General features: G+C 70.0%; 34 protein-coding genes and 1 pseudogene. 11 read left to right on the top strand and 24 right to left on the bottom strand.

Annotated elements, in window-relative coordinates; translation table 11 throughout:
* Nucleotides 1-59 precede the first annotated feature (59 nt).
* The 3 genes from WG209_RS17220 to WG209_RS17210 form a co-directional block, all read right to left on the bottom strand.
* Nucleotides 60-1,616: a Gfo/Idh/MocA family oxidoreductase gene (locus tag WG209_RS17220; RefSeq protein WP_337176313.1), complete on the bottom strand. Its 1,557-nt coding sequence runs from the start codon at nt 1,614-1,616 to the stop codon at nt 60-62.
* A gap of 31 nt (nt 1,617-1,647) precedes the next feature.
* Complete coding sequence (locus WG209_RS17215) at nt 1,648-2,490, bottom strand: DoxX family protein (protein WP_337176312.1); 843 nt, start codon at nt 2,488-2,490, stop codon at nt 1,648-1,650.
* A 191-nt stretch (nt 2,491-2,681) separates the two neighbouring features.
* Nucleotides 2,682-3,692 (bottom strand): FAD:protein FMN transferase, encoded by a 1,011-nt coding sequence (locus WG209_RS17210; protein WP_337176311.1) that lies wholly within the window; start codon nt 3,690-3,692, stop codon nt 2,682-2,684.
* Between the two features lie 466 nt (nt 3,693-4,158).
* Between WG209_RS17210 and WG209_RS17205 the strand changes: the two genes are divergently transcribed.
* The 4 genes from WG209_RS17205 to WG209_RS17190 all read left to right on the top strand — a co-directional run bounded on the left by WG209_RS17205 (nt 4,159) and on the right by WG209_RS17190 (nt 6,489).
* Nucleotides 4,159-4,383 carry a hypothetical protein gene (locus WG209_RS17205; RefSeq protein WP_337176310.1) on the top strand — a complete coding sequence of 75 codons (225 nt, stop codon included), beginning with the start codon at nt 4,159-4,161 and terminating at the stop codon, nt 4,381-4,383.
* A gap of 186 nt (nt 4,384-4,569) precedes the next feature.
* On the top strand, nt 4,570-4,950 hold the full coding sequence (locus WG209_RS17200) for an STAS domain-containing protein (RefSeq protein WP_337176309.1): 381 nt from the start codon (nt 4,570-4,572) through the stop codon (nt 4,948-4,950).
* Between the two features lie 112 nt (nt 4,951-5,062).
* Complete coding sequence (locus WG209_RS17195; protein WP_337176308.1) at nt 5,063-5,980, top strand: rhomboid family intramembrane serine protease; 918 nt, start codon at nt 5,063-5,065, stop codon at nt 5,978-5,980.
* The gene (locus WG209_RS17190; protein WP_337176307.1) at nt 5,977-6,489 is read left to right on the top strand and encodes a GNAT family N-acetyltransferase; all 513 of its coding nucleotides are present in this window, start codon (nt 5,977-5,979) and stop codon (nt 6,487-6,489) included. Before WG209_RS17195 ends, WG209_RS17190 begins: the two co-directional genes overlap by 4 nt.
* Here WG209_RS17190 and trpD read toward each other — a convergent pair.
* The 9 genes from trpD to WG209_RS17145 form a co-directional block, all read right to left on the bottom strand.
* Nucleotides 6,470-7,507 (bottom strand): anthranilate phosphoribosyltransferase, encoded by a 1,038-nt coding sequence (trpD, locus tag WG209_RS17185; protein WP_337176306.1) that lies wholly within the window; start codon nt 7,505-7,507, stop codon nt 6,470-6,472. The two genes, WG209_RS17190 and trpD, sit on opposite strands and share 20 nt — an antisense overlap.
* Nucleotides 7,508-7,510: 3 nt before the next feature.
* A complete protein-coding gene (locus tag WG209_RS17180; RefSeq protein WP_337176305.1) occupies nt 7,511-9,052 on the bottom strand; it encodes a trypsin-like peptidase domain-containing protein in 1,542 nt (513 codons plus the stop codon).
* A gap of 477 nt (nt 9,053-9,529) precedes the next feature.
* Complete coding sequence (locus WG209_RS17175) at nt 9,530-9,913, bottom strand: hypothetical protein (protein ID WP_337176304.1); 384 nt, start codon at nt 9,911-9,913, stop codon at nt 9,530-9,532.
* A gap of 39 nt (nt 9,914-9,952) precedes the next feature.
* Nucleotides 9,953-10,210, bottom strand: coding sequence for a hypothetical protein (locus WG209_RS17170; RefSeq protein WP_337176303.1), 258 nt, complete (start codon nt 10,208-10,210; stop codon nt 9,953-9,955).
* Nucleotides 10,186-10,581, bottom strand: coding sequence for a phage holin family protein (locus WG209_RS17165; RefSeq protein WP_337176302.1), 396 nt, complete (start codon nt 10,579-10,581; stop codon nt 10,186-10,188). The genes WG209_RS17170 and WG209_RS17165 overlap by 25 nt, the downstream gene beginning before the upstream one ends.
* 365 nt (nt 10,582-10,946) lie before the next feature.
* Nucleotides 10,947-11,609: a lactate utilization protein C gene (locus tag WG209_RS17160; protein WP_337176301.1), complete on the bottom strand. Its 663-nt coding sequence runs from the start codon at nt 11,607-11,609 to the stop codon at nt 10,947-10,949.
* A complete protein-coding gene (locus tag WG209_RS17155; protein ID WP_337176300.1) occupies nt 11,606-13,135 on the bottom strand; it encodes a LutB/LldF family L-lactate oxidation iron-sulfur protein in 1,530 nt (509 codons plus the stop codon). Before WG209_RS17155 ends, WG209_RS17160 begins: the two co-directional genes overlap by 4 nt.
* Nucleotides 13,132-13,923 carry a (Fe-S)-binding protein gene (locus WG209_RS17150; RefSeq protein WP_337176299.1) on the bottom strand — a complete coding sequence of 264 codons (792 nt, stop codon included), beginning with the start codon at nt 13,921-13,923 and terminating at the stop codon, nt 13,132-13,134. The genes WG209_RS17155 and WG209_RS17150 overlap by 4 nt, the downstream gene beginning before the upstream one ends.
* Before the next feature lie 138 nt (nt 13,924-14,061).
* Entirely contained in the window at nt 14,062-15,408 is a 1,347-nt protein-coding gene (locus WG209_RS17145) for a hemolysin family protein (protein ID WP_337176298.1), read from the bottom strand.
* Nucleotides 15,409-15,677: 269 nt separating this feature from the next.
* On the opposite strand from WG209_RS17145, the gene WG209_RS17140 reads away from it, so the two are divergent.
* The 3 genes from WG209_RS17140 (at nt 15,678) to WG209_RS17130 (ending at nt 18,371) form a co-directional block, all read left to right on the top strand.
* Nucleotides 15,678-16,523 carry a hypothetical protein gene (locus WG209_RS17140; protein ID WP_337176297.1) on the top strand — a complete coding sequence of 282 codons (846 nt, stop codon included), beginning with the start codon at nt 15,678-15,680 and terminating at the stop codon, nt 16,521-16,523.
* Nucleotides 16,524-17,220: 697 nt separating this feature from the next.
* Entirely contained in the window at nt 17,221-17,880 is a 660-nt protein-coding gene (locus WG209_RS17135; RefSeq protein ID WP_337176296.1) for a DUF1080 domain-containing protein, read from the top strand.
* A gap of 74 nt (nt 17,881-17,954) precedes the next feature.
* A complete protein-coding gene (locus WG209_RS17130; RefSeq protein ID WP_337176295.1) occupies nt 17,955-18,371 on the top strand; it encodes a hypothetical protein in 417 nt (138 codons plus the stop codon).
* A gap of 256 nt (nt 18,372-18,627) precedes the next feature.
* Here the strand turns inward: WG209_RS17130 and WG209_RS17125 are convergent, their stop codons facing one another.
* Nucleotides 18,628-19,521: a methyltransferase domain-containing protein gene (locus tag WG209_RS17125; protein WP_337176294.1), complete on the bottom strand. Its 894-nt coding sequence runs from the start codon at nt 19,519-19,521 to the stop codon at nt 18,628-18,630.
* A gap of 131 nt (nt 19,522-19,652) precedes the next feature.
* Here WG209_RS17125 and ispG point away from each other — a divergent pair, with 131 nt between their 5' ends.
* Complete coding sequence (ispG, locus tag WG209_RS17120; protein ID WP_337176293.1) at nt 19,653-20,828, top strand: flavodoxin-dependent (E)-4-hydroxy-3-methylbut-2-enyl-diphosphate synthase; 1,176 nt, start codon at nt 19,653-19,655, stop codon at nt 20,826-20,828.
* Nucleotides 20,829-20,844: 16 nt separating this feature from the next.
* On the opposite strand, the gene WG209_RS17115 is transcribed toward ispG, so the two are convergent.
* From WG209_RS17115 to WG209_RS17075, 9 genes and pseudogenes are all read right to left on the bottom strand, one after another.
* Nucleotides 20,845-21,228, bottom strand: coding sequence for a hypothetical protein (locus tag WG209_RS17115; RefSeq protein ID WP_337176292.1), 384 nt, complete (start codon nt 21,226-21,228; stop codon nt 20,845-20,847).
* Nucleotides 21,229-21,352: 124 nt separating this feature from the next.
* Complete coding sequence (locus WG209_RS17110) at nt 21,353-21,577, bottom strand: hypothetical protein (RefSeq protein WP_337176291.1); 225 nt, start codon at nt 21,575-21,577, stop codon at nt 21,353-21,355.
* A 110-nt stretch (nt 21,578-21,687) separates the two neighbouring features.
* A pseudogene (locus WG209_RS17105) lies at nt 21,688-22,791 on the bottom strand (DUF1559 domain-containing protein).
* Nucleotides 22,792-23,125: 334 nt separating this feature from the next.
* The gene (locus tag WG209_RS17100) at nt 23,126-25,630 is read right to left on the bottom strand and encodes an ATP-dependent Clp protease ATP-binding subunit (protein ID WP_337176290.1); all 2,505 of its coding nucleotides are present in this window, start codon (nt 25,628-25,630) and stop codon (nt 23,126-23,128) included.
* Between the two features lie 182 nt (nt 25,631-25,812).
* Entirely contained in the window at nt 25,813-26,343 is a 531-nt protein-coding gene (locus tag WG209_RS17095; protein WP_337176289.1) for a hypothetical protein, read from the bottom strand.
* 236 nt (nt 26,344-26,579) lie between these two features.
* Entirely contained in the window at nt 26,580-27,872 is a 1,293-nt protein-coding gene (locus WG209_RS17090; RefSeq protein WP_337176288.1) for an AsmA-like C-terminal region-containing protein, read from the bottom strand.
* Nucleotides 27,873-28,036: 164 nt separating this feature from the next.
* Nucleotides 28,037-29,941 carry a DUF262 domain-containing protein gene (locus WG209_RS17085; protein WP_337176287.1) on the bottom strand — a complete coding sequence of 635 codons (1,905 nt, stop codon included), beginning with the start codon at nt 29,939-29,941 and terminating at the stop codon, nt 28,037-28,039.
* Nucleotides 29,942-30,041: 100 nt separating this feature from the next.
* Nucleotides 30,042-30,692, bottom strand: a complete 651-nt coding sequence (locus tag WG209_RS17080) for a hypothetical protein (protein WP_337176286.1) — start codon at nt 30,690-30,692, stop codon at nt 30,042-30,044.
* Nucleotides 30,693-30,838: 146 nt separating this feature from the next.
* Entirely contained in the window at nt 30,839-31,234 is a 396-nt protein-coding gene (locus WG209_RS17075; protein WP_337176285.1) for a hypothetical protein, read from the bottom strand.
* 203 nt (nt 31,235-31,437) lie between these two features.
* On the opposite strand from WG209_RS17075, the gene WG209_RS17070 reads away from it, so the two are divergent.
* Together WG209_RS17070 and WG209_RS17065 are read left to right on the top strand one after the other, a co-directional pair.
* Nucleotides 31,438-33,729: a CehA/McbA family metallohydrolase gene (locus tag WG209_RS17070; RefSeq protein WP_337176284.1), complete on the top strand. Its 2,292-nt coding sequence runs from the start codon at nt 31,438-31,440 to the stop codon at nt 33,727-33,729.
* The gene (locus WG209_RS17065) at nt 33,726-34,493 is read left to right on the top strand and encodes a class I SAM-dependent methyltransferase (RefSeq protein WP_337176283.1); all 768 of its coding nucleotides are present in this window, start codon (nt 33,726-33,728) and stop codon (nt 34,491-34,493) included. Before WG209_RS17070 ends, WG209_RS17065 begins: the two co-directional genes overlap by 4 nt.
* A 24-nt stretch (nt 34,494-34,517) precedes the next feature.
* On the opposite strand, the gene WG209_RS17060 is transcribed toward WG209_RS17065, so the two are convergent.
* Nucleotides 34,518-36,506, bottom strand: coding sequence for a right-handed parallel beta-helix repeat-containing protein (locus tag WG209_RS17060; RefSeq protein ID WP_337176282.1), 1,989 nt, complete (start codon nt 36,504-36,506; stop codon nt 34,518-34,520).
* Nucleotides 36,507-36,798: 292 nt separating this feature from the next.
* Nucleotides 36,799-42,132: a glycosyltransferase gene (locus WG209_RS17055; protein ID WP_337176281.1), complete on the bottom strand. Its 5,334-nt coding sequence runs from the start codon at nt 42,130-42,132 to the stop codon at nt 36,799-36,801.
* A gap of 250 nt (nt 42,133-42,382) precedes the next feature.
* Here WG209_RS17055 and WG209_RS17050 point away from each other — a divergent pair, with 250 nt between their 5' ends.
* Nucleotides 42,383-43,255 (top strand): class I SAM-dependent methyltransferase, encoded by an 873-nt coding sequence (locus WG209_RS17050; protein ID WP_337176280.1) that lies wholly within the window; start codon nt 42,383-42,385, stop codon nt 43,253-43,255.
* Nucleotides 43,256-43,507 lie beyond the last annotated feature (252 nt).

Here is a 43,507-nt window from a genome sequence, read left to right as displayed (position 1 = left end):
GGGGGGGGGGGGGGGGGGGGGGGGGGGGGGGCGAGTGGGGCTCGCCCGCCGCGCGGTCGTCAGCTCCGCTTGGCGATGATGGTGGAGCCGTCGGGGGTGGCGTCGTTGGCGTAGTCGAACCACTTCGGGTCGAACTCGATCCGGCGGTTCTCGCGCATGGCGATGTTGCTCGTCAGGGCGATGACGGCGTCGGCCAGGGCGACCTCGCCCTTGCAGCGGGGCTGGTGCTCCTCGTCGGCGTGGAAGTTGGAGGCGTCGCCGTACCGGACGCAGTAGGCGAAGTGCTCGAGCTCCTCGCGGTAGCCGCGCGAGGGGTCGGCCGTGGCCAGGCCGCCGATGGCCGTCGCGGCGCTGGGGCCGGCGAGGCTGGGGCTGGTCTCCAGGACGGGCTTCTTGCCCTGGGTCTCCACGGTGACGCTCGTCGACTTGGAGAGGGTGGCGTTGCCGGCCTCCTTGAACAGGAGGATCTCCTTCTCGCCGGCGACGATCATGGTCCCCTTGGAGCCCATGACCTGCTCGCCGTAGCCGTCGAACGAGTTGGTGTTGATCGACGAGTATGTCACGACGATGCGGTCCTTCGGGTCTTCCCCGGGGAACTCGAACATCGTGAAGACGTGGTCGTCGGCCTCGCGCCCGTCCTTGTAGAAGAAGGTGCCGCCGACGCCGGTGACGGCCAGCGGGTGCTTCTTGCCGAGGAAGATGGAGCAGGCGTCGAGCTGGTGGCTCCCCAGCTCGGCCATCAGGCCGGCGCCGGTGCGGTTGTAGAGCCGCCAGTTGATCAGCTCGTCCAGGCTCTTGTAGCCGTAAGCCGCGTAGTCGATCTTGAGGTCGGCCTCGGGGTAGATCCGCCTCCAGGAGTCCTGGTAGACGATGTTCCCCTTCTCGTCGCGCTGCCACTCGGGGAGGCCGGTGGCGGCGTCGAAGACGGTGTTGCCGGCCTCGTCCTTCTTGACGCGGGGCTGGGCGTTATTGCGGTGCCAGAGGGCCCGGATGTGGCGGACCTCGCCCAGGGCGCCGCTGTTCAGCAGGAAGTTGGCGTTGTCGTAGAGCGCCGAGTAGTGCCGCTGGTGGCCGACGGCCAGCAGGCGGTTGGTCTCGCGGGCGACCCGGCACATCTCCTTGCACTCGGCGATCGAGTGCGCCATCAGCTTCTCGCAGAAGACGTGCTTGCCCGCCTTCATCGCCTTGATGGCGACCGGGGCGTGCAGCCACAGCGGCAGCGCGATGACGACGACCTCGACGTCCGGGTCGTTGTACATCTCGTCGTCGTTGGCGTACTGCTTGATTGCGTTGGCGTCGGCCTCGCCGTACTGCTTGTGGTTGGCGAACTCCTTCCGACACCGCTCGATCTGCGAGGGGCGGATGTCGTGGAAGCCGACGAAATTCATGTAGTCCCGGTTGTGGAACCGGATCATGGCCTGGCAGCCCTCGTCGCCGGTGCCGATCAGCGCGGCCTTGACGGGGGGCTTGTCCCCCATCTTGTTGTAGCCGAAGTAGAAGGCTCCCATCGCCGGGGCGGCGGCCGCCGCGGCCAGCCAGTCGCGACGGCTCATGCCCAGGGCCCGATTGGCGTTCTCGCGGCCCAGGACGCGCTCTTCGGGGGTCAGGTGCGTCATATTCGTATTCCTCTCGAAAGAAGACGTCGTCTCAGGATCGGGTCGCGACGAGGGGCTCACGGCCGTCGAGCGCCGACTCGTCGCCGGCGAGGCCCTCGCGGCGGGCCAGGCGGCGTCGGCGGCGGGCGCCGAAGAGCAGGGCGTCGAGCCCCACCCAGTGGGCGCTCGGCGTGGCGGCGATCAGCAGGCAGGCGATCAGCTCGATCAGGTTCTTGCTGACGATGAAGTAATGGCCCTCCACCTTCGTCGGCTCGGGCACGCCCGGCCACGGCGGCATGGACAGGTAGATCATCCCCAGGAACGTCGCGGCGCACAGGGCCGAGAACGGCGTGAAGAGGCCGAGGATCAGGCAGGCCCCCATCGCGATCAGCCCGTACATGGTCAGTACGTTGGCGACGTCCAGGAAGGTCGTCCGCGGCCGATATTCGCCCCTTTCCTTCTGCTCGGGCGTCGCCAGCCCCTGGATCGCCCCCATCAGCGCGTCGGTCCGCGCGATGACGGGCTCGGCGAGCTTCTTGCGGTCGGCCTCGAGCGCCTTGCGGGCCTCGTCGGCGCGCTCGCGCTCGTAGGACAGGGCCTTCGGGTCGCGCTCGGCGAGCATGGCGGCGCGGAGGTCGTGCAGGTACTTGTTCACGTCCTGGGCGTTCGCCGGGGCGTGGAACCAGTAGTCGGCCCACTGGTCGGCCTCGGCGAGGAGCTCCCGCGACCGGGCCTTCTGGTCCTCGGTGAAGTTGTGGAAGCTCGCCACCTCCTCGGCCGCGTCCGCCCACGACTTCTTCAGGCGGTCGGGGTAGAGGAGGTTCAGGGAGTTGGGGTCGTCGAGCATGCCGCGGAAGTAGGGGGCGAAGGGCCCTTCGGCGGCGCGGAGGTACATCTCGGCGGAGAACGGCTTGCCGCGCTCGCCCGACTGGTACTTGTCCAGCCCCTCGTAGAGGAAGTGCCAGCCGATGGCGACGCGGAGCAGGACGAGGAAGGTCGCCCCGAGGAAACCGATCTGGAAACGTCTGGCGGCGTTCAGGGGACGCCTCCTTTCACTCTGCTAGCGACTGGCGTGCGACGGTCAAATCAAGACGTCGCGAAGTCGCCGGGGCCGAGCCCCAGCGCGACGACGCGGGGGCCGCGGTCGGGCGGCCCCTGGTCCACGAAGACGACACCTACGTCGGCCCGGCGCGCGACCAGGTCGCGGGCGGCGTCGGGCCCCAGGATGTACAGCGCGGTCGACAGCGCGTCGGCCTCGGCCGCCGTCGGCGCGAGGACGGTCACGCTCGCCGGCCCGTCGGCCGGCTCGCCGCTCCTGGGATCGAGGATGTGGCCGTAGCTCCGGCCGCCCGCCTCGAAGTTCTGGAACGCGCCCCCGGAGGTCCCGATGGCTCGATTCCGGACCCGGAAGACGCCCAGCGGGGACGCTTCGTCGTACGGGTTCCGCAGGGCGATCTCCCAACGGTCGGCGAACCGTCCCGGCGGAGAGCCCAGCGCGTACAGGCTGGACCGGCCTCCGTGGACCAGGGCCGAGGTCGGCAGGAGGTGGCCCCGGATCACGTCGACCGCCCGGTCGATGGCGTAGCCCTTGCCGATGCTCCCCAGGTTGATCACCATCCCGGGGACGGCGAACGAGACGGATCGGGTCGCCGGGTCGAGCCGGAGCTTGCGCCAGCCGGACCGGGCCATGGCCTCGGCCCGCTCCCGGTCGGTCGGCACCCGTCGCGGGCCGCGGACGAAGCCCCAGGCCAGCGAGAGCGCCCCGGCGGTGACGTCGTAGGCCCCGCCGCTCCACTCGGATATGGCGCGGGCCAGCTCCAGGAGGCGGAACAGCCCCTCCTCGACGACGACGGGGCCCAGGTGGGCCGAGGCGTTCAGGCGCGAGACCTCGGATTCGTCGTTGTAGATCGTGAGCTGGCGTTCCAGCTCCTCCACGCGGTCGAGAGCCCGCGACGCCAGCTCCAGGGCCCCCGGCAGGCGGGCCCCGAGGCGGATCTCGAACGCGGACCCCATGCCCGGCCGATGCACGCGCAGGAGGTCGGTCGCCGCGGCGGAGTCCGGGACGGGGGAAGGCGGGCGGGCGGACGCCGAACTCATGCGTCGGAGACGCATCAGGTCGCGACGGTTCACTCCGCTTCGAGGAGCCTTCACGGAGGGGGGCCTTGTAGGGGTGGTGGGATGCCGGGGGGGTCGCCGTCGGGGACTCGACCCTCGGGACGATCTTTCGACTATAACGCGGAGGATCCCGCCGCGCGAAGAGACTGAATCGACGAAACCTCGGCGGCTCGGCCGGATAAGCCGGCGCGGTCGGCACGCGCCAGTTCGTCTTCCATCGCCGGGTTTCCGGGGTGGATATACCCACGTCGGGGCGAGGGAGGATGGATTTCCTGATGCCGGGCCCCGCGGCCGGCCGATGATACCGGCGTCAGGATAGAGCCGGATGCGCGTCGGGTTCACGTCTCGCCGTCGCGCCCCGGGCTCGTGCTCGGCCCTCGAGCGGATCAAAAACGGCCTGGGACCGCCCGGCGCCCGGCCCGCGCGAATGCACGGAGGACGATGAACCATGGCGACCGCACGGCTGCGACTCTTCCCCTATCCCGAGGAAGATCACGAGGAGGCCGAGGCCCCGTCGATCCCGATCCGGCTCTGCGACCTTTATCCGCTGCTGGCGCAGGCCTATCGCGACAACTACGTCTGGCTGCGCGACTTCGAGGAAGACGAGCTGCTGGTCAGCCCCGACCTGTACGAGGTCGTCCGGGCGTTCTCCAACTGCCGCCCCTCGGCCTGATCGGCCGGGCTCGCCCGCTCGCGATGCCCGCCGGGGCCCCGGCGGGCACCCTCGCCCCGGTCCCCGAAGTCGACGCGGGCTCGTTCGACCTTGCCCCCGCCCCTCCGAAGCGCTAGTCTAGGTGGGGGATCATCCTGGGCGTCGCCCTCCCCGTCTCGGCCCGCCCCTCTGGCAGCGAGCTTCATGATGGCCACCAAGAATACAGCGAGCGACGAAGCCTTCACCATCGAGCGGCATGGCGACGTGACCGTCATCATGGCCACGCCGGCCCTGGAGAGGCTCTCGTTCCGGCTGGAGAAGCAGGCGGCCGACCTCATCCTGGAACCGATCAAGGGGTGCGACCACCCGCTGATCGTCTTCGACCTGAGCCGGGTCAACTACTTCGGGTCGATGTTCCTGGCGCTCCTGATCCGCACCTGGAAGCTCGTCACCGCGCGCGGCGGTTCGATGGCGATCTCGGGCGTGACCGCGAGGACGAGGGAGCTGCTCCGCGTCACCTCGCTGGACATCGTCTGGCCGATCTACGACACCCGGAACGAGGCGGTCGAGGCGCTGCTCCTCGACTGACGCGACGTCCGCCGTCGCGTCGTCGCCGGCGGACGGCCCCACCGCCGTCCCGGACGATGGCCCGACGGCCCGCCGATCGCCGCCACGCGACTCCTATCCCGGAGCGGAGCCGATGGGGATCTACGACCGCGAGTACTACCAGGGCGACAGGGGGGGCGCGTCGTGGCTCGGCCCCACGTCGTCCTGGTGCAACACCCTGATCCTCATCAACGTCGGGGTGTTCCTGGCCGTCTGGATCCTCCGGATCGACCAGGACACGCTCTACGCCTGGTTCGCCGCCTCCCCGAGGGGGATCTTCGAGGAAGGGAAGATCTGGCAGCTCCTGACCGCCACCTTCCTCCACGACCAGACGCGGATCCTCCACATCGTGGGGAACATGCTGTTCCTCTACTTCATCGGCCGCGAGGTCGAATCCCTCTACGGAGGGAAGGACTTCCTGGCGTTCTACCTCGCCTCGGGGATCGTCAGCACGCTCTGCTGGGCCATCCTGGCGGCGGCGTTTCGGCCCCATGCCGGCGTGATGATCGGGGCCTCCGGCGCGGTGTTGGGGGTGGTGACGCTCTACACGCTGTACTACCCCCGGCGCGAGCTCCTGTTCATGGGCTTCATCCCGACGCCCATGTGGCTGCTGCTGGCGATCTACCTGGTCTGGCCGCTGCTGGGCGACGCGCGTTCGTCCGGGATCGCGTGGGAGTCGCACGCGGCGGGGGCCGCGTTCGCCGTGGCCTACAAGCACTTCGACCTCCGCTGGACGCGGCTGATGGGCACTTGGGGCGGCCGGCCCCGGCTCAAGGTCGTCGTCCCGCCGCGCTACGAGCAGTCCCGCCCGCGCTCCGCGGTCCCCGGCCGTGGCGACGCCGTCGGCGCCAGAACGGCCACGACCGTGCAGGAAGACCAGCTCGACGCCAGGCTGGACGAGGTCCTGGCGAAGATCGCCCGCGAGGGCCGCGAAGGGCTGACCGAGGAAGAACGCAAGGTCTTGCAGGACGCCAGCCGACGCGCCCGCCACCGACGGGGCGAGCGCCTATGACCCCGCCGGGCTTCGCCGTGCGGGCCGCGACGCTCGCGGACCTCGACGCGATCGTCGAGTTCAACGCCCGGCTGGGCTGGGAGACCGAGTCGAAGCGGCTCGACCGGGCCATCCTGCGCGAAGGGGTGTCGCGCGGCCTGGCGGACCCCGACCGCCTGCGTTACTGGGTCGCCGAGGCGGCGGGCGAGGTGATCGGCCAGACGGCGGTTACCCGCGAGTGGAGCGACTGGCGCGCCGGCTGGCTCTGGTGGCTGCAGAGCGTCTACGTCCACGCCGACCACCGGGGCCGCGGCGTCTTCAAGGCCCTCCACCGCCGCGTCCGCGACGAGGCGCTCGCGGCCGGCGACGTGATCGGCGTCCGTCTCTACGTCGAGAACGAGAACCACGCGGCCCGCGAGAGCTACCGGGCCCTCGGCTTCGCGGACGCGGGCTACGCCGTGTACGAGGAGCTATGGCTGGATCGGTCGGGTCGGCCGTCGACCGCCCCTCTCAGGACTCGCCCCGACTGATCCGACACCAGCGGTCGAGCAGGGCGGCGGCGCGGCCCGTATCCAGGGCGTCGGTCGCGAGGGCGACCGCGTCGCGGAGCGGCGTCCCCTGGGCGGTCCAGATGGCGGCCGCCGAATTCGCGATGATGTAGGCCCGCGCGGGCCCGTCACCGCCTTCGAACACCTGACGAAGCCGCGCGGCGCTGTCGGCCGGCCCGCTCACGGTCAACCCTCGGGCGGGGGTCACCGGCAACCCGAAGTCGGCGGGGGTCCAGGTCAGGCGGTCGATCCGCCCGTCCTCGACGAGCATGACCTCGGTCTCGCCGGATAGCGTCACCTCGTCGAGTCCGTCGGACCCGCGGACGACGACGGCGCGGCGGATCCAGGGGGTGCGCGAGAGCACCTCGGCCATCCGTCGCGCATGGCTCTCGCGGGGGACGCCGACTAGCTGGTACGGGGGCGAACCCGGGTTGCACAGCGGGCCGACCAGGTTGAAGACCGTGCGGAACGGCAGCCGACGCCGGATCGGCGCCACCGCGCCCAGGCCGGGGTGGAACCGCGCCGCGAAGAGGAAGGCGACGCCCAACTCCTCCAGCCCCGCGCGCAGGGCCGGGGGCTCGGCCTTGATGTCGACGCCGAGTTCGGACAGCACGTCGGAACTCCCCGACTTGCCGGACGCGGCGCGGTTGCCGTGCTTGATGACGGGCACCCCGCAGGCCGCGACCACGACGGCCGCGCCGGTGGAGATGTTCACGGTGCTGGCGCGGTCGCCGCCGGTGCCGCACGTGTCGATCGCGCCTTCGCGGTCGTGCTCGAAGGCGACCATCCCGTCGCGGACGGCCTGGACCGCGCCCAGGAGTTCGTCGCCGGTCTCCCCCTTGACGTGCAGGGCGGTGAGGAAGGCGGCGGTCTCGACCTCGCCGGCGGCGCCGTAAAGGATCGCGGCGACGGACAGGCGGGCGGACTCCACGTCCAGGGGGCGGCCGGCGGCCAGGTGCTCGATGGCGTTCGTGATCGCGGCGGGCAGGTCGGTCGGCATGGGTCAGGGGACTCGGAAGATGTGGCGCTCGACGCGGCCGTCGACGGGCCGGTCGATCGTGATCAGCAGGGGGGCGGCGTCTTCGTGGGCCAGCAGCCGCGCGGCCTCCGCCGCGGAACGGATCGGCTGCTCGTTCACCGCGGCGATCACGTCGCCCGCGCGGCAGATCTCGGCGAACGGGCCGCGGGGGTCGACGTCCGACACCAGCGCGCCCCGGGTCGATCGCGGGAGGCCCCGACCGACGGCCGACGTGGCGTCGAGGGTCGTCAATTCGAGCCCCATCGCGCGGGCGGGCGTCGCCGCGTCGCGAGGCTCGGCGTCCGGCCCGGGCTCGGCGTCCGGCTCGGGGTCGTTCGGCGAGCCCAGCGTGCGCTCGCGGTCGTCGACCGTCACCTGGAGCTTGGTCTCGTGGGCGTCGCGCCAGACGACGAGTTCCGCCGGCTGGCCGATCGGGAACATGGAGACGGTGTTGATCAGGTGGTTCAGATCCTGGATCGAGGTCCCGCCGAAGCGGAGGACGATGTCGCCGTCGCGGACCCCCGCGCGGGCGGCGGGGGAGTCGGGATAGACCCGATTGATGAGCGCGCCGTGCGGCCGGTCGAGGCCGCGGGCGGCGGCCTTCTCGGCGCGGAAGTCGGGGTCCAGGACGATCCCCAGGCCGCCGCGGGCGACCCGGCCCTTGGCGATCAGCTCGTCCATGATCCAGCGGGCGAGGTTGATCGGGATGCTGAACCCGACCCCCTCGTTGCCGCCGTGGCTGCTGGCGATCGAGTTGTTGACGCCGACGACCTCGCCCAGCATGTTGACGAGCGGCCCGCCGGAATTGCCCGGGTTGATGGCGGCGTCGGTCTGGAGGAAGTCCTGATTCTCCACGTCGATGAGTTCGTCCATGTGCCGGCCGCGGGCGCTGATGATCCCCTGGCTCACCGAGTGGGTCAGGCCGAACGGGCTCCCCAGCGCCATGACCCAGCTGCCGACGCGGACGACGTCGCTGTCCCCCAGGCGGGCCGAGGGGAGGTCGTCGCGGTCGAGCTTCAGGACGGCGACGTCGGCCATGGCGTCGCTCCACATCTCGACGGGCGTCAGCGCCCGGCCGTCGTGCAGGAAGACGCGGATGCGGTTGGGCTTCGCCCCGCCGACGACGTGATGATTGGTCAGGACATACAGCCCGGCGGCCTTCTCGCTGCGCACGATCACGCCCGAGCCGGTCTCCTCGAACTTGCGGACCCGCTGGCCCTCGTCCTGGCGGCTCGTCTTCTGGGTGACGATGTGGACGACGGTCGGCCGGACGGCCTGGGCGACCAGCTCGAACATCCGGTCGACGTGCTTGAAGCGGTCGTACTCCAGCTTCAGCTCGTCATAGATCCGCGAGTCGCCCTCGCCGGCGCGGCTGGCCCGCGGGGCACCCAGTTGGACCGGGCCGTCGAGGCGGGGGGCGGCCTGGGCCGAAATCGTCCCGCCGCCGCGACCGAGTTGGAACCCGAAGCCCAGCCCGATCCCCATCGCCCCCGCCGCCAGGATGACCGAGGCCGGCTGAATCTTCATGCACGGGGCTCCGAGTCTAGGGGGCCGGCGGGCGCGGGCCGTCTGTCCGAGGCGCGCGGGACGACCGTCCCGCCCGATCGACTTCCCCACAATATACCCCGCGCCTGGGGGCCTAGTCAAAAACCAGGAGCGAGCAGGGGAGGGCCGCGATGGTCCGGAGGAGGCCACGGCCTGGCAAGCCTACGAGGCCGTTCGTCGGGACGAATCTCGCCGATCACAACGCGAGACGGGCCACGCGTATCGCGTGAACGTCCGGTGGGCCGCCGTCACCATCGCAAAGCGCGATGGGTGTGCAAGGCCCCCGATGCATACACCTGGGATGCGCTCCGCGGCCTTCGGCGCGACGACGCGCGGAGGTCGAATCGCGGGCGACGATCATGTGATAGGTCGGTGGAGCGAGAGCCGCGTGGGACGGGCGGCTCGACGAGCGAGGCCACGACGCGGGCCGGGTCTCGCTCGCCGAGCGGACCGAGGGACTCAGGACTTCTTGGCGCGCGACTTCGATCCGCCCCGAGCGGGCGCCTTCTCCTCGGCCTTCTCTTCCACCGGCAGCACGGTCCCGGCGGCGCCCACGACCGCCCCGAGCGCGGCGTCGGGGCCCATCTCGCCCAGGACGTCGGCGGTCGACGTGGCCCGCTTGCCGCGGCCCTTGAGGGCCTTGACCTCGTTCTCGTCGATGGCGCGAGCGGCGGCCTTCACCGCGCCCACCACGGCCCCGGCGGCCATCGTGTCGAGCGTCGAGCCAGCCTGGGCGACCATCCCTTGAGACTTTGAGGAACGCTTCGCCTTGGCCGGCTTGCTCGAGGCTTCCGACTTGGGGTTCGTCTTGGACTTGGCGGGACTCTTCGCGGCCTTCGCCACGCCGCCCGATCCCTTCTTGTCGCCGGCCTTCGACGCGCGCTAGCCCGGCTTGGCCTTGGCGTCCAGCTTCTTGGCGTCGTCTTTCGGCTCGGCCTTCTTCGCGGGTGCCTTGGCGGCTTTCTTGGAGGCGGTCTTCTTCGTGGTCGGCATCTTGGTATCTGCGGGGCTCTCGCCCAGGCCTAGCAGATTTCGAGGATTCAGGGCGCCGAGGTGCCGCCGCAGGTCGGATCGGGTCTTCGCGATCTCCTCGCGGATCTCGGACGGCGACGCGTCTACCTGGTCTTTCCCCTGACCCATTCCAGATCCTCCTTGAGCGTGGCGAGCGTCTCCCGCGGGATGAAGTCCACCCCGGAAAGCTTGCGCCCGCCCGCGCCCATGAGCCCGGCGCCGACCGCTCCCAGCAGGCCACCGACGAGGCCGTAGCAGCCCCAGAGCGGCACCCGACTGACGCGGTGGAGTCCGTGGACGAGGGCGAGGGAACCCAGGAGGCCGCCGGCGGCCGCGAGCCCCGCCCCGGCCGCCAGCGAGGTCACGGCCGGGACGGCCTCCGACGCGGTCTCCCTGATCTCGCCGCGGAGGAGATCCGCGTGCAGCTCGACGAGCCGCACGGCATCCCGCGCGACGGGTTCGATCCCGTCGGCCATTTTCGATGCGATGTCTTGCTCCAAGGTCGTGACCTCCCGCGGTATTGCGTCCCGTCGCCTGCATACGCAGAGCAAACCGTGCGCCGCCTGAGCAAGGCCCACTCCTTTCGCGCTCGCCGCGCGAAGGGATTGAGCCATCCCGACCGGCTGGATCAACCGCGGGGGCTGCTCCGATCACGCCGCGCGGCGGTTGGACCGGCCCGCGATGAAGGCCGAGCGCGCGGCGCGGGCCGAGAGAAATGTCGGAGAAGCCCGCGCGGCGGAAGATTCGTCGGCGAGTTGGGCGCGCGCGAGGAAAAGGTTGGGCGCGCGCGATCGCGACGACGGGCCGGCCCCGCGCGGAGGTCGGCCCGACGTGGTGATGGGGGCGGAAGTTCGGCCGGGGGGGCTTACTCGACGTCCAGGTCGGTCACGACGATGACTTCCAGGGTCCGCGGGCCGTGGACGCCCTCCACGCGGTTCAGCTCGATGTCGGAGGTGGCCGACGGGCCGGAGATGAACGTGATGGGGCGGTCGGGGGATTCGGCCGCGGACTGGAGCCGGGCGACGGCCTCGGGGACCAGGCCGACCACCTGGTCCTGGAAGACCACGCAGAGGTGGTAGTCGGGGACCAGCGTGATCGCGCGTCGGCCCTGGCCGGGCCCGCTGTCCAGGACGACGGTCCCGGTCTGGGCGATGCCCAGGGCCGAGCCGGTGAGGACGCCGTCGCTCCGGTCGAGTTGCTCGTTCGTCAGGCCGGGCTCGCGGATCAGCTCGACGCCCGGCGGGGCCCAGCCTTCGGGGATGTCGGCGGGGACGACCAGCCGGCGGACGTTCCGCTCCGCGCACGACTCGGCGATCGCGGCGGACAGGGCGTCGGGGCGGGCGATCTTGACCTTCGCCTTGTACTCCCTGACGCGCTCGATGAAGCGTTCGAGCCGCTCCCGCTCGGGCGACTCGTCGACCAGCAGGTAGTCGCGGGCGACGGCCACGTCCTCGGGCTTCTCGTCGGGGGGGACGTCCTTCAGGGCGGCCCGGATGCGGTTCAGGACGGTCTCGCGCGACGACGTCACGGCCGGGTCTCCTCGCGTGGGGGCTGCTTGGGGCGGACGGCGCGCTCTCGCTGGGCCCACCACTCGCGGAACGTCTGGGGGGCGATCGGGAAGACGTCGCGGACGGCCGTCCAGCCGCCGAGATATCCCGGCAGGCGCCGGATCATCCCTTCCCTCAGCATCAGCTTCTGGCCCTGCCGCCCGATGCGCTGCATCGCCCGGAAGCGGCGGGGGGACGTGAACACCTTCGCCAGCGCCCGCATCGCCACGTTCTCGGGGGCGAGGCGGCCGGTGATCGAATCCTGCTTGTGGCGGATGACCTCCCCGCGCAGGTGGACCAGCACCTCCGGGATGTTGATCTTGACCGGGCAGACCTCGTAGCAGGCCCCGCACAGCGTCGAGGCATAGGGGAGGGATCCGGCGTTCCCCACCCCCACGAGCTGCGGCGTGAGGATCGCGCCGATGGGGCCGGGGTAGACCGAGTTGTAGGCGTGGCCGCCGGTCCGCTCGTAGACGGGGCAGATGTTGAGGCAGGCCGAGCACCGGATGCACTGCAACGCCTGCCGGCCGACCTGGTCCCCGAGCACCTTGGACCGGCCGTCGTCCAGGAGGATCAGGTGGAACTCGTCCGGGCCGTCTCCCTTCGGAGCCAGGCCGGTCCAGAACGAGGTGTAGGGGTTCATCCGCTCGGCCGTGCTGGAGCGGGGCAGCGTCTGGAGGTAGACCTCCAGGTCGCGCCAGGTGGGGACCAGCTTCTCGATCCCCATGACCGAGACGAGCACCTTCGGGAGGGTCAGGCACATGCGGCCGTTCCCCTCGGATTCGACGATGCAGATGGTCCCGGTGTCGGCCACGCCGAAGTTCACGCCGCTGACCGCGACCGGGACGGTGAGGAACTTCTTGCGGAGGTGGGCCCGGGCCGCGGCGGCGAGCTGCCTCGGGTCGTCGCTCAGGCCCTCGGTGTTCTCCAGCGTGCGGCGGAAGATTTCGCGGATTTCGGCCCGGCTCTTGTGGATCGCCGGCACGAGGATGTGCGACGACCGCTCGTCGGCGAGTTGGATGATCAACTCGGCGAGGTCGGTCTCGTAGGCCCGGATCCCCTGGTGGGCGAGCGCCTCGTTGAGGCCGATCTCGTCCGTTGTCAGCGACTTGATCTTCACGACCTCGCTGGCGCCGTGAAACTTGACGATCCCGGCGACGATCCGGTTGGCGTCGTCGGCGTCGGCCGCCCAGTGGACGTGGCCGCCGACCCGTCGGACCGACTCCTCGAACTGGACGAGGTACTTGTCCAGGTGGCGGAGCGCGCGATCCTTGATCGCGCGGCCGGCCTCGCGGAGCCGCTCCCAGTCGGGCATCTCGGCGACGGCCTTCAGGCGCTTGCCGCGGATGGTCGTCGTGGCCTTGCCCATGTTGAAGCGGAGCTGGGCGTCGGCCAGCGAGAGCTTCGCCGCGTCCTGGAACGGCATGGCCGGCCGGCCGACGGGCAGGGGGGGGACGACCTCGCGCGACATCAGCTCGGCGTTGGTGGTCGGGTCGTGTCGGCTCATCGTCGGTCGTCCTTCCCGGCGTCGGCCGCCGCGGCGGCGACCCCGACGGCCGGCATGCCGTCCTCGGTCGAGGCCAGGATCTCGGCCAGGTGGATCGGGTTGACCCCCGTCCGCGAGCGGTGCAAGGCCCCGCCGATGTGCATCAGGCAGGAGTTGTCCGCCGAGGCGCAGTACTCGGCCCGGGTGTCCAGGATGCAGCGCACCTTGTCGGACAGCATGGCGATCGACGTGTCGGCGTTCTTGACGGCGAACGTCCCGCCGAAGCCGCAGCACTCGTCCGACAGGGGCAGGTCCACCAGGTCGATCCCGCGGACCTTGCGCAGCAGCCGCTGGGGGGCGTCGCCGATGTGGAGCATCCGCATCGAGTGGCAGGTGGTGTGGAACGTGACGCGATGGGGGAAGTACGCCCCCACGTCCTCGACCCCGAGGACGTTCACCAGGAACATGGCCAGCTCGTGGACGCGCGGGACGAGGTCGGCCACGTCGCGCCGGAGCGCCTCGTCGCCGTGCTCGGCGGCGATCTTGGGGTACATCTCGTGGACCATGCTGACGCAGGAGGCGGAGGGGGAGACCACGGCCTCGGCGTCGCGGAAGGTCTCGACGAAATGGCGGACCAGCGGCAGGCTCTCGCGGTGGTAGCCCGTGTTGTAGTGCATCTGCCCGCAGCATGTCTGGTCCATCGGGAACTCGACCTCGTGGCCGAGCCGTTCCAGCAGGGCGACCATCGCCTTGCCGGTGCCTGGGAACAGGGTGTCGTTGAAGCAGGTGATGAACAGCGAGACGCGCATGAACTACCCCCGATGGGACCGCGACGGCCTGGCGCCGGCGCGACTTGCGCCGCGGGGGGCCGGCGTTCGCCCCCCTCGGCAAGCGGACTGCCGCGATTCTATCGCGCCGACGGGGGGGGCGACAGGGAGCGGCCGGGTTCAGGCCTCGTCGGCGGGCTCGTCCTCGTCCCCCTCGGCCGGGGGGATCGGCTCGACGCGGACCTTGCGGATCCGGGTCGGGTCGGCCTTGAGGACGGTGAAACGGTGGCCGGCGACGTCCACCTGGTCCCCCGTCCGGGCGAGGCGGCCGAGCAGGTCGAGGATCAGGCCGCCGGTGGTCTCGGCGTCGGTCTCCGGGACCTCCACGCCGACGGCCTCCTCCAGCCGGTCGAGCGGGCAGGAGGCCTCGACCTCGAAGACGCCGCCGCCGAGGTCCGCGACCTCCGGGACCTCGCGGTCGAACTCGTCCTGGATCGGCCCGACCAGCTCCTCCAGCACGTTCTCCAGCGTGACCATGCCCACCACGCTGCCGTACTCGTCCAGCAGCATCGCCAGGTGGATCATGTTGCGCTGGAACTCCAGCAGCAGCTTGTCCAGGGGGAGGGTGACGGGGAGGTAGGGGGCCTTGCGGACGAGCTGCCGGAGGTCGACCCGGCCCCCCTGGGCTCCGCCGTTGCGGAAGACATCCTTGACGTGGATCATGCCGATCACCGTCGTCAGGTCGTCCTCGCAGAGGGGGTATCGCGTGTGCCCGGCCTGGCGGGCGACCCGGAGGTTCTCCTCGATCGGCCGCGAGAGGCTGAGGTAGACGATGTCCGGCCGGGGGATCATGATCCGCCGCGCCGTCTTGTACTCCAGCGCCAGGACGTTCTCGATCATCATCCGCTCGGTCCTGGTCAGCTGGCCGCCGGCGACGCTCTCGGCGAGGATGTGCCGCAGCTCCTCGTCGGTGTGGGCGATCTCCTCCGGGTTCGTCCCCCCCAGGCCCATGACCTTGAGCGTCAGGTTGCTGGCCGCGTTCAGCAGCCAGATGGCCGGCCAGAAGATGTAGGCCAGCAGCACCAGCGGCGGGGCCGTGATCAGGGTGACGACCCGGGGCGCCCGGATCGCCAGCGTTTTCGGCGCCTGCTCCCCCAGCGCCATGTGGAGGAAGGTGACGAACGTCAGCGAGATGATCGGGACCACCGCGATCGACAGCCCCCCCGCCGCGACGGGGGCGTGGGGGAGGCCGATCCAGGCCAGCGCGCGCTCGACGAGCGGGTTGATCCACTCGTCGATGGTCCGCCCCAGGGCCAGGCTCGCGACCGTGATCCCGATCTGCGAGGCCGACAGGTACAGATCCAGGTGGTCGAGCGCCTTGCTGGTCAGCTTCGCCGCCCAGTTCCCCTGCTCGGCGAGCTGCTCGATCTGGACGGTCCGCACCTTCACGAGCGCGAATTCGGCGGCCACGAAGTAGGCGTTGACGAGGATCAGGCCGGCGATGATCAGGAAGTGAGACGTTTCCATAAAAGGCCGGCGGGTCTCCTGGTCGGACAAGGTGGCGGGGCCGTCGCGACGGGGCCCGCCGGCGGTCGGCTGGAATTCTAACCGATCGAGCGCCGCGTGGCACTCTCGAATTCCCTCCCCCGAGACGGCTTGCGCCTTCCCGAAAACGGGAGGCGACGGCGGGGCGTATTTCTGGTAAAGTCCCGCGGCCGGTCGGACGACGCCCGCGTCCGGCCGCCGCCTCGGGGGATCGAGGCGGCCTGGCGAACGCTCATGGAGGAGTGCTCCGCATGGATGCCCATCGCGCCTGGTGGTCGCGCCGACTGGCGGCGGCCCTGGTCCTGTCGCTCGCCTCCCTGCCGTGCGGGGCCTCGGCCGCGACGTACCGGACGACGAACTTCGAGGTCACCGCCCCCACCCGCGAGGTCGCCCAGCAGGTCGGCGACCACGCCGAGGAATGCCGGCGGACGATCGCGCGGGCCTGGCTCGGCCGCGAGATGCCCGACTGGGCCGCCCCGTGCCCTATCCGGGTGAAGCTGACCGGCGGCGAGGCCGGCGGCGCGACGACGTTCGGCTTCGACCGTGGCCGCGTCACCGACCAGAGCATGATGGTGGAGGGCCGGCTCGACCGGATCCTCGCCTCGTCGCTGCCCCACGAGGTGACGCACACCATCTTCGCCGCCTTCTTCGGCGGGCCCATGCCCCGCTGGGCCGACGAGGGCGCGTCGCTGCTCAGCGAGGACGAGCGCGAGCTGACGCGCCACGACCAGATCGCCGCCGACCTCGTCGGCCGTCGCGGCGAGATCAAGCTCGCCGAGCTGTTCGTGATCGACGAGTACCCGAAGGATCTGATGGCGTTTTACGGCCAGGGCTACTCGGTCTCCCGATTCCTGATCGAGATCGGCGGCCGCCCCCGGTTCCTCCGCTTCGTCCGCGACGGCCTCCGCTCGGGCTGGGACGAGGCCACCTTCGAGCATTACGGCCTGACCGATGTCCACGAGCTGGACCGCGCCTGGCGGTCGTGGCATCGCGGCGTCCTCGCCGACCGTCGCACGCCCCCCTCCCACAACCCCGTCCTCGCCTTCGACGACGCCCCCCAGCCGATCGACTCCCCGCGACGCATCGCCCGACCGTGAGCCGGAAAGTTGGCTTCGTTCGTCGCGACGGTCTTTCGCGTGGCTGGCGATAAATTATCACGGCTACGGCGTTTGCACCGTTTTGACGTTGGCTTCGTTCGGCATTTTCGAATGCTCGATCGCGGGCTAACTTGCCTCGTCGTCGGGAGCTAGAACCCCGGACGGCGAGGCGTCGCGCCCGCGTTGCTCTCGCCTTGGCCGCCGCCAGGGCCAGCGACGACGAGTCTCCCGCGGGCTTCGCCCCGGTCGTTCCCACGAGTCGAATTGTCAAAGATCACGATCATCTCAACGGGGAAGGATCGCGCGAGGACGGCCGTCGATTTCATGATTCCGGTAATAGGACCCGGAATACCCCCTGGAAACCCCACGCCAGGCCTCGCGCCCTCGGACCGTGAACCTCCTCCCCCCTCGCGGGGGAGGAAAGACCGCGAAGCGGTCAGGAGAGGGGGATGGCGAGCACGGGCGCTGTTGGGATTCGACGGTCCGCCCTCATGGCCGCCGCGACCGACCCGCCCCTGTCCCGCGCTCGGGTCGCCCATCCCCGCCAGGCGTGAGGGCGTCATGATCTCCGAGTTCCTCCCGCGCCTCCGGACGCTCGCATCGGCCGATGGGGCGTGATACGATCCGCCGGTCATTCGGCCCGGGGAACCGGAGCGGGCCGATCCCATCGTAGCTCCCCGCGCCGGAGTGACTCGTCATGTGGATCGTGCTTTTGGCCATTGGACTCGCGGGGGTCGCGGCGGACGACGGGGCGACGCGGCTCTTCGACGGCGCGACCCTGGACGGCTGGGTCGCGGAGGGGGCGTCGGAGACGGTGATCGACGGCGTGAACGCCCCCGTGTGGGTCGTCGAGGACGGCCAGATCGTCTGCCGCGGCAAGGGGTTCGGCTTCCTGCGCTACAAGGAGCGGGAGTTCGACGACTTCACGTTCCACGTCGAGTTCCGCATGCTGGCCCCGAAGTGCAATAGCGGCATCGGCTTCCGAACCACGGCGTTCGACCCGGCCGATTCCCGCGGCACGCGTCCCTCGTTCTACTCGTACGAGATCCAGCTCATCGACGACGCGGGCCAGCCGCCGAATCCGCACAGCTCGGGTTCGCTCTACCGCTACATGGCCCCGCGCGAGAACGCCATGAAGCCGGTCGGCGAATGGAACACCATCGAGGTGACGTGCCAGGGCTCGCGTGTCCGGGTGGTGCTCAACGGCAAGACGCTCCACGACATCGACCAGGTCCAGGTCGACGCGCTCAAGACGAAGCCCCTCCGCGGCTACGTTTGTCTTCAGAACCACGGCGGCCAGATCGCGTTCCGCTCGGTCGAGATCCGCGAGCCAGACCGCGAGACCGCTACGAAGTGACACCGCCGTCGTCTTTCCAACCCGGCCATCCGACGGCCTACCCGACGTGCCGTAGGTTCGATCGAGATTGAGACATGGACGCAGCGACTTTCGTCCAAGCCAAGTTCATCTCGAATGACCCCATCTATTTGCTCGTGCCGGTATTGTGGTTGGCCATGAGCGTTGTCAACTACTTTCTCTTCGACGCCGGGAAGGACGCGGCCTCCAAACGGAAATGTTATCCTCAATCCGTCCGGCTCAACGCCGTCTTCTTCGTCGTTGTCGTCACGGTATTCACCGTCAGGGAGAATGGGCCCCTCGTCGGACTTTGGATGCTGGTCATCCTCGTGCCCGGGACGCTCATGATCTCGTCGATGATTCTCCATTCCACGAAGTTCTGCGACCAGTGTGATTCCCTCGTTCGCTCCCAGTACGGGTCCACCGCCCCGGTGACCTGCCAAAACTGCGGCGCGTTGCTCGGTGAATGTCCCGACCTGCCCGACGAATTGTAGTCGGCCTCCTCGCGCGGCTCGACGTCGAGCCGGGCCGCGGGGGATAGGGTCGGAGAAAAGGCGTGAAACGATCGCGGGTCCTCCACGACCACCCCGAGCCCTCCGGGGGACCGGGGCGCCGCTCGCCGCGAGCACCATGCGCCGCGGGCTGGCACACGACGAGTTGCTCGCCGCCGGATAGGTCTTGTCCCAGTCTCTGGTAGGCGTCGGTTGTACCGGGGATCGTGCGCCAGGACGTTACGGCGCATCCGAACCGTCAGCCCCGCTTGCGGCAGACGTAAACCTGGGCAAGGTCGTCGTCGGAGACGGGGCCGAAGCGGACCTCGGTCTCGAAGCCGGCGCGTTCCAGGATCTCCGGGAAGTCCGCGCCGATCTCGGTGAAGACGCGATAGCCCACGTCGCCGCCGGGGTGCATGATCGGGGTCGCCAGGTCCACGATCGAGCCGTCTCTGTCGAGACGCGCCCGCGGATACGTCCGCGGCACGACGGGGGAGACCGGGACCGTGAAGACATGCAGGCCCCCCGGGACCAGCACGCGGCGGATCTCCGCCAGCGCGGTCGCGAGGTCGGGGACGTGCTCCAAGGTCTCGGAAGTGAGCACCAGGTCGAACCGCTCGTCCTCGTACGTCAGCCCCATCAGGCTCTCGTGGCGGACGCCCCCGACGTGGCTGCCGGGGCGGGCGTTGGGGAAGAACTCCGACGGGTGGAATCGGGCCAGGTTCCCGAGCGTCTCGTGGACTCCGTCGATCCGGTTGATCTCGGCGATCCGCAGGTCGCCCGCCTCGGCGCCCCTCGTCCACGAGCGGAGATCCGGCGCGCGGACGCCCGCGATGGGGTAGAGGTCGAGGATGACGTCGGCGAGCCGTCGCGCCCGCAGCTTCGACCCGCAGCCGGCGCAATCGCACGATTCCTTCCGCGCCAGGGCGCGCGCCTGACGCTCCGTGAGCCCCCAGAGCGCGACCAGCCGGGGAGGGACCACGCGGCGGCGGTAGAGCATCAGCCGGCGCTCGCCGCAGACCGAGCAGCGCTCGACCCGGCGGCTCATCAGGGCCGACGCGCGGTCGCGCGCGAACCAGCCCGCGCGATGGGCCTCGTTCCAGGCCCGGATCAGGGGACGCTTGATCAGGGGTGGCAGGGGAATTTTGCTCATGTTCCGATCGGTTGAGGGGGGCGCGTGGGCTTGACCGGACCGGCCGTCGCCGATTAGGATCGATTCATGCGTCCGCGAGGATGAGGCGCGCGCCGACCTCGGAATTTGACGACAAATTAGGGCGAGGATCAATGGCCTACGCGACGACCGTCCAGCGGCACAAGACGAAGGAGATCGGCATCGGCGACGCGCCGGTCGGGGGGGACAACCCGATCCTGGTGCAGTCGATGACGACGACCAACACCTTCGACGCCGAGGCCACCCTGGCCCAGATCCGCCGGCTGGAGGAGGCCGGGTGCGAGGTCGTCCGCGTCACCGTCCCCAAGAAGGAGGACGTGGAGGGGGTTAAGGCGATCCGGGACCACATCAAGATCCCGCTGATCGCCGACATCCACTTCGACTACAGGATGGCCCTGGCCTGCCTGGAGGCGCGGACCCCGTCCGGCCGCCGCGCCGTCGACAAGATCCGGATCAACCCGGGGAACATCGGCGGCGAGGAGCGGTTCAAGGAGGTCGTCCGCAAGGCCCGCGACGCCGGCGTTCCGATGCGGATCGGCGTCAACTCCGGGAGCCTGGAGAAGGACCTGGTCGAGAAGTACGGCTTCCCCTGCCCGGAGGCCATGGTCGAGAGCGCGCTGCGGCACATCGAGACGGCCGAGTCGCTGGGCTACAAGCAGATGATCGTCAGCCTGAAGGCCAGCCACGTCCCGACGGCCGTCGCCTGCTACGCCGAGTACGCCGCCAAGGCGGACTACCCCACCCACGTCGGCATCACCGAGGCCGGCTCGCGCGAGTACGGCACGCTCAAGAGCGCCGCGGGGATCGGGGCGATCCTGCTGCGGGGGATCGGGGACACCATCCGGGTCTCGCTCCTGGGCGACCCGGTGCCGGAGATCGACGCCGGGTTCGACATCCTCCGCGCCTGCGACCGCCGCGTCACCAAGCCCGAGGTCGTCGCCTGCCCGACCTGCGGCCGGCTCGACATCGACCTGGAGCGCATCGTCGCCGAGGTCGAGGAGCGGATGAAGGGGCTGTCCAACCCCCTCCGCATCAGCATCCTCGGCTGCCTGGTCAACGGCTTCGGCGAGGCCAAGGAGGCCGACATCGGCATCGCCGCCGGTTCGGGCAAGGGGGTCATCTTCAAGCGAGGCGTCCCCATCCGGCAGGTCAAGGAGGCCGAGATGGTCGAGGCCTTGCTGCAAGAGGTCCAGCGGTTCGACGAGTACGTCCCGCCCCTCGCCTCCTTCGTCGAGAAGGAGAAGCAGCGCCAGGCGAAATCCGTCGCCGGGCTGACGGTCATCGGCTGAGCGGCCGTCCGCCGCGTCAGTCGCGCCCGACGCCCGGGGCGTCGGGCGCGCGCCCGGCCGGGGCGGGCACCTCGATCGACTTGACGTTCCTGGCCCGGATCAGGCTCCGACGGCCGTCCTGATGCTCGACGACGAGCATCTCCCGCAACTGGACGGGGGCCCCCTGGTCGACGACGTCCAGGAGCGTCCCGAGCACGCGGACGTCCGACATCACGGCGCGGTCCACCATGTGGATGGTGACCCGCAGCCGGGGGTCGAGGACGCCGCGCGCGTCGAGCCGCCGGATCGGCCCGGGGTCGCCACGTCCCAGGCGATCGAGAAGCTTGAAGAACAGCGTCAGCACGACGACCACCAGGATGATCGCGCCGGCGACGCTGAGGCAGGCGATGAGGACTTCCATCCGGGCGTCCCTCCTTGTGGGTCAGAGGACGCCGACTGTCGCCCATCTCGCCCGACGAGGCGCATGAAGAAGGGGGGCCGGGGCCCCCCTTGACTTCAAGCGGTCGCGACGGCCGCGCGGGCGGTCACTTCGGGATGATCGGCGAGAGGGCCCCGACGGGGTCGGGCTTCTTCTTGACGGCGCCGCCGGACGAGGGGATGCCGCTGCTCGCGGATTCCGATGTCGTGGGCGGGGGCGCGGCCGACGTGTCGATGACGGGCGGCTGCCCGTCGCTCGTCTCTCCCGAGCAGCCGACGAGGAAGGCCGCGAGGGCGCAGGGCACCACGAGGCGCAAGGCGTTCGATTTCATGGACGTTACTCCAGGCGCGGGGCTGTATGGGCGGGACGCCCGTCGGACGTCGGCGATGACGCGACGGCGAGGAGGACGGGCGTCGTTGTCATGCGGAATCAGCCCGGGGATCAGAGGGAGTCGGAGCTGATGACCTCGCCGCCGGCCCGGGTGCCGAGCGCCCACCAGGCCTCGAAGCCGACCGAGTCCTTGATGAACCGCACCGAACCGTCCGCCATGCCGACGTTCACGCCGCCGGAGTGGTTGCTGTTCGGCGGGACCGCCGCCGACGGGCCGCCCCAGTACGTGTTGTCGACGGCGCAGGCGACGCTGTTCGGCGGGCCGAAGTGGGTGTAGGTGTTGATCGCCGAGTAGGCCGGGTAGGACTTCGTCCAGCTCAGCCCGGAGATGCTCGACGTCGCGACCGACGTCGACGGGATGTTGCGGCAGGCGGCGAGGAACGCGATGGCCGCGGCCCGGTCGCCCGTGTCGTGCGGGGTCGTCCCGCTGGGGTTGAACATCCCGCGCTTCCCGGAGACCGTCCCCGCGCGCATCATCGACAGGCCGTTGGGGTTGCCGAAGAGCTTCTCGCTGAAGAGGGCGGTGTTCGACGAGCCGTCGGTGATCGCCGAGAACGAGACCGGGGCGCCGCTACCGTAACCGGAACCCACGGTCACCGGGATGCTCGCGTTGTTCGGGACGATGATCCCCGAGAACGTCCCCAGGATTCCGGGGCCGCCGAGGTTTCCGTAGTAGTTCATCGTGCCCCAGCCCGGGTCGGGATGCTGGGTCAGGCTCTCCGACGGGCAGAGGAAGGTGGCGATCTGCGCCCGGCCGACGGTGGAGTTGACCCAGCCGTTGCCGGTGGTGCAGGGGGTGTCGTAGTCGGCCCCGCCGGTGGAGAAGTAGAAGTTGTAGTTGTCGTACATGGCCCGCTGCTCCAGGCCCGGCAGGATCGCCAGCGGCCACGACAGCGACCAGCCGCACGCCGAGTCGGCGACGTGGGGATACATGTCCTTGAACGGGAAGCACTGGTTCTGGTCGGCTTAGTTGTGGACCGCCAGGCCGAGCTGCTTGAGGTTGTTGACGCACTGCGAGCGGCGGGCGGCCTCGCGGGCCGCCTGGACGGCCGGCAGGAGGAGGGCGATGAGGACGGCGATGATCGCGATCACCACCAGCAGCTCGATCAGCGTGAAGCCAGCGCGGGACGAATCCCGTCTTGATCCGGTTGACATGGACCGACTCCGAATGAGAGTAAGGTGGGATGAACGGGCCCGGATACGGCCGCGGGGCCGGCGCGGGGAGAGTGGCGCGGGGGCGGGTTCAGGCAGGGTCGCGGCGGGATGCCGCCGCCTACGACTCAATTAAGACCAACGACTTAGGATAGTGCATCGGCCGTGGGATCTTCAAGGGAGGCCCCGAAATTATTAGGAATACCTAAGATATGGCGGATTGATGACTTAATGCATGCGTGGCGCCGCGCGGTCCGGCGGGCGACGCGCATGAAGAAGGGGGGCCGGGGCCCCCCTTCGATGGATTCGGGTTGTCGGACTCGGCGCCGGGGCCGGGTCAGTCGCCGACGGTGGCGAGCTCGGGGCCCTTGGCCTCCTCGCCCTTCTTGACGGCCTCGAACTTGAGCTTGCGGGATTCGTTCTCCCCCTCGATGTCGACGTTGATGAGATCCTTGCCGGCGAAGCTCCCGCGAAGGATCTCCTCCGACATCGGGTTCTCGATCATGTTCTCGATGGCGCGGCGGAGGGGACGGGCGCCGTAGTCGGGGTTGTAGCCCTTGGCGATGATGAGGTCCTTGGCGGCGTCGGTCAGGGCCAGCTCCAGGCCGCGATCGGCCATGCGGCCGCGGATCTTGGACAGCTCGATGTCGACGATCCGCTTGAGGTCGGGCTGGGTCAGCGAGTGGAAGACGATGACGTCGTCCAGCCGGTTGAGGAACTCGGGGCGGAAGTACTTCTCGATGGCGACCTTCAGCCGCTCCTTCATCTCCTCGTAGCTGCCCGCCTCGTCGCGGCCGCGGTCGAACCCGAAGATGTTCGAGGTCGACGTCGCCTCCGCGCCGGCGTTCGTCGTCATGATGATGATGGTGTTCTTGAAGTCGACGTTGCGGCCGAAGCTGTCGGTCAGCCGGCCTTCCTCCATGATCTGGAGGAGCATGTTGTAGACGTCGGGGTGGGCCTTCTCGATCTCGTCGAGGAGGACGACGGCGTAGGGACGCCGGCGGATCTTCTCGGTGAGCTGGCCCCCCTCCTCGTAGCCGCCGTAGCCCGGCGGGGCGCCGATCAGCCGCGCGACGTTGTGCTTCGCCATGTACTCCGACATGTCGATCTGGATCAGCGCGTCGGCGTCGCCGAACATGAACTCGGCCAGCGCCTTGGCCAGGTGGGTCTTGCCGACGCCCGTGGGGCCGGCGAAGACGAAGCTGCCGATGGGGCGCTTGGGGTCCTTGAGGCCGGCGCGGCTGCGGCGGACGGCCTCGCTGATCCGCTTGATCGCCTCGACCTGGGAGATGACCTTCTTCTGGATCTCCTCCTCCATGCGGAGCAGGCGGGCGGTCTCCTCGGTCTCCAGGCGCGTCAGCGGGATGCCGGTCATCTTGGAGACGACCTCGGCGACCACCTCCTCGTCGACCGTGCCGTCGATCTCCTTGGAGCGCTCGCGCCACTCGCGGGTGATCGTCTCCTTCTTCTTCTTGAGCTTGTCGGCCTGGTCGCGCAGCGCCGCGGCGCGTTCGAAGTCCTGGTTGGCGACGGCCTCTTCCTTGTCCTGGTTGAGCCGCTCGATCTGCTCGTCCAGCTCCTTGAGGTCGGGGGGCCGGGTCATGGCCTTGAGGCGGACGCGGGCGCCGGCCTCGTCGATGACGTCGATCGCCTTGTCCGGCAGGCAGCGGCCGGTGATGTAGCGGTCGGACATCTCGACCGACGCCTCGAGGGCGTCGTCGGTGATCTGGACGCGGTGGTGGGCCTCGTAGCGGTCGCGGAGGCCGCGGAGGATCTCCAGGGCCTCGTTGCGGCTGGGGGGCTCGACCACGATGGTCTGGAATCGCCGCTCCAGCGCCCCGTCCTTCTCGATGTACTTGCGGTACTCGTCGAGGGTGGTGGCGCCGATGCACTGGACCTCGCCGCGGGCCAGGGCCGGCTTCAGGACGTTGGAGGCGTCGATGGCGCCCTCGGCTCCGCCGGCGCCGACGAGCGTGTGCAGCTCGTCGATGAACAGGATGGTGTTCTTGGCGCGGCGGACCTCGTTCATGACCGCCTTGATGCGCTCCTCGAACTGGCCGCGGTACTTCGTCCCGGCGACCATCATCGCCAGGTCGAGCACGACGATGCGGCGGTCTCGCAGCAGCTCCGGGACGTTGCCGTCGACGATGAGCTGGGCGAGCCCCTCCACGATGGCCGTCTTGCCGACGCCCGCCTCGCCGAGGAGGACCGGGTTGTTCTTGGTGCGGCGCGACAGCACCTGGATCACGCGCTCGATTTCATTCTGGCGGCCGATGACCGGATCGAGCTTGGTCTGCCGAGCCAGATCGGTCAGGTCGCGTCCGAACGAGTCCAAGGCGGGGGTCTTGGACTTGTTCCCCTTTTGCGTGGCGCCTCGCTCCCCCCCCTCGCCGCCAGCGTCCATCCCGTGACCGAGCAAGTTCAGCACCTCCTCGCGCACTTCTTCGAGCTTCAGGTTCAGGTTCATCAGGACCTGGGCGGCGACCCCCTCCTGCTCGCGCAACAGGCCGAGCAGCAGGTGTTCGGTGCCGACGTAGTTGTGATTCAGGTTGCGGGCTTCCTCGATCGCGTATTCGATGACCTTCTTGGCCCGGGGGGTCTGGGGGAGCTTCCCCATCGTGACCATCTCGGGGCCGGCCTGGACGATCTTCTCGACCTCGTTGCGGATCTTCCGGAGGTCGACGTCCAGGTTCCGCAGGACGTTCGCGGCGACCCCGCTCCCCTCCTTGATGAGCCCCAGCAGGACGTGTTCCGTGCCGACGTACTCGTGATTGAAGCGCTGGGCCTCTTGGTTGGCCAGTTGCATCACCTTGCGAGCACGATCGGTGAAGCGTTCAAACATTCAGTCTTCTCCGATCCGACGTTCTGGGCGGCGACGGGCCGATCCACCCCGTCGAGGCGACGAGCCTTCTTCATCTTGCATTGTACACCCGCGAACCGCGTTCCGTAAAAGGGGCGCGGCGGACGCGATCCGTCCTCGTCGGCTCGGCGCGCCCCACGCCGCCCGGCGCGGGGCCCGGTCGGTCAGGCCTCGGGGCGGTCCAGCGCGGCGAGGGCCCGCTCGACCTCCCACCGCCATTTCGCGCCGCCGTCCTGCTCCAGGCACTGGCGATACGCCTTGCGGGCCAGGTCGGGCCGATGGGTCCGGACGTGGATCGCGCCCAGCTGCATCAGGGCGTCGGAGTCGCGGTCGTCCATGGCCAGGATCCGCTCGATCCGCTTCCGGGCCTCGTTCCACCGGCCCTGGAGATACGCCTCCATGGCCTCGCGATAGAGCCGGTCGATCTCCTGGCGGTGGCGGTCGGGGTGGCAAAGCCAGACCCACCACGCGGTGTAGGCGAAGGCCGCCCACCAGGTCAGCACGGCGGCGGCGGCGAAGAAGTCGGCCGAGCCGGGGGCGAAGGCCTCCGCCCACACCCATCGCGACGCGATCGCCAGGTTCACGGCCCCGGCGAAGAACCCCGCGAGAAGCAGACCGAACACCTCCTGGCCCGTCCAGATCTGCGGCAGACCCGGCCAGAAACACAGCAGCCCGATCCAAGCGCGTCTGGGCACGGTCGGCTCCTCCTGGGTTTCACGCGCCTCGGCGACGAGGCCCGACACATCCTGATTGTATGTTCCGTTCCGCCCCGAATCAACAATTCGGGCCGCCCTCGCCCCGCGACGAGGCCCCGGCTTCGGGGGCTTCGGGCGGGGCCTGTCGGTGTGATCGGGCCGGGGGACATCGGGTTATCAGGCGATCCGGGGCGTCGGGCTCGACGCGGGCGAAACGACCGGCGCGACCGTCAGGGTCAGCGTAGGAGCTTCTCGCGAAGCTCGCGACCCAGGAGCTTCAACTTCTCCTTGTCCGGCGGCGCGACGATCCGGTCCAGCGCCGATCCCGTCCCCGGCGCGTGGCCCAGGACGCTCACCTGGAGGTCGTCCACGGTGCCGTGGAGCTGCAGGCTGCTGAGCGCGGCGACGTCCAGGTCCAGCTCGGCCAGGATCTGGCGGGCCTTGGGCGGGACCCTGTCGGCGATGCCGTCCAGGCTCATGCGATAGTCGAGGTTGCCGTCGAAGTCGGTCCAGCCGGCGATGATCAGCGGGGCCTTGGCGATGTTCAGGGCGAGTCGCTGGGTGTGGACGCGGCCGTCCTTCACGGCGACGTCGGTGCGGAGCGACCCGACGCGGCCGCGCGACGGCAAGGGGACGGACTTCTCGACCTCGGAGAGCAACTCGGAGCCGTCGAGCTGGATCGGGTCGATCAGGATGCGACCGTGGCCGACGAGCGTCTGGCGCAGCAGCTCGCGGGTCTCGCCGTCGCCGCGGAGGTACATCTCCATCGTGACGTCGCCGCGCACCTTCGGCGTCGCCCCGGCGAGGACCGGGACGAGGTATCGCAGGAACGCCATGCCGTCGTCCAGGACGACGCTGTCGGCCCAGAGCCGGCCCTCGAAGACGGGCCGGCCGGGGACGCGGAGGAGCGAGCCGGAGAACTGGAATTCGCCCTCGTTGACCTCGCCGCTCATCGTGCCGGCGATGGTCCGGCCTTCCTCCCAGGTCCCCTCGCCGTTGACGTTCTCCAGGAAGACGTCGGTCCGGGTGGGCTCGTCGATGACGCGGATCCGGGCCCGCTTGACGACGATCTGGAGGTTGGTCGGCCCGCTCCCCTTCGGCTCGGCGGACTCGGTGGGCTCGACGGCCTCGCCCGAGTGGACCAGGTCGGCCAGCTCGAACGTGCCGTCCTCGCGGCGGCGGACCCGGAGGTCGAGGCCGTCCACGTCGAGCGCGGTCGCGTCGAGGCTCCCGGTGATGATCTGGAAGACGCCGACGTCCAGGTGGACCTTCTCGGCGACGAGCCACGGGTCGTCGGCCGACTCCGGCGCGCCGATCCTCAGGTTCTTGAGGTCGATCCCGCCGGTGAAGCAGACGGCGAGCGAATCCAGGTCGACCGAGCGCCCGCTCGATCGCTCCAGCGCCGCGGCGACGTGCTTTCGCGCCCAGTTCGTCGGCGCGACGAGGACGATCAGGCACCAGAGCAGCGCCGGCGTCGCGACGACCCCGATCGGGACCAGCAGGAGCCGGCGGAACCAGCGGCATTTCATCGGAATCCCTCCCGAGCACCCGAAGGGCCCGGCCCTCCCCGGCCGTCCTGGCCGGCGCGACGGTCGCGACGACGACCCGCGGCACGCCGCCGATCGACCGCGAACCATAAGCGAATCGCCCCGACCCTGCAAGAACACTTCAAGGGCCGGTTCCGGCTCCGGGGTCAGCGGGGGTCCGTCGGCCCGGTTTCCGCCTCGTCCTCGTCGTCCGCCAGGTCCTCGCCCTCCTCGACGGAGTCCCCCGTGTAGACCGGCTTGCCGATAGCGGCCTCGATCAGCGCGAGGAGCCGCCGCTGCCGGTCCTCCATGAACTCCTCGAACGAATCGGACCGGAGGAGGTCCGGGTCGATGAGGTGGGATCGGAGATAGGCGTCCAGCCGGCTCCGCTCGATGGGTGGGGTGTTCGCGTTCCCCGCCTCGAGCTTCGCCAGGTACGCGGACGGGGCGGCCCCGCCGACGATGCGGTTGGTGCGGTAGGAGAGGGGCGTCTTGTTGATGATCGAGTCGTACACCGCCGGCTTGATGCCGCGTCGAGTGCACCAGTCCCGCGGGAAGACGTGGTGGATGTCGACGTTCTCGCCGAAGAACACAGTGTGGTCGAAAGCCTGGCCGGAGCGCCAGTCCAATGCCCCCTCCTTCATCAGGAGAGCGTTCATCCCCTTGTAGGCGGCGGAGAGGCGCATCCGCATGGTCTTCAGCCGGTCGGCGCGGAACATCGTCTCGCTGACGGTCGACGGCTCGGGGCCCCCGGCGAGCCAGGCGGGGACTTCCAGGAAATCGCGGGCGTTGCGCGTCTCGACGGACGAGCCGTACAGCTCGCCGAAGACGCCGTTCCAGTACCACCGCACTAGCTTGGCGCGGTTCGCCTGGTGCTCCCAGGCGTCGCCGATGTCGGCCAGGATCGCGGCCAGCGGCACGATCTGCGACTGATAGGGGAGGTCGAAGATCTGATAGACGCGAAGTTGATGGAGGAACTTGGCCGCCTTCCCGAAGCCTTCTTCCACCTGGCGTTCGTACCGCTTGTAGGCGGCGAGGGGGAGGTTCAGCAACGCCTGGCGATTCCCCGAGACGGCGGGCAATTCCTTGCCCTGCTTCCCGGCCGCCTCGGCCGCGTTCCTGCGGTCCCTGGTGTGGAACAGCGAGACGGCGTGCAGGAAGTCAGTGTTCGAGACGCCGGCGATGATCCCGGACTCCTGCCCCGGGAAGTGGAGCGTCCCGCGGAGTCGGGCGTGGCGGCCGGGCGTGACGCCGTCGCCGTACCAATCCTTCCGCAGTTCGTATCCCGACGAGGCGTAAGTGGCCGTGACGAGTTCGAAGGCGTCGAGCGGTTTCCCCCCGGTGTTGACCTTCTCGAACACGACGCACACGGCTTCCTTGGGCGTCGCCCGATCCAGCGTGATGACCGGGACCTTGTAGCGCTTGAAGTTCTCCAGGACGTCACGCTTGAAATCCCGGAACTCGCGTCGGACGCCTTCGTGGGCGTCTCCACGCCAATGCTCATGGAAGCCGTCCTGCCATTCGTCCCATTCGAAGACGCGGGTGACAGGGAACATCAAGTTTTCATATTCCAGCGCGGGCGTCGACAGATCCAGGATGGTGTCCCGGCCGAAGTCCTCGCGGACACGCCGGTCCTCGGGCAGTCCGACCACGGCGTCCTCGCGGTCGGATGCCGGGTCCATGGCCTTTCGGATGTCGATATAGAACCACCGCTTGACCTTCTTCTTCTTCGGCGTAATCGTCTCGACGACCTGGTCGCGCAGGCTGACCTGATACAGCGAGGTCATCCGCTGTTGCCCGTCCAGGAGCAGGTATTCCGCCCGGCGCGCCCCCGCCTCGATGGGGGCGCCCTCGATCGGCCGGGGCTTGAACTCGGCGTCTCCGCCCGTCTCCAGCGTCATCAGGGCCCCGATCGGGAAAGCCCTGGAGACCGACGCGATCAAACTGCGGATGCGCTCCTCGTCCCACACCCAGCTGCGTTGAAAGTCCGGGAGTTGGAGGTCGCCGCGATGGCACTCGTCCAGGAGTTCGTGGAGGTCGACGGGGTTGGTCTTGAATGTCGAACCAGCCATGGAGCCATACCCTCGCCAGTCTTGCGGCACGGACATGTCGACGTGCATCAAGTATAGCCCGCGGGCCCGCAAACTCCCATGAGATGGCGATCTTGTCATCTTAACCAGGCATGTCCTTGCCGTCGAAAACGGTGTCGGCGAGGGAGCGGATTCTGCCGGGGTTGATGGGGGAGGTGACGACGATGGCGACCAGGTCTTCGCCTGGAGCCTGAAGGTTGCCGATCGATCGGTGATCGCCGAGGCGGGAAACCGAGACGGTGCCGGCGGGGACGGGGCGCGACAGGGTCGGGGCCAATCGGCCGCACGGGGTGTCCGCGAAGTCGATCTCCGTCGCGGTGCCCTCCACCACCAGGAGGACGCGCGCGGCGTCTCCCTGTTCCAGGATCGGGCCGAACTCGCCGGATCGCCAGGCCAGGACGTCGACGGCGAAGTGGCTCGATTCGTGGATGCGCGTGGTCCGGCCGCCGGCCTCGGGGGCGCGGGCGGCCTCGCCGAGCGTGGCGCGGTCGACCCGCAGGGCGACCAGGCCGCGACGGATTAGTGCCTCCGGGAGCGGGGCGTCCAGGCGAGTCCAGCGATCGAGGGTCGCGCGGAGCGACTCGCCGGCAAACGGGCCGTCGTGGTGGGGAGGCGGATCATGGGCGGGCACCTCGACGTGGGGGCCCCGCGCGTGCTCGGGGGCCGCCTTCGGCTCGCCGCCGCTGAAGAGTCGACGGAAGCGTTTCGAATGAGATCCGCGCTGGCGATTCACTCGATCGGCCCTCCCTGGCCCGGAACGGTGATTGATGGCCGCGAGATCGTATCTATGGTCGTCGATCCGTGCAAGGCGGAACGGCGGCCCGTTCGGCCGCGACTCCGAATTCGTCCGGGTGGGAGTCCGTCACGGCTCCCGATCTCTCAGGGCCCGCCCGAGGACGCCCCGCCGCTCCGCTTCGCCTCCTCCCATTCCATCAGCTCCTGGAGGCTCGGATGCGGCGGCTCCTCCGGGGCCGGGGGCATCGGCTCCGACGGAATCGCCGCGCCTCTCAGGTATCTCGCTTCAAGGTCGGCGTAATGCTTCACCCGCGCGGCATGCCAATCCCTCAACGGGCCGGGCTCCTGGTTGCCGAGGTCGGCCTCCGAGGACAGCCGATTGGCGGCGGCCAACTCCGCCAGGCGAAGGCGATCCGAGCGGATCTGACGCATGCGCGACTGCGCCTGGAAAAGGTTCACCACCCCGCCGGCGACGGCGAGCGCGACGACCAGGATCAAGATGGCCCGGGTCGAGACCCACGGCTTCCGCTGCTCGGTCATAAGGTGCTCCGGGAGGCGAATCGGTCGGGCGGGATGTTCGGCCAGCGTCCTCCAGGCTATCGGAGCCGCCTTCCACGACAAGGTCTCGGTGGCGAACGCAAACAAGGTCGCGCTCCGGGCTGTTGCGGGGCCGCGCGGGATGCGACAGAATCGGACGCGTCGGGCCGATCAGCACGTCACGAGTCCCCACGGGGCAGCCGACCATGATTCCACGCGCGCGTCTCGTCCTGTGCGTCGTCGCGACGATGGGCCTCCTGTCTCAAGGTCGCGCGGACGACCTGCCGGTCTACGCCGACGTCGAGTTCCAGCCGCTGGCGGCGCAAGCGCGTCGGGTCGCGCAGGCGCTGGAGATGCTGGGCGAGCCGCTTGGTGAGGAAGATCGGGCCAGGCTCGACGCGGTGATCGGGGCGGCCGACGAGGCCTCGGGCGTGGCGGCGATCCAGGAGATCCTGGACGCGCGCTGCCTGGCGGGCGTGGAGATCAACCCGGAGAGCCGCGTGAAGTCGGCCCCCGGCCCGGCCGCCCCGGTGCTGGTCCAGGGGGGCTGGAGCGTCTTCCTGGTGAAGGTCCGCAACGAGGCCGGCGTGACGGCGCGGCTGCTCGTGGAGAGCCCCAACGCGGCCCCCATGCACAAGCAGTCGACCGGGGCGGCCGAGCCGGAGGCGACGATCGGCAAGGCGGACGTGGTCGAGCGATGGTGCGACGTCGCCATGCACGACGAACGGCCGATGGTCCGACGACTTTCGGGCCTGCCGGTCGAGTATCGCGTCATCCAGATCGCCTCGCGCGACGCCGGGCGTCGCGAGGCCAAGCTGACGTTCGGCGTGGGGCAGGGGAGCCAGGATCTCGGCTTCCGCAGCGACCTGGACGTGCTGTTCACCGTCGCGCCGGCGGTGGCCGTAACGCTGGGGGTCCGCGACGTCGACGATCGGCCGACGACCGCGTCGTTCGTCATCCGCGACCGCCTCGGCCGGGTTTATCCCTCGCTCAGCCGCCGCCTCGCCCCCGACTTCTTCTTCCACGCGCAAGTCTACCGGGCCGACGGCGAGACCGTCCTCCTCCCCGCCGGCGAGTACGAGATCGAGTACACCCGCGGCCCCGAGTATCGCGTCCAAAAGCGGGCCGTGACCGTGCCGGCCGGGCCCACCCATCGCGAGGACTTCAAGCTGGAGCGCTGGATTCACCTGGCGGCCATGGGCTGGTACTCGGGCGACCACCACGTCCACGCCGCCGGCTGCGCCCATTACGAGAGCCCGACCGAGGGGGTGCGGCCGGAGGACATGTGGCGGCACATCGTCGGCGAGGACCTGGACGTCGGCTGCGTGCTGAGCTGGGGCCCGTGCTGGTACGCCCAGAAGGAGTTCTTCGGCGGCAAGGTCCACGAGCTGTCCACGGCCGAGAACCTCATGCGATACGACGTGGAGGTCTCCGGCTTCCCGTCGTCGCACGCCGGGCATCTCAGCCTGCTGAGGCTGACCGAGGACGACTATCCCGGCACGACCCGCATCGAGGAATGGCCGAGCTGGGATCTGCCGGTCCTGAAATGGGCCAAGGAGCAGGGGGGCGTGGCGGGCTTCTCCCACACCGGCTGGGGCCTGAGGACCGAGTCGAACGCGATCCCGACCGACGAGATCCCGCCGTTCGACGGCATCGGCGCCAACGAGTACATCGTCGACGTGGTCCACGACGCGGTCGACTTCATCTCGACCGTCGACACGCCGATCCCCTGGGAGTTGAACATCTGGTATCACACCCTGAACTGTGGATACCGCACGCGCGTCAGCGGCGAGACCGACTTCCCCTGCATCTACGGCGAGCGTGTCGGCCTCGGGCGGTCGTACGTCAAGCTCGACGGGAAGCTCGACTTCGACGCCTGGGTCCGGGGGATCAAGGAGGGCCGCTCCTACGTCTCCGACGGCCGCAGTCACCTGATCGACCTGCGGGTTGACGACCTAGCGATGGGCGAGGAGGGGAGCGAGCTGAACCTCCCCGCCGCCGGGACCGTCAAGGTCCGGGTGAAGGCGTCGGCCCTGCTGGCCGAGGAGCGGAGCGCGGAGACCGAGTCCATCCGATCGAGGCGGCTGGACGCCCAGCCCTACTGGCACGTCGAGCGAGCCCGCGTGGGGGCCTCTCGCAAGGTGCCGGTGGAGATCGTCGTGAACGGCGTGGCGGTCGACCGCCGCGAGGTGGAGGCGGACGGGTCGATCCACGACCTCGAATTCGACGTGCCGATCGCGAAGTCGAGCTGGGTCGCCGCGCGCGTCTTCCCGTCGTCGCACACCAACCCCGTCTTCGTGATCGTGGACGGCAAGCCGATCCGGGCCTCGCGGAAGTCGGCCGAGTGGTGCCTGAAGTCGGTGGACCAGTGCTGGAGCCAGAAGGAGCCGGCGATCCGCGATTCCGAGAAGGAAGCCGCCCGCGCCGCCTACGACGCCGCCCGGGACGCCTACCGCAGGATCCTGTCGGAGTGCGAGGAGCCCGGAGACGAGCGATGAGCGACATGCACGACCGCGAGCTGGCCGGGGCGTTCGACGGCCAGGCACCGAAGTTCGAGAAGGCGCCGGTGCAGAGCGACCCCGCCGCGTTGGAACGGCTGACTCGCGAGGCCGGCTTCCCCTCGGGATCGCGGCTGCTCGACGCCGGGTGCGGCCCGGGACTGGTGGCCGAGGCGTTCCTGAGGGCCGGCTGTCGCGTGGTGGGGGCGGATCTCTCCGCCGTCATGATCGAGAAGGCGCGGGCGCGCTGCGCCTACGCCGGCGAGGCCGCGACGTTCATCCAGGCCTCGATCCATTCGGCCGAGGTGGCCGAGCTGGGGCCGTTCGACGGGGCCTACTCGCGGTACGTCCTGCACCACGTCCTCGACCCCCGCGCGTTCCTCGCGCGCCAGGTGGAGCTGGTCCGGCCGGGGGGCCGGATCATCCTGTGCGACCACCTCGCCAGCCCCGACCCGGCCGCCGCGCGGCGGCATCAGGAGCTGGAGGTCGCCCGCGACCGGACCCATACGCGGAACCTCAGCGGCGGCGAGCTGGTCGACCTGTTCGCCGGGGCCGGGCTGGAGGACGTCCGGTATTGCGAGGAGCCCTTCGAGCTAGACTTCGACGAATGGTTCGACCGGGGCACGCCGGGGGAGTCCAAGGCGAGCGTCCGCGAGGTGATGCTCGCGGGCGTCGACGCGCGCGGCTTCCGCGTCGCGCCGGGGCAATCGCCCTCGATCCGCATCGAGTGCGTGAGGGCCATCGTCTCCGGCCGGCGGGCCTGACGGCGAGGCCCGCCGGCCTTCGGGTCAGGTCAGCGGGTAGACGGCCCGGGAGGCCGGGATGTCCACGCCGCGACGCCGGTAGACGTTGTTCAGGATCGTGAACCGGGGGTAGCCCAGGTTCGAGTTCCCGGGCCCGCCGACGTTGTTGCCGGCGATCGACATGTAGTCGCGGAAGCCGTCGAAGACGTTGGCGGAGCCGCCGGAGCCGCCGATCGTCGCGTGGATCTGGCTGCCGATCCCGGAGACGCCGAACGTGGCGACGGGGAAGTCGGCCGGGATCTCGAATCGATTCCCCACGATCCGGGCGTACGAGTTCCAGGGCTGGTCGCCCCAGAACGAGATGCCGGACCAGTGGTTCCCGCTGAACAGGTTCCCCATGATCTGGATCTCGTTCGGGGCGCTGTTGATGAACACCCCGGCGGCCGTGTTGCCGATGAACTGGTTCCCCTGGAGGTGGCCATAGCCGGTGAAGCCCGCGCCGAACTCGATTCCGTTCATCCCCTCGGCGGCCCCGGAGATCCGGCCGCTGTAGGCGAAGGTGTTGCCGATGTAGACGGCCGTCGACGCCCCCCAGAGCAGCGCGCCGCAGCCGTCGGTGGTGTTGGCGATGTAGGAGCCGAACATCTCCAGCCGCGCCGTGCCGTTCGAGGTCACGCCGAAGATGCGGTTCCTGTTGAAGACCGAGTTCTCCACCTTGGCGTAGGAGTTCCCGCCGACGACGAGGCCGCCGGCGTCGCCGCGGTAGCCGGCCGCCTGGCCGTTGTTGGAGGCCGAGATCCCGTAAAACGTCCCCCAGACGCCCTCGGTGAGGTAGACGCCGCTGCCGGTCGCCACGCCGTCGAAGCGGCTGTAGCGAGCGTTCACCGTGGACGGGATCCCCTTGTCGCTGACGGCGAGCAGGCCGATCCAGCGGGTGCCGTCGGTGCGGATCAGCCCGGTATTGATCGACGAGGCCATCGCGGCGATCCCGCGGCCCTCGTTGCCCGGCGAGTACAGCCAGAGGTCGTCGAACGAGATATTGGTCGACTGATAGACGAAGACGGCGTCGAGGGAGTTCGGCTGGATGATGGTGGACCGGATGCCCGTCCCGGCGAACGTGAGGTTGCTCTTGGAGAAGAGCTGGACGTTCTCGCGATAGACCCCGGAGGCGAGCCGGATGGTCGCGCCGGGCCAGGCCGCGGCGACGGCCGCGCCGATCGTCCTGTACGGCGACGAGTGGGGCCCGGCCCCCGGCCCGTCGTTCCCGGTGGCCGGGTTCACGAAGATGGAGTTCGAGGTCGGGAAGTAGCCGCTGAACGGGATCCCGTCGCCGGACGCCGAGCCGTAATAGCCGATCGACCGTCCGTCCCGGTTCGTGTTGATGGCCCAGAGCAGCTGGCCGCTTGGCTGGCGCGAGACCACCGCCAGCGCCGGGTCGTGGGTGCCGTGGAAGTCGAAGATCAGCGGGGTCGCGCCGGGGGCCCCGCCCATGCGGTAGACCTGGTCCGGGACGCGGTCGGAGTTGGTGTCGACCAGCCACTGCCCGCCGTTGTAGATGACCGGGTCGTCGACGCCGTCGTGGTTGAAGTCGGCCATCAGGGGGACGTCGCCCCGCGTGCCGCCGTAGCCGAAGGCGATGGAGACGTTTCCGCTCAGGTCCGTCGAGAAGACCCAGAGGCCGGTGGAGGCGTCGTACAGGCCGAGGTCGGTCCTGCCGTCGCCGTTCACGTCGCCCGTCACGGGGGTCCACCCCGGCCCGCCGAACCGGACGGCCTTGCCGACGGTCCCGTTGTTGGCCGTGTCGAGGTACCAGACGCCGGTCGACGGCCGATAGACGGCGACGTTCGTGATCGTCGTGCCGAGGAAGTCGCCGAACACGGGGACGTCGCTGGAGAGGCCGAAGCTCCGGACGATGTCGACCCTGCCGGTGGCCGTGTTGTCGATGTGGAAAGTCAGCGTCCCGTTGTTCGGGACCGCGACGCCCAGCCCCGGGGTGAGCCCGGCGGGATGGACGCGATCCTCCACGCGTTCCATGTCCGGCCTCAGGGAACGGGACCGACGCCTCGGCTTCAGCGAGAGTTTCCGCACGACACCGTCTCCGGATGCTAGCTCGAGATGACCGGCCGAATCTGGCACGTTACACCATAGGACGTGGCGGCTCGAATGCAAATACGCGGCCCATCGCCGCCCCTTAAATTTCCCCTCCCATGGCGGCGCGCGATTCGCGGCCTGGCGTTGGACGGCGGATTCGAAACGACGCCGGCCGCCCTGTCGAGCGGCCGGCGTCGGGTGTTGGTCAAAAGGTCCGTCCGTGGGCGGGCCGCGATCAGCGGGCCTCGCCGGCGAGCGCGACGCGGCCGACGGTCGCGCCGTGGGGCGCGGAGGTCCCCGTCGCGATCGCGCCGGCCTCGGCGCGAAGGACGCGAGTCGTCGCGCCGGCGGGCTCGAACTCCGGCTCGCGGTGATCGGGATCGCCCGGGCCGGCCGCGCTCTCGGCGGCGGCTCGGATCAGGCGGGCGTAGTCGGCGATCTCGTCGGCGTAGCTCGGGATTGACTGGAGCACCCAGGGGGAGGCCGCCGCCATCGTCTCGCGACGCGCGGGGTCGTTGGCCAGGGTTTCCAGGTGGTGGGTCAGGAGGGGGACGTCGCCCGGGTGGTAGACCAGGGCGTTGAGGTCATGCCTGACCTGTTCCGGGATCCCGTAAACGGGCGTCGTGACGATCGGCAGGCCGCGGGCCATCGCCTCCAGGATGACGTGGGGGTAGCTCTCGACGCGCGAGGAGCAGCAGAAGACGTCGGCCGCCTGCCAGTACGCCGCGGTCTCCCCGGTCTCGGCCACGATCAGGAACCGATCGGCCCGGTCCTCCGGCAGCGCCGCCGACAGCCGACGCAGCTCCTGGCTGTACTCCAGGCTGTCGCGAGCCCCGACCACGACGCAGCGCAGCTTGCGGGCCGTCTCGGGCGCCATGGCCGCGAAGGCGTGGACCAGGTCGTGCTGCCCCTTCCGATCGCAGACGGTGCCCAGCAGCAGGACGCAGACCTCGTCGTCGCCGATCCCCAACTCGCGGCGGGCGTCCTCGCGGGGGCGGGACTCCAACTCGGCGTGGAACCGGGGGGCGTTGAGCGAGAACCGGATGAGGCCATAGTTGCTCCGCGTGTCCAGGGCTTGCCAGACGTTGGTGGACGCGTGCGACGAGAAGACCACCCGATACGGCACGGCGACCGACTCCAGCGCCATCCTGGCGATCTCGCGCGGGAAGTTGTCGTAGTAGGTCTGCCAGGGCTCGCTCTCGTGGATGCTCCACACCGAGGGGAGCCCGGCCGCGCGGGCGGCGTCGATGGCCCAGAAGCTCTGGAGCGTGTTGGCGTGCAGGGCGTGGAAGCCGCCGTCCCTCAGCAGGTCGACCATCCGTCCACGGGCCTCGGCGTAGGCGTCGGGCCCGCCGAACAGGTTGACGAGCGAGGCGTCGACCCGGATCGGAATCCCGGCCTTCTCGTACTCCGCGCGTAGCGGGCCGTCCACGGGGCTGACAACCATCGGCTCGTAGCCGCCGGTCGCCTTCAGGCCCGCCACCATCTCCAGCTCGAATCGCGAGGCCCCCTCCCAGTTGAGGTTGTGGCTGACGGCCAGCAGCCGAACCGGGGCGTCGTCGGAGGTCGGCACGACGGTCGGCTGGACGACGTGGGCCTCGCTCCGGGGATCGAAATGGGGGCTAAAATAGGGGTCGCGACGATGGCCGTGCATGCGGCGGTAGTTCGCCTCCTCGCGGGGGTTGTCGCCGAAGCCCCGCGTGGCGCCCTCGTGATGGAACAGCTCGGCCTCGGCGCAGACGACGTTGCGATACCCGGCGTCGTGCAGGCGGTAGCCGTAGTCGGCGTCGTTGTAGGCCACGCCGAAGTTTTCCTCGTCGAAGCCCCCCATCTCCAGGAACAGCTCGCGAGGCGTGATCATGCACGCGGCCGTTACCGCGTACGCGTCCCGGCTGACCCTGGCCAGGCCCATCGCGCCGCCGTCCCACCAGGGGAGCAGCTTGAAGGCGTGCCCCGCCATCCCTTCGTGCAGGCCGTGGACGATCCCCGCGTGCTGGATCCGACGGTCCGAGTAGAGCAGCCGCGCCCCGACCGAACCCACGCCCGGCAGCCGCGACCAGCCGACCATCTGGCTCAGCCAGCGCGGCTCGATCACCTCGACGTCGTTGTTGAGGAAGACGATCAGGTCTTCACGGAGGCCTCGGACGGCCGTGTTGTGGATCGCCGCGTAGTTGAACTTGCCGTCGGCGTTGGGGATCCGCAGCACCGTGGCCCGCGCGGTCGCCAGGTAGGCCAGCGTCTCCGGGTCGTCGCTCTCGTTGTCGATGATGTAGACGCGATAGTTGCGGTAGGTCGTCGCTCCCAGCGATTCCAGCAGGTTCTGGAGCAGCTTCCTCTGATTCTTCGTCGGGATGACCACGGCGACGGACGGGCCGTCGTCCGGCATGACGGGCTGGTACATGCCGCAACCGGCGGCGAGCGCCCAGGCGGGCTGCTCGACCCGGCAGGGGACGCCTCGCCGCGCGAACGCCTCCTCGACGGCGCGCCGACCGGCCTCGAAGCTGTGCGGCTTCTCGTGACCGCTGGCCGCGGTCGAGCCCGGCACGACCCGCCAGTGGTAGAGGATGTGGGGGACGTGCGCGACCCCCCGCGCCTTCTCGGACGCCCGCAGCCAGAAGTCGTGATCCTGCGAGCCCTCGAATCCCAGCCGCATCCCGCCGACCTCGCGATAGAGGCTCGCGCGGACGGCCGAGACGTGGCCCGTGTAGCAGAACGAGAGCAGCAACTCCGGCGACCAGTCGGGCTTGAACTGGGGAGCGAAGCGGGCGCCGGAGAGGTCCGTCTTGTCGTCGTCGCTATAAACCATGTCGACCGCGGGCTCGCGGTCGATGGCGATCGCCAGGCGGGCGAGCGCCTCCGGGTGCAGCGCGTCGTCGTGGTCGAGGAGCACGAGCCATTCGCCGGATGCGACCTCGGCGGCGGTGTTGGTGGCCGCCGAGATGTTCCCGTTGGCGGGCCGCGTCACGACCCGGACGCGCGGGTCGGCCCAGGGCGCGGTCGCGAGCAGCGCGAGCGTCGCCGGGTCGTTGCTGGCGTCGTCGGCGAGGATCAGCTCCCAGTCCTCGTAGGACTGCGCCTGGACGCTCCGCACCGCCTCTTCCAGCAGCTCCGGCGGCGTGTTGTAGACCGGCGTGAGGATCGAGAACGACGGCCGGCGCGACAGCCTCGCGACCTCCTCCGCGAGCCGTTCCGCCCGCCGAGGCGAGGGGCCGTTCACCGCGAGCCAGGCGTCGTAAGGATCGATCGGCGTCGGGGGATCGAAGTAGGGGCAGGGGGGGCCGGCGACGAGCCGCGCGGGGAGGATCTTCCGGAGGACGCGCCGCGCCTTGTTCCCCACCTTGCGCCCCGTCTTCCCCATCGCCGCGCCGACCCCGTCGGAGCGGACGACCTGGACGAACCGACGCGAGAGTCGCTTCGCCCGGACGAGCCTCGCGTAGAGCCTCGGCGCGATCCGCGCGAGGTCGCGGCGGAAGCGGCGGCTCAGCGCGCCCGCGAGCGCCCGGCTGGCGTTGAGGATTCCCATCGGCTCGGGCTCCAGGTAGACGATGACAGGCGGCGGTGGCGCGATCGGCTCCGGCTCGGGCTCGGGCTCGACGACCGGCTCGGGCTCGGGCTCGATGATCGGCTCCTCGACGATCGCCGCCGGTGCGGGGGCCGGGGGGGGCGTGGCCCAGAGGATGATCGCTTCGGACAGGGACCGTCGCGCCTGCAACGACCGCTCGGACGGGTTGAGGATGATCTCGCGATAGACTGCGACGGTCTCGCGGGCGACCTTCTCCCAGGTCAGCTCGCGGACGCGGCGATATCCGGCCTCGCGCAGCTCGCGGCGCAGTTCCGGCTCGTCCGCCAGCCGCGCCATCGCCCGCGCGAGGTCCGCCGGCGCGAGCCCCTCGGCGAACAGCGCCGCGCCGCGGCAGACCTCCAGGACCGACGTGAATGGGAGGGCGGCCACGGGAGTACCGGCCGCCATCGCCTCCAGCGGCGGCAGGCCGAAGCCCTCGTAGAGCGACGGGAAGACCAGCCCCAGGGCGTTCTGGTAGAGGACGCGCAGCTCCCGATGGGTCACGGCGCCTAGGAACCGCACCCCCTCCATCGGCCCGCGAGTCGTCGCGGCGTCGCGCGTCCGCGGCGCGCGACCGGGGAGCACCAGGGATGGCGTCTCCGAGCCTTGGCGACTCGCGCGGAACGCGGCGTACGCCTCCAGCAGGGCGGGCATGTTCTTGTGCGGATAATCCGACGCCATCGCCATGAAGTACGGGCCGGAGATGCCCATCCGGGCGAGCGCCTCGTCGGCCTCGGCCTCGAACGTGGGGCCGCCGAACTCCTCCAGGTCGCCCCCCTCCAGGACCGGATGGACGGCGTCCGGGTCGACGATGGAGCGGAACTCCCGCCGGACCTCCTCCGCCGTGATCGCGGAGGGGGTGAGGACCGCCTGCATCGCCGGCAGGACGAGCCGGGTCGTCTGGCGGTGGGAGTCGAAGGCCTCCTCGTCGCCGAACGCCTCGGCCATGCGATAGGCGATCAGGTCTTGATGCGTCACCGCGACGTGCGCCCGCGATTCGAACAGGAGCCTCGTGTGCGCGGGGTCGAAGATCTGCGCCGGCTTGTGGATGACGTGGACGTCGTCCGCCCAGTCGTCGGGGTGGACGAGGCGGCCCTCGACCCCTTCCGCCTGGAGCGGGTGGAAGGCCAGCATCGTCAGCTCGACCTCGGGCAGCTTCGCCAGCGCCTTGCCCAGGCTCAGGGCGTACATCTTGGTCCCGTTCATCTCCAGCGGCAGGTGCCGCAGGTCGAGCGCGACCCGGATCCGGCCCGACGTGGCGACCTCGACCGCGTGCCTCGCGAGCGCGGCGTCGAGCGTCCTCGCGTGCCGAGCGGCCCGTCGGCGCATCAGGTCGGCGGCGAGCGGCGCGGGGCCCTCGACGGGGAGCGGCGCGGTCGGCTCGCCGACGGGTTCGCGGAGGACGATCGACCGGCAGGCGCGAAGGGCGAGGAAGCCGCGGGCGAGGGCTCGCGACAGCCATTCGTCCATGGCCTCGCGGGGATCCTCGATGGCGGCGTCGGGCGGGCCGACCGCGTCGAGCACGTCGCCGCGGAGGTAGTTGCCGGCCAGCCCCGCGCGATGGATCTCGACCGAGTCGGGAAGGCCCGCGACGGCCGCGAGCAGCCGGTCGACGTCGACCCCGTGGGGCTCGTCGAAGCCGTCGCCGTCCGTGATCGGCGCGACGAGCGCGACTCGCTCCGCCGAGCGCGCCGCGCGGGCGAGGGGGTCGAGCCAGCCGGGGGTAGGTACGGCGCCGGGGGCGAGCGTCGCGACGTCTCCCCGTCGCTCCCTCAGCGCGAGGGCGACGCGACCGGCCCAGGTCAGCCCCCCCTCGCACGCGATCGGGACGACGCGGGAATCGGACCGGGCCAGCTCGGCCAGGGCGTCGTGGGGGCTATCGACGACGATCAGCAACCGCCCCGTCGACGAGCCGCCGCAATCCAGGAGCCGACGCGCCAGGTCGACGGGGTCCGGGCCGCCCGTCATGACGGGCGCGATGATGTCGACGAGGCGGTCGTGGCTCATGATCGGGCTCCGATGGCGGCGGTGGATCGTCGGCCGAAGGGCGCGGAGGCGCCACGACGACGCGCGTGCGGAGCGTGGTGTACAGCAGGGGGGGCGGGGGGTCAAGGCGGGTCTCGCGGGGCGAAGCTCGCCTTGTGCGCCAGGGGCGGGCGGCTATAATCCCGCGCGAATCGGCCCCCGTCGGCTCGCCTCGGCACGGGGTCTCATGTCCCTCCGTCCCCATCCCCCGACAGAAAGGTAGCGAGCCCGCATGGCGACTTCCAGCCAGTCCGCTCCCCCCCGCCGCGGCCTCCTCGGCAACCTGTTCCCGCGCGCGAACCCGGAGGGGCCCCGGGGCGAAGGCGCCGACAAGTCGGCGAACGTCCAGGCCCTGGAGACGGAGATCTCCTGGCTCAAGATGCAGCTCGCGCAGTACCGGCACGAGCAGTCGCAATTCGAGGGACAGGAGCCCTTCTTCCTGGGCACCGATCGGATCAAGGACATCATCCCGCCGATCCCCGGCGCGGGGGTGCGGGCGACCGCCGGCTCGCCGTCGATGGTCGGCTACGTCATCTCCAGCGATACGTGGCAGTTGCTCATCAGCCGGCATCTCAAGGAAGGATCGGTGCTGCTGGACGTCGGCTGCGGCAGCGGCAAGATGGCCCGGGCGCTGGCGTACCACCCGTACATCCGCAAGTACGTCGGGTTCGACGTCCTCAAGGATAGCGTCGACTTCTGCAACGAGTACCTCGTGCCGAGGATGGGCGACAAGTTCGAGTTCCACCACCTCGACGTGGTCTCCTGCTACAACCCCAACGGCAAGATCAAGCCGACCGAGGTCCGCTTCCCGGTCGCCGACGGCTCGGTCGACTTCGCCTGGGGCTGCTCGCTTTGGACCCACCTGTTCGAGGAGGACGCCCGCCACTACCTCCGCGAGGTGCGCCGGTCGCTCGCCCCCGAAGGCCGCTTCCTCCCCACGATCCACGTGAACCCCGAGCCGGGCACGAAGTATTCCGGCGACGAGGTCAAGGCCGACATCGACAAGGACTACTTCTTCCAGATGTGCGACGACGCCGGCCTTGCGGTCGTCGAGGAGCTGGGAATGGTCCTCGGCCAGTTCGCGACCCTGCTGCGGATCAAGTGACGCCGAGGCGTCGAAGCCGACATTCCTCGCGAGCCCCGGCCTCCCAACGGCCGGGGCTTTCTCATGCGCTCACACGCGAGCCCTCCCCGTTGGGCCGATGACCCGGCTCTTTCGGGATGGCATCAGGGCCGGCCGCTCGCCGTCGCCGAGCGTCTCTTCTCCCATCGTGGGAGAAGTTATCCGAAGGCCGGATAAGGGGGCGGCCAAGCATTTTTTGTGGTGCGGCCGTCTCGGCTGCACGTATAAGCTCGC

Source organism: Paludisphaera sp., assembly GCF_037189885.1.
GTDB lineage: Bacteria > Planctomycetota > Planctomycetia > Isosphaerales > Isosphaeraceae > Paludisphaera.
The sequence above is the reverse complement of the archived record's forward strand: the minus strand, read 5'-3'. Positions and strand labels throughout refer to the sequence as shown.

What these genes read in the sequence shown, in the direction of transcription:
- WG209_RS17200 (WP_337176309.1), top strand. Translation starts at nt 4,570, where the DNA reads ATGGCCACCAAGAATACAGCGAGCGACGAAGCCTTCACCATCGAGCGG.
- WG209_RS17065 (WP_337176283.1), top strand. Translation starts at nt 33,726, where the DNA reads ATGAGCGACATGCACGACCGCGAGCTGGCCGGGGCGTTCGACGGCCAG.
- WG209_RS17195 (WP_337176308.1), top strand. Translation starts at nt 5,063, where the DNA reads ATGGGGATCTACGACCGCGAGTACTACCAGGGCGACAGGGGGGGCGCG.
- WG209_RS17220 (WP_337176313.1), bottom strand. Translation starts at nt 1,616, where the DNA reads ATGACGCACCTGACCCCCGAAGAGCGCGTCCTGGGCCGCGAGAACGCC.
- WG209_RS17055 (WP_337176281.1), bottom strand. Translation starts at nt 42,132, where the DNA reads ATGAGCCACGACCGCCTCGTCGACATCATCGCGCCCGTCATGACGGGC.
- WG209_RS17125 (WP_337176294.1), bottom strand. Translation starts at nt 19,521, where the DNA reads ATGAGCAAAATTCCCCTGCCACCCCTGATCAAGCGTCCCCTGATCCGG.
- WG209_RS17115 (WP_337176292.1), bottom strand. Translation starts at nt 21,228, where the DNA reads ATGGAAGTCCTCATCGCCTGCCTCAGCGTCGCCGGCGCGATCATCCTG.
- ispG (WP_337176293.1), top strand. Translation starts at nt 19,653, where the DNA reads ATGGCCTACGCGACGACCGTCCAGCGGCACAAGACGAAGGAGATCGGC.
- WG209_RS17155 (WP_337176300.1), bottom strand. Translation starts at nt 13,135, where the DNA reads ATGAGCCGACACGACCCGACCACCAACGCCGAGCTGATGTCGCGCGAG.
- WG209_RS17140 (WP_337176297.1), top strand. Translation starts at nt 15,678, where the DNA reads ATGGATGCCCATCGCGCCTGGTGGTCGCGCCGACTGGCGGCGGCCCTG.
- WG209_RS17075 (WP_337176285.1), bottom strand. Translation starts at nt 31,234, where the DNA reads ATGACCGAGCAGCGGAAGCCGTGGGTCTCGACCCGGGCCATCTTGATC.
- WG209_RS17205 (WP_337176310.1), top strand. Translation starts at nt 4,159, where the DNA reads ATGGCGACCGCACGGCTGCGACTCTTCCCCTATCCCGAGGAAGATCAC.
- WG209_RS17130 (WP_337176295.1), top strand. Translation starts at nt 17,955, where the DNA reads ATGGACGCAGCGACTTTCGTCCAAGCCAAGTTCATCTCGAATGACCCC.
- WG209_RS17060 (WP_337176282.1), bottom strand. Translation starts at nt 36,506, where the DNA reads ATGGAACGCGTGGAGGATCGCGTCCATCCCGCCGGGCTCACCCCGGGG.
- WG209_RS17085 (WP_337176287.1), bottom strand. Translation starts at nt 29,941, where the DNA reads ATGGCTGGTTCGACATTCAAGACCAACCCCGTCGACCTCCACGAACTC.
- WG209_RS17210 (WP_337176311.1), bottom strand. Translation starts at nt 3,692, where the DNA reads ATGAGTTCGGCGTCCGCCCGCCCGCCTTCCCCCGTCCCGGACTCCGCC.
- WG209_RS17190 (WP_337176307.1), top strand. Translation starts at nt 5,977, where the DNA reads ATGACCCCGCCGGGCTTCGCCGTGCGGGCCGCGACGCTCGCGGACCTC.
- WG209_RS17135 (WP_337176296.1), top strand. Translation starts at nt 17,221, where the DNA reads ATGTGGATCGTGCTTTTGGCCATTGGACTCGCGGGGGTCGCGGCGGAC.
- WG209_RS17090 (WP_337176288.1), bottom strand. Translation starts at nt 27,872, where the DNA reads ATGAAATGCCGCTGGTTCCGCCGGCTCCTGCTGGTCCCGATCGGGGTC.
- WG209_RS17070 (WP_337176284.1), top strand. Translation starts at nt 31,438, where the DNA reads ATGATTCCACGCGCGCGTCTCGTCCTGTGCGTCGTCGCGACGATGGGC.
- WG209_RS17050 (WP_337176280.1), top strand. Translation starts at nt 42,383, where the DNA reads ATGGCGACTTCCAGCCAGTCCGCTCCCCCCCGCCGCGGCCTCCTCGGC.
- WG209_RS17145 (WP_337176298.1), bottom strand. Translation starts at nt 15,408, where the DNA reads ATGGAAACGTCTCACTTCCTGATCATCGCCGGCCTGATCCTCGTCAAC.
- WG209_RS17150 (WP_337176299.1), bottom strand. Translation starts at nt 13,923, where the DNA reads ATGCGCGTCTCGCTGTTCATCACCTGCTTCAACGACACCCTGTTCCCA.
- WG209_RS17110 (WP_337176291.1), bottom strand. Translation starts at nt 21,577, where the DNA reads ATGAAATCGAACGCCTTGCGCCTCGTGGTGCCCTGCGCCCTCGCGGCC.
- WG209_RS17170 (WP_337176303.1), bottom strand. Translation starts at nt 10,210, where the DNA reads ATGGGTCAGGGGAAAGACCAGGTAGACGCGTCGCCGTCCGAGATCCGC.
- trpD (WP_337176306.1), bottom strand. Translation starts at nt 7,507, where the DNA reads ATGCCGACCGACCTGCCCGCCGCGATCACGAACGCCATCGAGCACCTG.
- WG209_RS17215 (WP_337176312.1), bottom strand. Translation starts at nt 2,490, where the DNA reads ATGTACCTCCGCGCCGCCGAAGGGCCCTTCGCCCCCTACTTCCGCGGC.
- WG209_RS17180 (WP_337176305.1), bottom strand. Translation starts at nt 9,052, where the DNA reads ATGAAGATTCAGCCGGCCTCGGTCATCCTGGCGGCGGGGGCGATGGGG.
- WG209_RS17100 (WP_337176290.1), bottom strand. Translation starts at nt 25,630, where the DNA reads ATGTTTGAACGCTTCACCGATCGTGCTCGCAAGGTGATGCAACTGGCC.